At 69.3% G+C, this 57,671-nt stretch carries 48 protein-coding genes and 2 pseudogenes (1 of these 50 only partly in view); 31 read left to right on the plus strand and 19 right to left on the minus strand.

Annotation, left to right across the window (positions count from 1 at the left end):
• Positions 1–2,886: the 5' portion of a glycoside hydrolase family 48 protein gene (locus tag OHN74_RS41640; protein WP_327699755.1), read on the minus strand. The gene continues 33 nt to the left of window position 1, outside the view; only the first 2,886 of its 2,919 coding nucleotides appear in the window; it begins with the start codon at positions 2,884–2,886; the stop codon falls past the left edge of the window.
• A gap of 854 nt (positions 2,887–3,740) precedes the next feature.
• Here OHN74_RS41640 and OHN74_RS41645 point away from each other — a divergent pair.
• On the plus strand, positions 3,741–5,522 hold the full coding sequence (locus tag OHN74_RS41645) for a glycoside hydrolase family 6 protein (protein WP_327699756.1): 1,782 nt from the start codon (positions 3,741–3,743) through the stop codon (positions 5,520–5,522).
• 284 nt (positions 5,523–5,806) lie between these two features.
• Positions 5,807–6,694: a hypothetical protein gene (locus OHN74_RS41650; RefSeq protein ID WP_327699757.1), complete on the plus strand. Its 888-nt coding sequence runs from the start codon at positions 5,807–5,809 to the stop codon at positions 6,692–6,694.
• A 107-nt stretch (positions 6,695–6,801) separates the two neighbouring features.
• Here OHN74_RS41650 and OHN74_RS41655 read toward each other — a convergent pair whose 3' ends face one another.
• Both OHN74_RS41655 and OHN74_RS41660 read right to left on the minus strand, forming a co-directional pair.
• On the minus strand, positions 6,802–7,404 hold the full coding sequence (locus OHN74_RS41655; protein ID WP_327699758.1) for a dihydrofolate reductase family protein: 603 nt from the start codon (positions 7,402–7,404) through the stop codon (positions 6,802–6,804).
• On the minus strand, positions 7,401–8,264 hold the full coding sequence (locus tag OHN74_RS41660; RefSeq protein WP_327699759.1) for a metalloregulator ArsR/SmtB family transcription factor: 864 nt from the start codon (positions 8,262–8,264) through the stop codon (positions 7,401–7,403). The genes OHN74_RS41655 and OHN74_RS41660 overlap by 4 nt, the downstream gene beginning before the upstream one ends.
• A gap of 591 nt (positions 8,265–8,855) precedes the next feature.
• Here OHN74_RS41660 and OHN74_RS41665 point away from each other — a divergent pair.
• The 3 genes from OHN74_RS41665 to OHN74_RS41675 all read left to right on the plus strand — a co-directional run bounded on the left by OHN74_RS41665 (position 8,856) and on the right by OHN74_RS41675 (position 12,128).
• On the plus strand, positions 8,856–10,505 hold the full coding sequence (locus OHN74_RS41665; RefSeq protein ID WP_327699760.1) for a glycoside hydrolase family 27 protein: 1,650 nt from the start codon (positions 8,856–8,858) through the stop codon (positions 10,503–10,505).
• Positions 10,502–10,699, plus strand: a complete 198-nt coding sequence (locus OHN74_RS41670) for a hypothetical protein (protein WP_327699761.1) — start codon at positions 10,502–10,504, stop codon at positions 10,697–10,699. The genes OHN74_RS41665 and OHN74_RS41670 overlap by 4 nt, the downstream gene beginning before the upstream one ends.
• Positions 10,700–10,844: 145 nt before the next feature.
• Positions 10,845–12,128, plus strand: coding sequence for a cellulose binding domain-containing protein (locus OHN74_RS41675; protein ID WP_327700453.1), 1,284 nt, complete (start codon positions 10,845–10,847; stop codon positions 12,126–12,128).
• A 73-nt stretch (positions 12,129–12,201) separates the two neighbouring features.
• Here the strand turns inward: OHN74_RS41675 and OHN74_RS41680 are convergent, their stop codons facing one another.
• The gene (locus OHN74_RS41680) at positions 12,202–13,218 is read right to left on the minus strand and encodes a LacI family DNA-binding transcriptional regulator (protein ID WP_327699762.1); all 1,017 of its coding nucleotides are present in this window, start codon (positions 13,216–13,218) and stop codon (positions 12,202–12,204) included.
• Positions 13,219–13,501: 283 nt separating this feature from the next.
• Between OHN74_RS41680 and OHN74_RS41685 the strand changes: the two genes are divergently transcribed.
• The 9 genes from OHN74_RS41685 to OHN74_RS41725 all read left to right on the plus strand — a co-directional run bounded on the left by OHN74_RS41685 (position 13,502) and on the right by OHN74_RS41725 (position 26,910).
• A complete protein-coding gene (locus OHN74_RS41685) occupies positions 13,502–14,815 on the plus strand; it encodes an extracellular solute-binding protein (RefSeq protein WP_327699763.1) in 1,314 nt (437 codons plus the stop codon).
• A gap of 110 nt (positions 14,816–14,925) precedes the next feature.
• Positions 14,926–15,921 (plus strand): carbohydrate ABC transporter permease, encoded by a 996-nt coding sequence (locus OHN74_RS41690; RefSeq protein WP_327699764.1) that lies wholly within the window; start codon positions 14,926–14,928, stop codon positions 15,919–15,921.
• 13 nt (positions 15,922–15,934) lie between these two features.
• Entirely contained in the window at positions 15,935–16,876 is a 942-nt protein-coding gene (locus tag OHN74_RS41695; RefSeq protein WP_327699765.1) for a carbohydrate ABC transporter permease, read from the plus strand.
• A gap of 97 nt (positions 16,877–16,973) precedes the next feature.
• A complete protein-coding gene (locus tag OHN74_RS41700) occupies positions 16,974–18,446 on the plus strand; it encodes a GH1 family beta-glucosidase (RefSeq protein WP_327699766.1) in 1,473 nt (490 codons plus the stop codon).
• A gap of 132 nt (positions 18,447–18,578) precedes the next feature.
• Complete coding sequence (locus OHN74_RS41705) at positions 18,579–19,316, plus strand: VOC family protein (protein WP_327699767.1); 738 nt, start codon at positions 18,579–18,581, stop codon at positions 19,314–19,316.
• 269 nt (positions 19,317–19,585) lie between these two features.
• Positions 19,586–22,042 carry a SpoIIE family protein phosphatase gene (locus OHN74_RS41710; protein WP_327699768.1) on the plus strand — a complete coding sequence of 819 codons (2,457 nt, stop codon included), beginning with the start codon at positions 19,586–19,588 and terminating at the stop codon, positions 22,040–22,042.
• Positions 22,043–22,269: 227 nt separating this feature from the next.
• Positions 22,270–24,213 carry an alpha-L-fucosidase gene (locus tag OHN74_RS41715; protein WP_327699769.1) on the plus strand — a complete coding sequence of 648 codons (1,944 nt, stop codon included), beginning with the start codon at positions 22,270–22,272 and terminating at the stop codon, positions 24,211–24,213.
• A 423-nt stretch (positions 24,214–24,636) separates the two neighbouring features.
• On the plus strand, positions 24,637–25,764 hold the full coding sequence (locus OHN74_RS41720) for a hypothetical protein (RefSeq protein ID WP_327699770.1): 1,128 nt from the start codon (positions 24,637–24,639) through the stop codon (positions 25,762–25,764).
• Positions 25,765–25,926: 162 nt separating this feature from the next.
• Positions 25,927–26,910: a phosphotransferase family protein gene (locus OHN74_RS41725; protein WP_327699771.1), complete on the plus strand. Its 984-nt coding sequence runs from the start codon at positions 25,927–25,929 to the stop codon at positions 26,908–26,910.
• Between the two features lie 172 nt (positions 26,911–27,082).
• Here OHN74_RS41725 and OHN74_RS41730 read toward each other — a convergent pair whose 3' ends face one another.
• A complete protein-coding gene (locus OHN74_RS41730; protein ID WP_327699772.1) occupies positions 27,083–28,258 on the minus strand; it encodes a serine hydrolase domain-containing protein in 1,176 nt (391 codons plus the stop codon).
• A gap of 225 nt (positions 28,259–28,483) precedes the next feature.
• On the opposite strand from OHN74_RS41730, the gene OHN74_RS41735 reads away from it, so the two are divergent.
• The 4 genes from OHN74_RS41735 (at position 28,484) to OHN74_RS41750 (ending at position 32,287) form a co-directional block, all read left to right on the plus strand.
• A complete protein-coding gene (locus OHN74_RS41735) occupies positions 28,484–28,957 on the plus strand; it encodes an ATP-binding protein (protein ID WP_327699773.1) in 474 nt (157 codons plus the stop codon).
• Positions 28,958–29,584: 627 nt separating this feature from the next.
• Positions 29,585–29,917, plus strand: coding sequence for a helix-turn-helix domain-containing protein (locus OHN74_RS41740; RefSeq protein ID WP_327699774.1), 333 nt, complete (start codon positions 29,585–29,587; stop codon positions 29,915–29,917).
• A 55-nt stretch (positions 29,918–29,972) separates the two neighbouring features.
• The gene (gene trhA, locus OHN74_RS41745) at positions 29,973–30,776 is read left to right on the plus strand and encodes a PAQR family membrane homeostasis protein TrhA (protein WP_327699775.1); all 804 of its coding nucleotides are present in this window, start codon (positions 29,973–29,975) and stop codon (positions 30,774–30,776) included.
• A 272-nt stretch (positions 30,777–31,048) separates the two neighbouring features.
• On the plus strand, positions 31,049–32,287 hold the full coding sequence (locus tag OHN74_RS41750; RefSeq protein ID WP_327700454.1) for a PP2C family protein-serine/threonine phosphatase: 1,239 nt from the start codon (positions 31,049–31,051) through the stop codon (positions 32,285–32,287).
• Positions 32,288–32,307: 20 nt separating this feature from the next.
• On the opposite strand, the gene OHN74_RS41755 is transcribed toward OHN74_RS41750, so the two are convergent.
• Positions 32,308–33,222 (minus strand): LysR substrate-binding domain-containing protein, encoded by a 915-nt coding sequence (locus OHN74_RS41755; RefSeq protein ID WP_327699776.1) that lies wholly within the window; start codon positions 33,220–33,222, stop codon positions 32,308–32,310.
• Positions 33,223–33,450: 228 nt separating this feature from the next.
• Between OHN74_RS41755 and OHN74_RS41760 the strand changes: the two genes are divergently transcribed.
• The 5 genes from OHN74_RS41760 to OHN74_RS41780 are packed head-to-tail and all read left to right on the plus strand — an operon-like array spanning position 33,451 to position 37,250.
• Positions 33,451–33,951: an RraA family protein gene (locus tag OHN74_RS41760; protein ID WP_327699777.1), complete on the plus strand. Its 501-nt coding sequence runs from the start codon at positions 33,451–33,453 to the stop codon at positions 33,949–33,951.
• Positions 33,948–34,619, plus strand: a complete 672-nt coding sequence (locus OHN74_RS41765) for an RraA family protein (protein ID WP_327699778.1) — start codon at positions 33,948–33,950, stop codon at positions 34,617–34,619. The genes OHN74_RS41760 and OHN74_RS41765 overlap by 4 nt, the downstream gene beginning before the upstream one ends.
• Positions 34,616–35,230, plus strand: coding sequence for an RraA family protein (locus OHN74_RS41770; protein WP_327699779.1), 615 nt, complete (start codon positions 34,616–34,618; stop codon positions 35,228–35,230). The genes OHN74_RS41765 and OHN74_RS41770 overlap by 4 nt, the downstream gene beginning before the upstream one ends.
• A complete protein-coding gene (locus OHN74_RS41775; protein ID WP_327699780.1) occupies positions 35,227–36,435 on the plus strand; it encodes an aminotransferase class I/II-fold pyridoxal phosphate-dependent enzyme in 1,209 nt (402 codons plus the stop codon). Before OHN74_RS41770 ends, OHN74_RS41775 begins: the two co-directional genes overlap by 4 nt.
• The gene (locus tag OHN74_RS41780) at positions 36,432–37,250 is read left to right on the plus strand and encodes an alpha/beta fold hydrolase (protein WP_327699781.1); all 819 of its coding nucleotides are present in this window, start codon (positions 36,432–36,434) and stop codon (positions 37,248–37,250) included. Before OHN74_RS41775 ends, OHN74_RS41780 begins: the two co-directional genes overlap by 4 nt.
• A gap of 69 nt (positions 37,251–37,319) precedes the next feature.
• Here OHN74_RS41780 and OHN74_RS41785 read toward each other — a convergent pair whose 3' ends face one another.
• Genes OHN74_RS41785 through OHN74_RS41795 form a run of 3 tightly spaced genes read right to left on the minus strand, consistent with a single transcriptional unit; the run spans position 37,320 to position 39,792 of the window.
• On the minus strand, positions 37,320–38,090 hold the full coding sequence (locus OHN74_RS41785) for a class I SAM-dependent methyltransferase (protein ID WP_327700455.1): 771 nt from the start codon (positions 38,088–38,090) through the stop codon (positions 37,320–37,322).
• Positions 38,091–38,095: 5 nt separating this feature from the next.
• The gene (locus OHN74_RS41790; protein ID WP_327699782.1) at positions 38,096–38,938 is read right to left on the minus strand and encodes an LLM class flavin-dependent oxidoreductase; all 843 of its coding nucleotides are present in this window, start codon (positions 38,936–38,938) and stop codon (positions 38,096–38,098) included.
• Positions 38,935–39,792, minus strand: coding sequence for an alpha/beta fold hydrolase (locus OHN74_RS41795; RefSeq protein WP_327699783.1), 858 nt, complete (start codon positions 39,790–39,792; stop codon positions 38,935–38,937). Before OHN74_RS41795 ends, OHN74_RS41790 begins: the two co-directional genes overlap by 4 nt.
• Positions 39,793–39,886: 94 nt before the next feature.
• Here OHN74_RS41795 and OHN74_RS41800 point away from each other — a divergent pair, with 94 nt between their 5' ends.
• The 4 genes and pseudogenes from OHN74_RS41800 (at position 39,887) to OHN74_RS41815 (ending at position 41,944) form a co-directional block, all read left to right on the plus strand.
• Positions 39,887–40,783, plus strand: coding sequence for a LysR family transcriptional regulator (locus tag OHN74_RS41800; RefSeq protein ID WP_327699784.1), 897 nt, complete (start codon positions 39,887–39,889; stop codon positions 40,781–40,783).
• Positions 40,784–40,929: 146 nt separating this feature from the next.
• Positions 40,930–41,106 (plus strand): CsbD family protein, encoded by a 177-nt coding sequence (locus tag OHN74_RS41805; protein ID WP_327700456.1) that lies wholly within the window; start codon positions 40,930–40,932, stop codon positions 41,104–41,106.
• A 101-nt stretch (positions 41,107–41,207) separates the two neighbouring features.
• A pseudogene (locus OHN74_RS41810) lies at positions 41,208–41,468 on the plus strand (LLM class flavin-dependent oxidoreductase); the annotation flags it as partial.
• Positions 41,469–41,686: 218 nt separating this feature from the next.
• Entirely contained in the window at positions 41,687–41,944 is a 258-nt protein-coding gene (locus tag OHN74_RS41815) for a hypothetical protein (protein ID WP_327700480.1), read from the plus strand.
• A gap of 159 nt (positions 41,945–42,103) precedes the next feature.
• Here the strand turns inward: OHN74_RS41815 and OHN74_RS41820 are convergent, their stop codons facing one another.
• From OHN74_RS41820 to OHN74_RS41850, 7 genes are all read right to left on the minus strand, one after another.
• Positions 42,104–43,042, minus strand: a complete 939-nt coding sequence (locus tag OHN74_RS41820; RefSeq protein WP_327700457.1) for a L,D-transpeptidase — start codon at positions 43,040–43,042, stop codon at positions 42,104–42,106.
• A gap of 407 nt (positions 43,043–43,449) precedes the next feature.
• A complete protein-coding gene (locus OHN74_RS41825; RefSeq protein WP_327699785.1) occupies positions 43,450–43,803 on the minus strand; it encodes a VOC family protein in 354 nt (117 codons plus the stop codon).
• 41 nt (positions 43,804–43,844) lie between these two features.
• Positions 43,845–44,300 (minus strand): ATP-binding protein, encoded by a 456-nt coding sequence (locus tag OHN74_RS41830; RefSeq protein WP_327699786.1) that lies wholly within the window; start codon positions 44,298–44,300, stop codon positions 43,845–43,847.
• A 339-nt stretch (positions 44,301–44,639) separates the two neighbouring features.
• On the minus strand, positions 44,640–45,311 hold the full coding sequence (locus OHN74_RS41835; protein ID WP_327699787.1) for a response regulator transcription factor: 672 nt from the start codon (positions 45,309–45,311) through the stop codon (positions 44,640–44,642).
• Positions 45,308–46,678, minus strand: a complete 1,371-nt coding sequence (locus OHN74_RS41840; RefSeq protein WP_327699788.1) for a sensor histidine kinase — start codon at positions 46,676–46,678, stop codon at positions 45,308–45,310. Before OHN74_RS41840 ends, OHN74_RS41835 begins: the two co-directional genes overlap by 4 nt.
• Positions 46,679–46,706: 28 nt before the next feature.
• Positions 46,707–47,537 carry an ABC transporter permease gene (locus tag OHN74_RS41845; RefSeq protein WP_327699789.1) on the minus strand — a complete coding sequence of 277 codons (831 nt, stop codon included), beginning with the start codon at positions 47,535–47,537 and terminating at the stop codon, positions 46,707–46,709.
• Positions 47,537–48,466, minus strand: a complete 930-nt coding sequence (locus OHN74_RS41850) for an ABC transporter ATP-binding protein (protein WP_327699790.1) — start codon at positions 48,464–48,466, stop codon at positions 47,537–47,539. Before OHN74_RS41850 ends, OHN74_RS41845 begins: the two co-directional genes overlap by 1 nt.
• Before the next feature lie 915 nt (positions 48,467–49,381).
• Here OHN74_RS41850 and OHN74_RS41855 point away from each other — a divergent pair.
• Together OHN74_RS41855 and OHN74_RS41860 are read left to right on the plus strand one after the other, a co-directional pair.
• Entirely contained in the window at positions 49,382–50,545 is a 1,164-nt protein-coding gene (locus OHN74_RS41855; protein WP_327699791.1) for a hypothetical protein, read from the plus strand.
• A gap of 222 nt (positions 50,546–50,767) precedes the next feature.
• On the plus strand, positions 50,768–51,502 hold the full coding sequence (locus OHN74_RS41860) for a flavodoxin family protein (protein ID WP_327699792.1): 735 nt from the start codon (positions 50,768–50,770) through the stop codon (positions 51,500–51,502).
• A 194-nt stretch (positions 51,503–51,696) separates the two neighbouring features.
• On the opposite strand, the gene OHN74_RS41865 is transcribed toward OHN74_RS41860, so the two are convergent.
• Complete coding sequence (locus tag OHN74_RS41865) at positions 51,697–52,374, minus strand: polysaccharide deacetylase family protein (RefSeq protein ID WP_327699793.1); 678 nt, start codon at positions 52,372–52,374, stop codon at positions 51,697–51,699.
• A gap of 2 nt (positions 52,375–52,376) precedes the next feature.
• Positions 52,377–53,078, minus strand: coding sequence for a glycoside hydrolase family 11 protein (locus tag OHN74_RS41870; protein WP_327699794.1), 702 nt, complete (start codon positions 53,076–53,078; stop codon positions 52,377–52,379).
• Positions 53,079–53,578: 500 nt separating this feature from the next.
• On the opposite strand from OHN74_RS41870, the gene OHN74_RS41875 reads away from it, so the two are divergent.
• Positions 53,579–55,135: an MFS transporter gene (locus tag OHN74_RS41875; protein ID WP_327699795.1), complete on the plus strand. Its 1,557-nt coding sequence runs from the start codon at positions 53,579–53,581 to the stop codon at positions 55,133–55,135.
• A 373-nt stretch (positions 55,136–55,508) separates the two neighbouring features.
• Here the strand turns inward: OHN74_RS41875 and denD are convergent, their stop codons facing one another.
• Positions 55,509–56,531, minus strand: coding sequence for a D-erythronate dehydrogenase (gene denD, locus OHN74_RS41880; RefSeq protein ID WP_327699796.1), 1,023 nt, complete (start codon positions 56,529–56,531; stop codon positions 55,509–55,511).
• A gap of 360 nt (positions 56,532–56,891) precedes the next feature.
• Between denD and OHN74_RS41885 the strand changes: the two are divergent.
• A pseudogene (locus OHN74_RS41885) lies at positions 56,892–57,648 on the plus strand (transposase family protein).
• The last annotated feature ends 23 nt before the right edge of the window (positions 57,649–57,671 follow it).

Consider the following 57,671-nt stretch of genomic DNA (forward strand, 5'->3'; position numbering starts at 1 on the left):
CAGGGCTATGTCCGCCTGGGCCCAGAACCGGTGGTAGGTGAAGACGGGAGCGGCGCCGCCCTTGAGGTAGGCCTCGATCTTCGACCAGGCCGGGTCGCTCTTGTAGAAGGACCGGATCGAGGAGAACGTCGAGGACGAGTCGATGGTCTCGCCGTTCGGCATCTTGCCGGTCCAGCCGCTCGGCACGTAGAGGCTGTCGTTGAACCGGCTGTAGTCGGTGCGGGTCTCGGGAACAGCGATGCCGAGGCTGTCCTGGTAGTGGCTCCACATGCCGTCCAGCAGCGCCTTCGCCGTGGACTTCGACGCCGCGTCACCGGACCTGGCGCCGTAGTACGCGAGCGTCTTGGCGTAGGCGGCCGCCACACCGACGTCGTTGGTGTAGTCGGTGACAGTGACGTGAAGTCCGCTGTTGGCACCGGGACTTGACGCGTTCCAGGTGTCCGGCTGGCCCGACCACTTGAGGGTGGAGGGGATCTGGTAGCTGCCGTCGGGGTTGATCGTGGTCTTGGACAGCGCCCACTTGACCCACTTGTCGAGGATCGCCTTCGCGGAGGCGTTGCCCGTCTGCTGGTAGTACTCGGCGACCCGCTCCATGGACCATGCCTGGAAGCCGAACCACTGGTTGGACGGTGGGTCGTGGTACACCGGCTGCTCGTCGTAGTACATGCCGTAGAACGTCGACTTCCCGGCCGGCGGGGTCGCGTAGCGGCCCGCCCAGCTGTTGGTCGAGCCGCCCGCGATCGCGCCCTCGTCCGCCTGCAGCCAGCGGTAGAACTCCATCTGCCGCTGCAGCGACTTGCTCCAGTCCGCCTGCCCTGTCGCCGACTTGGGCTTCAGGTCGGCGTACGAGCTGAGCGCGTAGGCGGCCAGGGGGTTCTGGTAGCCGCTGTGGGCGAAGCTGGATCCGATCCGCCAGGCCCAGCCCCCACTGGTGTCGGTGGAGCCTCCCCAGGCGTAGTACCAGGACATCAGGTAGTGCGAGGCGTCCTTGCCGGTACCGGCGGCGCAGGTCGACGGCCCGACACAGTTGCCGATCTTCTTGAAGTACTTGTCGTACATGGCGTACCGCAGATAGTCGCCCATCTTGGCGGCCTTGGCGATCGTGCCCGACACGGCCGAGCCCTTGCCCTGCTGCTTAGCCCACAGGTCCGCCCAGTAGGCGGCCTGTACCGCACGCGCGTCGGCGTCCGGAGCGGTGGTGTACTTCCACTGCTTGGCGTACGACTTGTCCCCGGTGAACAGGTCCAGATAGCCGTTCTTGCCGCCGTACTTGAAGGCGTCGCAGGTCGGCTGCGGAACCGTCTCCCACACCGATTCCTGCGGCCCGCGCTGGAAGGTGTTCATGTACGACGGCCCGGTCTCCGTCGGGCCGGCCTCGCACTTGCCGCCCGGGGTGTTGCCGAAGCCGTAGGTGTTGTCGACGTCCTGGATCCAGTGCATGCCGTAGACGTCGTCCGTGCTGTAGGCCGACTTCAGCTCACCGGCGAGGGGGTCCGAACCGACGGGCACGGACGGGTCGAGCGCGGTCGGATACTGGTTCGGCGTGTCCTCCTCGGGCCCGTAGGTCGCCGGCTTGGAGGCGCTGTAGAAGGAGTTGGTGGGCTGGTCGGCGTGGGTGGGGATCATGTACTTCTCCATGATGTCCCAGGCGCCGTTGAACTTGGTCCAGTCGCCGGTGATCTTCCCGTACATGGCCTGGAGCCACAGGAGGTAGCTGTACGCCTCCGACGTGGTCTCGTGGCCGTGGTCCGGGGCCTCGACGATCAGCGTCTCGACCGAGTGGTAGGGGATGCCCTCGGGGGAGAAGTAGCCGTTGGCCGGGTTGGTGATCTTGCCGTAGAGGTCCAGGAACCGGGCGTCGTAGGTCTTGGACGCCGCGATCTGGGTGACCGTCACCGCCGCCTTGCCGTGGCCGGCGGCTGTCGACTCGAAGGTCGCCGCCCCCGTGCCCGAGGCGTCCGCCGTGACGGTCACCTTCTGTGCGGTGTTCCAGTTCGCCGGGGTGAAGGCGAGCGACGCCCCGCCGGTCACGGACAGCCCGGTGTTGCCGCCGGTCCGGGCGGTCGTCACGGTCACGGCGGCCGACGGCTGGGTCGACAGCCTCACGTCGTACGTCGCCGACTTGCCCTGCTGGACGGCGAGTTGGCTGGTCGAGGCGACCACGGCGGGACCCGTGGCGACCGTGATGCCGACCGGGGAGGACTCCGCTGACGCGCCCAGACTGTCGTACGCCTTCGCCAGCAGGGAATGACTTCCCACGGCCAGTCCGGAGGCGGAGTGCGTGTAGGGCGCGGTCGTGTCCGTGCCCAGCAGCGTGGTGTCGTCGTAGAACTCCACCTTGCTGATCGTCGCGCCGTCCGCGGCCGCCGAGGTTGCCGCGAGCGGCACGGCGTCACCCCGCGAATAGACCGCGCCGGCTGTCGGGCTGGTCAGCACGGTGATCGGCGGCTGGTGGGCGCCGATGCAACTGGTGCCGTTGACCGCGAAGTTGGTGGGCGCGGCGTTGCTGCCGCTGTAGCCGAACTGGGCGCCCGCGGAGACGGCGGCGCCCGGGGCGACGGTGCCGTTGTACGAGGCGTTCTTGACGGTGACGGCCTGACCGGCCTGGGACCAGGTGCCGTTCCACCCGTTCGAGAGCTGCTGGTTGCCCGTGTAGCCGTAGGTCAGGGTCCAGCCGTCGATCGCGGCGGTACCGCGGTTGGTGAGGGTGAGGTCGACGGTGAAGCCGGAGCCCCAGTCGTTGGTTTTGTAGTCGACGCTGCACTGCACGGCCGCCGCGCTCGCGGTGGTCGTGCCGCCGGCGAGCATCGACAGCGGTAGAGCGAACACAGCGGCGGCTGCGGTCCAGAACCGGCGTGTGGCTCTGCGTTTGCGTCCGGGATCCATGTGCTGTTCCTCCTTGCGTCACGCGACTCGCGGAGAGATGCCGAGGGGGGAATCCAGTGGGAGCGCTCCCATCGTGGAGATGAAGGCGGGATCGGTCAAGATGCCGACGACTTCAAAGTTCGAACTGACCCCATGAGAGCGAAAGTTTCGCAAGGGCCCTATGAAACCTTGCCAGTTGGCGCTAACTTCCTCCTCACCAGTGGGAGCGGTTCCATTACTCGACGCGTCCGTAGCGGCGCGCCAAGCTGTAAGGACTCGCTCATGCGACACCCCCCGCATTCAGTACTTTTAGTCAGCGACGCTCTCTTGAGCGCTGTTCCACCTGTGTTCTCGGCTCGGGGAGCCACAGCCGAGTGCACAGTGGGACACCCCGTCACCAGCCAGTGGGCCAGCCTCGTCCAGGGCTTCGAGCCGACCCATGACCGTGGCGTCGACCAGTACCCCCGCACCGGCGAAGTCCGGGCACGACGGACACGGCGGCCGGCTGCCCGGACGCGCAACAAGCTGCCGGAAGCCGATGCCGGACGTGCGTCGTGCTCCGTCCAACCCGGTATCGACGGTCGGCGCCTGCGCGCAGCGTCCGGCAGCCGAGTGCAGTGCCGGCACGGCGGCGCTGGTCACCGCGGAGCTCGGGGAGAACACGTGGGCGCACCACTTCGCCGACCGGGACGTCACGTCGCGCGACGACCGTGAGCCCGACCTGTACGGCCGGACCCGGAACGCGCGGGAGTGTGCCGGGTCCGGTCTTGAACTCCACCTGCGACGGCACTGCCACCGCGTAGGGCATCGGCTCGCGCGACCGTTCGCGCGGCCTCCATCAGCACGTCCACAACGAGAAAAGGAAACCCGCAGTCATGAGTCACACCAGGACATCGCTGCTCGCCGCCCTGGCGCTGGTCGCCGGGGCGTCGGGGACGGCGCTCCTCGTCGGCCAGGCCGGCGCAGCCACCTCCGCCGTGCCCTGCACCGTCGACTACAAGGTGCAGAGCCAGTGGGACACCGGCTTCACCGCCGCCGTGACCATCACCAACAACGCGGCCGCCAAGTCGGCCTGGTCGGTGAAGTGGTCGTACGCCGGCAACCAGAGGATCACGAACGGCTGGAACGCGAAGATCAGCCAGAGCGGTGCCGACGTCAGCGCCGCCAACGAGAACTACAACGGTTCCCTCGCGACCGGCGGTTCGGTCAGCTTCGGCTTCAACGGCTCCTACAGCGGCACCAACAGCGTGCCCGCCACGTTCACGCTCGACGGTGTCGCCTGCAACGTCGACAACGGCGGCGGCACCGGTGGAAGCACCGGCGGCAGTACTGGTGGCGGCACGGGCGGTAGTACTGGCGGCAGCACCGGTGGGGGCACCGGCGGAAATGACGGTGGTGGCGGCAACCGGGTGGACAACCCCTACACCGGCGCCAAGGTGTACGTGAACCCCGAATGGTCCGCGAAGGCCGCCGCCGAACCGGGCGGCAGCAAGATAGCCAACCAGCCCACCGCTGTCTGGCTCGACCGCATCGCCGCCATCAACGGTGTCAACGGCGGCATGGGCCTGCGCGCCCACCTCGACGAGGCCCTGAAGCAGAAGGGCTCCGGTGAACTCGTCGTCCAGATCGTGATCTACGACCTGCCCGGCCGTGACTGCGCCGCACTCGCCTCCAACGGCGAACTGGGCCCCAACGACCTCGACAAGTACAAGTCCCAGTACATCGACCCCATTGTGTCGACCATGTCCGAAGCCAAGTACGCCGGACTGCGGATCGCCACCGTCATCGAGCCCGACTCGCTGCCCAACCTGGTCACCAACGCCGGCGGCACCGCCACCAGCACCGACGCCTGCGTGGCCATGAAGGCCAACGGCAACTACGAGAAGGGTGTCAGCTACGCACTCGACAAGCTGGGCAACATCCCCGGTGTCTACAACTACATCGACGCCGCCCACCACGGCTGGCTCGGCTGGGACAGCAACCTCGCTCCCGCGGTGCAGCAGTTCCAGAAGGTCGCGACGACGAACGGCGCGAGCGTGAACGACGTGGCCGGCTTCATCGTCAACACCGCGAACTACAGCCCCACCAAGGAGCCGTACCTCAAGGTCACCGACACGGTGGGCGGTCAGACCGTGCGCCAGTCGAAGTGGGTCGACTGGAACCAGTACGTGGACGAGCAGTCCTTCGCGCAGGCGTTCCGTGACAAGCTCGTCGCGGCCGGATTCAACTCCGGACTCGGCATGCTGATCGACACCTCGCGCAACGGCTGGGGCGGCTCCGCCCGGCCCGCCGGTCCCGGTTCGCAGACCACTGTGGACGGCTACGTCGACGCCAGCCGCATCGACCGTCGGATCCACGCCGGAAACTGGTGCAACCAGAGCGGCGCGGGCATCGGTGAACGGCCGACCGCGGCTCCGGCCGCCGGTATCGACGCCTACGTGTGGGTCAAGCCGCCGGGGGAGTCGGACGGCAACAGCACGGCCATCCCGAACGACGAGGGCAAGGGCTTCGACCGGATGTGCGACCCGACGTACGGCGGCAACGCCCGCAACGGCAACAACCTGACGGGTGCACTGCCCAACTCGCCGCTGGCCGGACGCTGGTTCTCCTCCCAGTTCCAGCAGCTCGTCCAGAACGCCTACCCGCCGCTGTCATGACCTGCTGAAGCGGTACCTGACCGCCGGGATCGGTCCCTCGGCCCTGCCGAGGGACCGATCCCGGCGGATCCCCCGCGTCACGGTCGAGGGCGTCCCAGCGGACGGTCCGAACAGACTGGTCGCACGACAAGGTCGTCCGTGTGATCGAACCCGTAGCAGCCGGTGCGGAAGTGAGGGGCATGCCGATGACCGAGTCAACCCTGAGTGGAACAGGGCAGATACCCGAACGTCCGGACCCACCATCAGCGGGCCGTGACCTCGACATCCCAAGGGGCGGTGACGGCTTGCTCCATGTGTCGGAGGTGGCCACGGAACGCGGGCCGCTGTTCAGGGTCCGCATCCTCGGCAACGAGATCGACCCGGCTTCCGGCCTCGACCTCTTCGCCGCTGTCGGGCACGAGATCCGCTTCGGTGAGGACACCCACCCCGACCCCGGCACCACCCGCAACGACGAGCCCGACTGGCGCAAGGCGCACGGCATCCTGCTGCCTGCTTCCTCTCCGCCCGAGCCGTGCCCCCTGACGGCACCGGCCTCGACGGATCGGGAGACCAACCACGAGCAGGTGACCGCCGCCGGACGCGGTGTCCTGGACCTGTTGGAGCGCCACCGGGCCGCGACAGCCGGTGACACCCTCCAGACCCGGGTGCAGACCTGCGGCGAGGCCTGCCGACTGCCGGTGGACGACTCCGCGCCGGCGATCCTGGTCAGCGCGGGCACCGGTCCAGCTCCCTTCCGCGGGGCCGTCCTCGACCGTCTTCGCACCCGGTCGACCGGCACACTGCTGTGTTTTTTCGACTCCGACCATCCCGACGCCGACTACCCGCACCGCGAGGAGTTCGAAGCCGCCGAGGTGGCCGGAGCCGTCAGCATGCGGCCCGCCTTCTCCCAAGGCCCCCAGGGCGGAACCCGCTTCGTCCAGGACCGCATCGCGAAGGAGAGCCACGAGGTCTGGGCGGTACTGGAAGGGGGCGGACGCATCCACATCTGCGGCGACGAGGGGCGCCGCACGCTACCCGCTGTGCGGGAAGCGTTCATGGCGGTCTACCGCGAGTACACCGGCGCCGGAAAGGAGGAGTCCACCGCTTGGCTGTACGCCCTCGTCGAGTCCGGCTACTACGTCGAGAACGTCCGGGCCGAACCGCACTCCTTGATGGATACCGCGACACGATAAATATGCTCAAGCCCACAGGGCCTCTGGGAGCACCTGGGACGACCGGGCCACATGGCGGACGCCGGTTTCGAGTCGCGCCACCTCACCGGCCGGGTTGCTCGGGAGGCTCAGCGGACTCGGTCGTAGACGAGGGCCAATGTGCCGTGCTCGCCCGCGGTCTGGCTGACGAGTGTCCAATTGCCCGCGGGCAGGCCGTCGTCGAAGAGGCGCGGTCCGCCGCCGAGGAAGACGGGGAAGACGGTGAGCGCCAGCCGGTCGACCTTGTCGGCCGCCAGCAGGGCCTTGATGACGCTCGCGCTGGAGAGCACGAGGATGTCGCCGCCTTCGGTGGCCCTGAGGTCCGCGACCGCCTCGACGGTCGGCTTGTCGACGATCGTCGTGCGCTCCCACGGCGTCTCGTCGAGAGTGGAGGAGAGGACCACCTTGTCGGTGTCGACGAGCCATTTCGCGAAGGCCTCGTCGCGCGGGTCGGCACCCTCCATGCCGATGACAGTGGGCCAGAAACCGAGGAAACCCTCGGCGTTGACCCGCCCGAGCAGGGCCGTTGTCGCCGACTGCCAGAGGCTGGTCAGGTGGTCACGGGCGACGTCGGTCACGGCATAGGGCATCACCCAGCGCATGTCCAGCGGGTTGTCGGGTGCGGCGTAGTGGCCGTCGAGGGAGAGAGCCATGTTGGTGACGACTCGGCGGCCGAGGGTCTGCTGCGTCATTGGGTGCTCCTGGTGATGGCGGTGTCAGTGGTGTTGGTGTCGTGTGTGTTCGCGGTGAGGGTCGCCGCGAGCTTGTCGAGGCTCTGGCCGAAGCCGATCTCGATGCCGGCGATGAAGTCCGCGGAATCGACGGTGCTGTCGGTGATACGCCAACGGACGTCGATGTCCGTGCCCGTGTCGGCGGGACCGAGGTCCATGGCGACGTGGGCGGTGAAAGCGGGGCGGCCGTCGGGAAGCAGCGGCGAGAGACGGTAGGCGAGGTGCTCGCCGGGTCGTACGTCGCCGACGACTCCCTCTGCGCGTCCGACGGCCGGGTTGGAGTCGTCGACGTCTTCGGCATCGCGGTACTCCTGGACGATCCGGCCTCCGGGGCGCGCCTCGAAGACGAGCTCGGAGGTGCGAAGGTCCGACGGGGTCCACCACCGCGTGAGCAGGGCGGCTTCGGTCAGGTGGCGCCAGACCAGGTCGGGGCGCCCCGGCAGCGACCGGTGGAAGGTGAACGAGTGGCCGTCGGCCCACCCCGACTCCTGTGCGGCGAGCCGCTCCGCGTCGACGCTGAGCCGGTAGCGCTCGTAGGCCGCGCCCGGGCCGTCGGCCTGGTCCGCGGTGTCGGCGAGTTGGCCGAGTGCAGCCGCCAGATCCCGCAGGGGTCCGGGCCGGAGTGTGTAGATGCGGCGCTGCCCGGTGCGCTGGGAGCTCACGACGCCGGCGCGCTCGAGGGTTTGCAGGTGCTTGGTCGTCTGCGGTTGGCGTGCGTCGGTGAGCTGAGCGAGAACGCCGACCGAGCGGGGTCGCTCGGCCAACAGGCTGAGGAGACGCCAGCGGGCCGGGTCGGCCAGTGCGGCGAGGAGTGCGTCCATGACGGCAAGTATTCCTCATAAAGAATATTCGTGTCAAGGAATATATTGAACTTGCCGGGCCGGGCGGCGGGATGCCCCGGTTCTGTTGCTTGAAATTGCGAACGCCGATCGATTCGCCGGGGATGTCACCCGGATGGCAGTGGTTCGACAACTCCCGTTAATGTCCATCGCATGATTCGTTGAGCATCTCGAAATCTTTCGATGCTCGAAGAGGTCTCCGGACCTCCGATGGTGCTCCGGATTTCTGGCCCTGGTGATTGGCGAAGGCGTCGACAGGCGGCTGACCGGCCGCATGCTGTTGACATGTTCAGGATGATGTCTAGCATCCGTGACGTCGGCGATCCGAAATCGGATCGAAATGTCGAACGTCGTACACACGTCAAGCCTGTGACATCAGCCGATCGCGTGCTGCGGTCATCCAATGTCTGATGCCGACATGCACTGTGTGCGTCGCTCTCCCGCGCGTTTCCAACTGCACCGCACCGAGAGTCGACCTGCCGACGATCGTGTCACCAGTGTCACCAGCCGAGTCACTCGCAAGCGCCCCGGGTGTCCAGCCCGCGCGGCGCCCCAACCGGAAAGGAGCCCACGGTGCCCAGACGACCAGGCAGACGACTGCTCCGCCTCATCGCGGCCACCGCGCTGACGGTCACCGCGTCCTTCACGGCCTCTGTCCACTCCACCACCGCCTCCGCCGCGCCCGGCAGCCCGGCACTCACTCCACCGCTGGGCTGGAACAGCTGGAACAGCTTCGGCTGCGGGATCACGGAGGGGCAGGTGCGTCAGGCCGCCGACGCGATGGTGTCGTCGGGCATGCGGGACGCCGGCTACCGCTATGTGGTGGTCGACGACTGCTGGTTCGACCCGCAGCGCGACGCGGCCGGCAACCTGCGGGCCAATCCGACCAAGTTCCCGAGCGGGATGAAAGCGCTCGGGGACTACATCCACGGCAAGGGCCTGAAGTTCGGCATCTACCAGGTGCCGGGCGAACGCACCTGCGCCCAGGGCACCGGCGCCTATCCCGGCTCGACGGGCAGCAGGGGCCACGAGGTCCAGGACGCCGACACGTTCGCCTCGTGGGGCGTCGACTACCTCAAGTACGACTGGTGCTCCTCCAGCGGTACCCGTGACGAGCAGGTCGCGCGGTTCACGATCATGCGTGACGCCCTGCGTGCCACCGGGCGGCCGATCGTCTACAGCATCAACCCCAACAGCTTCCACGCCATCACCGGCGCCACGTACAACTGGGGTGAGGTCGCCGACCTGTGGCGGACGACCGAGGACCTGCTCGACATCTGGCAGAACGGCAACACCAACAGCTATCCGATGGGCGTCGGCAACGTCCTGGACGTCAACGCGCCGTTGGCGGCGCAGGCGGGCCCGGGGCACTGGAACGACCCCGACATGCTGGTCGTCGGACGTCCCGGCCTGACGCTGACCGAGTCCCGCTCCCACTTCGCCCTGTGGGCGCTGATGGCCGCCCCGCTCATGGCCGGCAACGACATCCGCACCATGTCCGCCGACGTGAGCGCGATCCTGCGCAACTCCCGTCTGCTGGCGGTGAACCAGGATTCGCTGGGCGCGGGCGGACGCAGGGTACGTGACGACGGCAACACCGAGGTGTTCGCCAAGTCACTGTCCGACGGTTCGGTCGCGGTGGGTCTGTTCAACCGCGGAGGCAGTACCGCGACGGTCAGTGCGACGGCGGCTCAAGTCGGTCTGTCGGGCGGGTCGTTCACCCTCACGGATCTGTGGACCGGCGGCACGTCGAGCACGTCCGGACAGATATCGGCGAGCGTTCCCGCCCACGGCGTGGCCGCGTTCCGGGTGACCGGCGGCAGCTCGCTCGCCGCCACCACCTCCCGGCTTCGCGGCAACGGCTCCGGCCGCTGCGTGGACGTGGACAACGCCTCGACCGCCGCCGGGGCCACCGTACTGCTCTGGGACTGCCACACGGCCGCCAACCAGCTGTGGACCACATGGGCCGGCGGCGAGATCCGAGTCTTCGGCGACAAGTGCCTCGACGCCTACAACCAGGGCACCGTCAACGGAACCCGGGTCATCACCTGGTCCTGCAACGGCCAGAACAACCAGAAGTGGACCGTCGGCTCCGACGGGTCGGTCCGCAACACCCACTCCGGACTGTGTCTCGACGTCGACCGGGCCGGCACCGCCAACGGCACCCCGCTGGTGCTGTGGACCTGCGACGGCCGGGCCGGGCAGAAGTGGAGCCGGTCGTGAGGGAGTCGGAGGCCTCCGTCGGCAGAAGGCGGCCACCCGTCAGCCATCATGCCCCGGCGGCGACGATGATCCCGGTCCGGCCCTCACCCACCTCCAGCGCGGGGCCCATCTCGGTGATCGCCTGGACCGTGGCCCTCGTCGTCCTGGCGTTCGCGTTCGTCCCTGCCGCAGTGCGGGCCACGGCGGCCGGCTGAACCGGTGGCAGTTCACCCGCGACGCCGCCGCGACCGCGCGGCGGCGACCCGGACCCCCCAGTCCGCACATGGCGATGATCCAACAGAGAAAGGGGAGTTGATGATGAAACGGACAAGGTTCCACTTATGGGGCGCTGTGACTGCTGTGCTGCTCGTCCTGACCATGGGAGGAACGGCACTCGGCAGCGACCACGGCGCGAACGCACGACGCACGCCATCCGGCACGGCCGCCGCATATTCCGGTACCGCCGCCCCGACAGCCGGATGCGGCAAGGCCCCCACCCTGACGAGCGGTACGTACACGATCCAGAGCAACGGCAAGAACCGGACCTTCATCCTCAGGGTCCCGGACGGCTACGACCGAAACCACGCGTACCGGCTGGTCCTCGGGTTCCACTGGCTGGGCGGCAGCGCCACCGACGTCTCGACGGGGCGAACGGTGGAGACCGGCACCTGGGCCTACTACGGGCTCCAGCGGCTGGCGAACAACAGCGCGGTCTTCGTCGCACCCCAGGGACTCAACAACGGCTGGGGCAACGCCGGTGGGGAGGACGTCACCCTCGTCGACGACATCATCAGGCGGATCGAGGCCGACCTGTGCGTCGACACGACCCAGCGGTTCGCCCTGGGCTTCAGTTACGGCGCCGCGATGTCGTACTCGCTCGCCTGCTCCCGGGCGACGGTCTTCCGCGCGGTCGCGGTCCAGAGCGGCGGGCTGCTCAGCGGGTGCAGTGGTGGCACTCAGCCGATCGCCTACCTCGGTGTGCACGGACTCAGGGACAGTGTCCTCAGTATCTCCGGCGGACGGACCCTGCGGGACAGGTTCGTGAGGAACAACGGCTGCACCGCCCAGAACCCGCCCGAGCCGGCGCAGGGCAGTCTGACCCACCGGATCACCACCTACTCGGGGTGCTCGACCGGGCACCCGGTGGCCTGGGCCGCGTTCGACGAAGGGCACATCGCCGCTCCGCAGGACGGGGCCGGCGGTGACAGCGGCTCCAGGACCTGGCTGCCGGCGGAGGTGTGGAAGTTCTTCACGCAGTTCCAGACCTCCACCCCGCCGCCCGACACCGCGACCTGCCGGGTCACCAGCACCGTCAGTGCCTGGGACTCCGGTCTGACCGTGAACATCACCCTCACCAACACCGGCACCACCGCGATCAACGGCTGGTCACTGGCCTTCTCCCTGCCCGCCGGCCAGACCATCACCTCCGGCTGGAACGCCGGCTACTCGCCCGCCTCCGGGCGAGTGACGGCAACGAGCGCGTCCCACAACGCGACCATCGCCCCCGGCGCGTCCGTCGGCATCGGCTACCAGGCCACGCACACCGGCGACACGGCGTCCCCGGGCTCCTACGCCCTCAACGGCGCCGACTGCGCCGTATCGGGAATCCGCCGAGGCGACCTGGAGGATCAGCGCCGAGGATGACGGTGTCACGGCGCCGGGCGGCTCCCGGCCGCCCGGCGACCGGGGGCATCAACTGCGCGTACTCCTCTTGAACTCATGACGATTCGCGTACCACCAGTTCGGTGGGAAGAACGACGTGCTGACGCGGTTCCTCAGGATTGCCGATCTCCTTGAGGAGGAGGTGGGCGATCGTGCTGCCGATCTCCTCGATGGGCTGACGCACGCTGGTGAGGGGCGGGTTGCTGTGCCGGGCGATGATGGAGTCGTCGAATCCGACCACCGCCACGTCGTCGGGGACGCTGCGCTTCTGCCTGCGCAACTCCGCCAGTGCCCCCGCCGCCATGACGTCCGAGGCGACGAACACGGCGTCGAGCCAGGGCACTTGTGCAAGGAGTGAACGCATGGCGGCCTCGCCGCCCTCCTCGGTGAAGTCGGCCGAGGCCACCAGGCGATCGGTGACCTCGTGACCCGCCTTCTCGAGGGCCTCCCGCCAGCCCTGGAGCCGACTGCGCGCCACATCCATGTCGAGGGGACCGCTGATCGTGGTGACGGTCCGCCTCCCTCGTGCGAGCAGGTGCCTGACGGCCGCCTCGGCTCCGCCCGCGTTGTCGGAGTGCACATGGCTGAGCGACTCGGCGGGGGAGCGGCGGCCGGCGAGCACCGTGGGCAGCCCCATGTCCTCCAACAGCCCCGGCAACGGATCGTGCTCGTGCACCGAGACCAGGAGAACTCCGTCGACGCGACGCTCCGCCACCGACTCGGTGAGCTGGTCCCGCTCGGCCTGGTCGCGCACCAGCACCAGTTGGAGCTGTGTCCGGGTTTCCGCGAGGGCGGTGCTGACCCCGCGGATGACCGCGGCGAAGTAGGGTTCGGAGCCAAGTCTGCTCGCCGACTCGGGGATCACCAGGGCCACGGAGTTGGTTCTGCTCGTCACCAGCCCCCGGGCGACCGAGTTGGGTACGTAGTTCAGCTCGGCGATCGCGGCGAGCACGGCGGCCCTGGCCTTCTCGCTGACCAGTTCCGAGCCGTTGATGACTCGTGAAACCGTGGTGCGTCCGACGCCGGCGCGCGCTGCCACGGTCTTGATGGTCGGGCGTTGCCTGCCTCCCATGACGGCTCCCTCGCTTTCGCGCTGTCCGACGGCCTTCACCTGCGCATTGTGCCAGACCTCCGGAGAGTGGCAGTGAGTCCCGAACGAAGCGGTACGACACCCTCCGGCAACGAAGTGCGTTCAACTTCTTGACAGACGGCTTTTGTGGCGGCGAGGCTTCGGGCTTCCGAGTGGGTACGTTCCCATCGCGCTTTGGGAACGTACCCACCGGACAATTCATACCTACGGGGCGGACCGTGGGACTCGAACTCCGGTGCGTCAGCGCCGTCGCCAGGAGGACCAGATGGACAAGTTCCGAAGGAAGTCACACACGAGAGTGGTCGCCGCGGTGTCGGCGGTGTCTGCTCTCGGGCTGATCGTGAGCTGCGGGGGCAGCGACAGCGGAGGGACGGGCGGGGGAAAGAAGGATGGCAAGGTCACCATCACCATGGGCCTGTTCGGCGTCATGGGGTTCAAGGAGACCGGACTGCTCGACACGTACATGAAGGAGCATCCGAACGTCGTCATCAAGGCGGACGTCGCGGGTGACGAGCAGACCTACTACACCGCCCTGCAGACCCACCTGGCCGCCGGCAGCGGACTGAAGGACATCCAGGGCATAGAGATTGGTCGGGCCAAGGAACTGTCCGACACCCAGCAGGACAAGTTCGTGAACCTGGCCGGTGTGTCCGGCACCGATCACTTCCTTCCGTGGAAGCAGAGCCAGGTCACCACCGCGGACAAGAAGGTCATCGGCCTCGGCACCGACATCGGCCCGATGGCGGTCTGCTACCGCAAGGACCTCTTCGAGCAAGCCGGCCTGCCCACCGACCGTGAGGAGGTCGCCAAGCTGTGGGAGGGCGACTGGTCGAAGTACGTCGACGCGGGCAAGCGGTTCAAGCAGAACTCGAAGGCCGACAAGGTCGCTTTCATGGACACCTCCAGCGGGCTGTTCAACGCCATGATCTACGGCAACTCCCAGCAGTTCTACGACAAGGAGGGTGAGCTGATCTACGCCACCAACCCCGTCGTGAAGGACGCGTGGAAGCTGGCCTCCGAGGCGGCCACCTCAGGTCTGACCGCCAAGCTCCGCCAGTTCCAGCCCGGTTGGGACCCCGGCCTGGCCAACGGCACCTTCGCCACCGCCGTCTGCCCGGCGTGGATGCTCGCGCACATCAGCGAGAAGGCGGGCCCGGCGAACAAGGGCAAGTGGGACGTCGCCAAGGCGCCCAAGGGTGCCAACTGGGGCGGATCGTTCCTCGGAGTGATGGAGAAGAGTCCCGTCAAGAAGGAGGCGCAGGACCTCGTCGCCTGGCTCACCGCCCCTGCGCAGCAGGCCTACCTCTTCAAGGAGATCGGCAACTTCCCCTCGTCGCAGACCGCGCTGGGGCTGCCCGAAGTGGTCGACGCCAAGTCGGACTACTTCAGCGGCGCGCCCATCGGGAAGATCTTCGCCGCCGCGGCCCAGGAGATCCCCGACGAGCAGGTGCTCGGCCGCAAGGACGGCACCATCAAGGACATCTTCTCCCAGGGCCTGACCTTGATCGAGGCGCAGAACAAGAGCCCGGAGCAGGCGTGGAAGACCACTGACAAGCGCATCGGGAAGGCCGTCGGCTGACCTCGGGTCCCGCCGCCCGTCTCCGCAGCTGCCCGGCGCCCCACGCACGGCACGTGTGGGTCGCCGGGCCCCCGACCGCCTCCCTCACCTTCCAGGAAGGACGCCTTCCGGTGGCCATCTCCACCTCGACACCCTCAGACGGTGCGCCCGGCACCGCCCCGCCGGCCGGGACCGGCACCGGCGGCGACCGGCGGCGGCGCAGTACGCTGCTGCACCGCCTCGACGTCCGGGGCGCCCCGTACGCCTTCGTCGCCCCGTTCTTCGTCGTCTTCGCCGCCTTCAGCTTCTATCCGCTGATCTACACCTCGTGGATCTCCCTGCACCGCGTCGAACTGTCCACCCTGAACCTCATGGAGTGGGTCGGCTTCGACAACTACACGGCGCTGTGGGACGACGACCGTTTCTGGAACGCGCTGCTCAACACCATCACCATCGGTGTCCTGTCGACCGTGCCGCAGCTCCTGATGGCGCTCGGACTGGCGCATCTGCTCAACTACCAGCTGCGCGGCTCGACGTTCTTCCGCGTCGCCGCACTGACGCCCTACGCCACGTCCGTTGGCGCTGCGGCGCTCGTGTTCACGATGCTCTTCGAACGCGACTTCGGCATGATCAACTGGATGCTGAGCCTGTTCGGTGTCGACAACATCGACTGGGAGAACAACAAGTGGGCCGCGCAGACGGCCATTTCGTCGATCGTCATCTGGCGCTGGACCGGCTACAACGCGCTGCTGTACCTCGCCGCGATGCAGGCGATCCCGCGCGACCGGTACGAGGCCGCGGCCATCGACGGCGCCTCGCGGTGGCAGCAGTTCCTGATGGTCACCGTCCCCGGCATCCGTTCCACCATCGTGTTCACCATCGTCCTGTCCACGATCGGCGCCACCCAGCTCTTCGGTGAGCCCCTGATCTTCGGTCAGGGCCCCAACGGCATCACCGGGGGAGCGGACAACCAGTACCAGACGCTCGGGCTGCTGCTGTACGAGGAGGGCTGGAAGAACTACCAGATGGGCCGGGCCGCCACGGTCGCCTGGGCGATGTTCCTCCTGCTCATCGTCGTGTTCGTCGTCCAACGAGTGGTCCAGCGCGTCGCAGCGCGCAAGGCCTGACCGGGAGATCTCCATGACCACAGACAGCATCCCGGCCCGGGCGGCGCACACACCCCCCGAAACCGTGCGGAAGAGCCGTGGGGCCACCCCGTCCAGGGGACGGCGCCGGCGACTGTTCGCGCACCCGCGCGCCGGACGACAGCATCACGCGGGTCCCCTCGCCTACATCCTGCTGGGGATCGCGGCGCTGTTCTCGCTCTTCCCGCTCTACTGGACGATGGTCGCGGCGTCGACCGACAACACGCGGGTCACCCAGACGCCTCCGCCGTTCCTGCCCGGACCCCACCTGCTGGAGAACCTCGGCAAGGCCTGGAACGACGCCGCGCTGGGCAAGGCCATGCTCAACAGCCTGATCGTGGCAGGCGTGATCGCCCTGTCCACGGTGCTGTTCGCCACCCTCGCCGGCTTCGCGTTCGCCAAACTCCGCTTCAAGGGCCGCAACGTCCTGCTGATGCTCGTCATCGGCACAATGCTGGTGCCGCCCCAACTCGGCGTCGTACCGCTGTTCATGATGATGACCGAGCTGGGTCTGGGCCAGAAGCTGCCCGCCGTCATCTTCCCCACGCTCGTCAGCGCCGTGGGTGTGTTCTTCATGCGGCAGTACCTGAGCGAGGCGCTGCCCGACGAACTCGTCGAGGCCGGACGGGTGGACGGTGCGCACTCCCTGCGCATCTTCTGGAGCATCGTGCTGCCGATCGCCCGGCCTCCCATGGCCGTACTGTTCATGATCACGTTCGTGCACGCCTGGAACGACTTCTTCTGGCCGTTCATCGTGCTCGACATGTCCAATCCGACGGTCCCCGTCGCGCTCACCCAGCTGAGCGCGGGATACGTGCGCGACCAGTCGCTGATCATGGCGGGCGCCCTGCTCGGCACCCTGCCCCTGCTCGCCATGTTCATCGTCTTCGGCCGTCAGATCGTCGGCGGAATCATGCAGGGAGCCGTCAAGGGATGAGCGCCCCGCCGTCACCCCGTGGCCGGGACCCCTCCCGCGTTCGCCACTCGACCCCGACTCGCCGCTCTTGCCCCGCAGTACAGCTGGAAGGACCCACGTGACCACCATCGCCCGACGCGTCGCGCCCGCCCCGGAGCACACCACCGTCACCGGTTTCCCGCCGGGATTCACCTGGGGCACGGCGACCGCCGCGTACCAGATCGAGGGTGCCGCCGCCGTGGACGGCCGCACCCCTTCGATCTGGGACACCTACTCGCACACGCCCGGCATGGTGCGCAACGGCGACACCGGTGACGTGGCCACCGACCACTACCACCGCTGGCGCGAGGACGTCGAGATCATGGCCGACCTCGGCGTGAGCGCCTACCGGTTCTCCCTGTCGTGGCCGCGTGTGCAGCCGACCGGACGCGGCCCGGCCGTCGAGAAGGGGCTCGACTTCTACCGCGCCCTGACCGACGCACTGCTGGAGAAGGGCATCGAGCCGGTCGTCACGCTCTACCACTGGGACCTGCCGCAGGAGTTGGAGGACGCGGGCGGCTGGCCGGAGCGTGTCACGGCCGACCGGTTCGCCGACTACGCGACCCTGGCGGCCCGGGCGCTGGGGGACCGGGTGAAGACCTGGACCACCCTCAACGAGCCCTGGTGCAGCGCCTTTCTCGGATACGGTTCGGGCGTCCACGCGCCCGGGCGCACCGACCCGGTCGCGGCCCTGCGCGCGGCCCACCACCTCAACCTCGCCCATGGCAAGGCGGTTCAGGCGCTGCGCGCCGAACTGCCCACCCGCGCGCGGGCCGGCGTCACGCTCAACATCCACCACGTCCGTGCGCTGACCGAGGCCGCCGCCGACCTCGACGCGGCCCGCCGGATCGACGCGCTGGCCAACCGCGTCTTCACCGGTCCCATGCTGGAGGGCGAGTACCCGCGAGACCTCCTCCAGGACACGGCGGGCCTGACCGACTGGTCCTTCGTACGAGACGGCGACACCGCCACGATCCACCAGCCGCTGGACTTCCTGGGCGTCAACTACTACTCGCCCACACTGGTTTCGGCCGCCACCGGCGACGCCGGACACGGCTCCGACGGCCATGGGGCCAGCGAGCACACTCCCTGGCCGGGCGCCGACCAGGTCGCCTTCCACCGTCCTCCGGGCAGCACCACCGCGATGGGCTGGGCGGTCGACCCGAGCGGTCTGTACGACCTGTTGATGCGTCTCAAGGCGGACTTCCCCACGATGCCATTGATGATCACCGAGAACGGGGCCGCGTTCGACGACTACGTCAACCCGGAGGGCGAGGTGGCCGACCCGGAACGCATCGCCTACCTGCACGGCCACTTGTCGGCCGTGCAGCGCGCGATCGTGGCGGGCGTCGACGTGCGCGGCTACTTCCTGTGGTCCCTGCTGGACAACTTCGAGTGGGGCTACGGCTACAGCAAGCGCTTCGGCGCCGTCTACGTCGACTACCCGACCGGCAAGCGCATCCCCAAGGCCAGCGCGCGCTGGTACGCCGACGTGGCCCGTACCGGCACGCTGCCGGACGGTGACGGCGCGAACCGGGCGGATCGCGTGTGACGTCACAGCCGGGAGTGGTCCCGGCGGAGCACTGATCCGGCGTCCAGGCCTGCCTGGACGCCATTTCCGGCCGCCCGTCCGAACCGGGCGGCCTCGGCTGCCGGTGCAACCCCCGGTTATAGGGTCGGCGCCATGGCGCTGAAACTTGTTCAGGTGAATTTCAAGGCCCGGGACGACTCGGCGCTGGGCCGGTTCTGGGCGGAGGCGCTCGACTGGAGTGCGTCCAGCGCGGAACCCGGCGCGACCAGCGTCAAACCCGTGGGTTTCGTCTGGGCGGACCCCGCCACCGTCGGGATCGACGTCATCCGAGTCCCGGACCCCGAGACGGTGGAATACCGTGTGCACATCGAACTCGCCACCACCTCCGCGGCCCATCACGCGGAGTTGGTCGCACGCCTGAAGGAACTCGGCGCGACGCCGGCGGATGCGGGCCGGGGCGACCTCCCGTCCATGGTTCTGGCCGACCCGGAGGGCAACGTGTTCTGTGTCCTGGAGCCCCGGGAGATCCACCGGGACACCGGGCCGATCGCCGCGGTGGTCGTCGACTGCGCGGACCCCCGGGCCATGGCACGGTTCTGGGACGAGGCGATGGACTGGACCCTGCACGAGGTGACCGACGAGCATGCGCTGCTGAGATCCGCGAAGGGTGTCGGCCCGTATCTGGAGTTCCTCCGCACGCCCCATCTGAAGGGCATGCGGCACCGGGCCCATCTCGACCTGGTCCCCCACCCCATCGACGGTCAGGCGGCGGAGGTGGCCCGGCTCGAGGACCTCGGCGCGACGCGCGCCGACGCAGGCCGGGGTGACTTCCCGTGGAGGATTCTGGCCGACCCGGAGGGCAACGAGTTCTGCGTCCTCGCCCCGGCCTGACCCGGAGCCTCCCCGCCTGCTACGGCACACCCACGCCGCCGAGCTCGTCAATGACGGCGTCCCCGTCGAAGCCGTCCGCCGCCTCGGCCTCACCTCCCGCCCCGCCCTGCCGCGGGTCCGGCGCGACAGCGCCGGTAGGCGGTGCACCGCCTACCGGACGCGGCCGGGTTGAGCGCCGTGTGCCGCGGCGGGATGCTGGAGGCAGCGCCCCTGACGGGCGACGCGGCGCCGTGCCGGTTCGCGGCAGGTACGAGGTCGGGATACACCGCATGGACAACGAGCCCGACACGACCACGGGAGCAGCGGGCGCGGGAGCGCCCGAGGACTTCGCGGTCGTCATCGACGCCCGCGGCACTGTCCTGACGTGCAGCGCCGGAGCCGGGCGTCTGCTCGGGTACGAGCCCGAGGACGTGGTGGGCCGGCCCGCCGTCGGCCTGCTCGCCGCGAAGCCGCCCTCGGCGATGCGGCGGCGGCTGGCCGCCAGGGAGCAGTGGACGTGCAGACTGGCGCTGCGCAGTCGGCACGGAGACCGGGTCACCGTGGAGCTCCGGGGCACACCGTTGGCGGATGGGCGAGGCAGGACGCACTGGGTCGTCACCCCGGCGGCGGTGACGTACCCCTCCGGGCCCACGGACGCCGGGGCGGCGGAGTTGTGGGATCTCACGCTCGCGCAGCTCCCGCTGCCCGTGGCCATCTACGACAGTGAGGCGCGGTTCGTCACCTGCAACCAGGTGATGAGCCAAGCCATGGGGCTGAGCACGGAGGAGATGCGGGGACGGACGTTGTGGGAGATCTATCCCGCCCCGCCCCTGGACGAGATCGACCGCCTTCAGCACCAGGTGGTGCGCACCGGAGAGACGATCTTCCGCGAGGAGCAGCCTTTCCGAGCCTCAGGCGAGGTGCGCGACCACGCGTGGTCGCTGTTCCTCTCCCCGCTGAAGGACCCGGCGGGCGCGGTGCTGGGGGTGTCGGCGCTGGTGATCGACATCACCGAGCAGTACCTGGCCCGGCGCCGCCTGGCCGTGCTGAACGACGCCAGTGTGCGCATCGGCGCCACGCTCGATGTGACCTGGACGGCCGAGGAACTGGCGGAGGTGGCCGTGACGGGATTCGCCGACTTCGCCGTCGTCGACCTGCTGGAATCGGTCGCCCAGGGACACGAGCCGCAACCGGTACCGCCCGCCACACCGGTCGTCTGCCGCCGTACCGCGCAGCGGTCGGTACTTCCGGGGTGCCCGGAAGCCGTGGTGTCCGCGGGCAGTACCGACGTCTACCCTCCCGGCTCACCACCGGCCGAGGCGCTGATCACCGGCCGTGGCACCTACTACCGTGCCGGGGACCCGCTGCTGCGCACATGGTCGACGGCCTCCGCGGCCCGTGCCGAGAGCATGAGGCGGTTCAAGATCCACTCGGTGATGATGGTGCCGCTGCGCGCGCGGGGGATCACCCTCGGTGTCATGCACCTCATGCGGCACCGGACCCCGGACACCTTCGGTCCGGACGATCTCGTGCTCGCCGAGGAGATCGCCGCCAGGGCGGCGGTGAGCATCGACAACGCCCGCCGCTACACCCGTGAGCGCCGGACCGCGCTCGCGCTGCAGCGCAGCCTGCTGCCCGAGCGGCTGCCGGAGCTGGACGCGGTCGACCTCGCCTACCGGTACCTTCCCGCCGGCCCGGGGGACGAGATCGGCGGGGACTGGTTCGACGTGATCTCACTGTCCGGGGGACGGGTCGCGCTGGTGGTGGGCGACGTGGTGGGCCACGGTGTGCACGCCTCGGCCACGATGGGCCGTCTGCGCTCGGCGGTACGGACCCTCGCCGACGCCGATTTCGCCCCCGACGAACTGCTCACCCGGCTGGACGACCTGGTGATCCGCCTCGACCGGGAGGAGGGCCCGGATGCGCGGCGACAGACGGAGCGGGCCTCGGGCGAGGTCGGTGCCACCTGCCTCTACGCCGTCTACGACCCCGTCACCGGCTGCTGCGACCTGGCGCGGGCCGGGCACCCGCCACCTGTCCTGGTGACCTCCGACGGCCGTGCGCAGGTGCTGGACCTGCCGGCCGGGCCACCGCTCGGCCTGGGCGGACTGCCCTTCGAGTCCGTGCGGATCGACATGGGCGAGGGCAGTCTGCTCGCCCTCTACACCGACGGACTGATCGAGGCCCCGGGCCGTGACATCGACGTCGGGCTGAACCTGCTCGGTGAGGCGCTGCGCCGGCCCGCCGCCGGCCTGGAGGAAGTCTGCGACGAGGTGCTCCGCAAGGTACAGGCCGATCCCCCTGCCGACGACATCGTCCTGCTCCTGGCGCGCACCTCTGCGCTCGGCGCGGACCAGGTGCGCACGTGGCAGTTGCCCATGGACCCCGCGGCCGTCGCCGGGGCCCGTCGTATGGCGGGCCGACAACTGGCCGACTGGGGGCTGGTCGAACTCGAGTTCGCCACCGAGCTGATCGTCAGCGAGCTGGTCACCAACGCCATCCGTTACGGGGACGGCCCCATCCAACTGCGACTCATCCGGGCCGATGCGCTCATCTGCGAGGTCTCCGACTGCAGCAGCACCGCCCCGCATCTGCGGCGGGCCCGCACCTTCGACGAGGGCGGTCGCGGACTGCTGCTCGTCGCTCAGATCGCGGAGCGCTGGGGCAGCCGCCAGACGACCGCCGGCAAAACGATCTGGGCCGAGCAGTCCCTGCCGGACGAGGATGCACGGGACCGCGACCGCTGACGTCCGCGCAGACAAACATGCGATGTTTACCGCTGCGGTAATGACGCTTTACCCCACATAGCGGTCAACTCGCTTTGCGTTATCGGCTTTTCATCCACTTAAACCGTTGACATGCTGGTGTCACATGGTTGAACTTCATGCGTAACATCTCGCGCCTGAGACCCCACGAGTGCCATGGCACTCGTGGGTCTTCTCCGTGTTGGGGCCGCAGGAATGGGAGTCACCGCATGTCGTCAGGAAGCCTGTCCCGCCGTACGGTACTTGGGGCGGCCGGCGCCGCTGCCGCCGCGACGGTGCTGCCCGTCGTCCCCGCCTTCTCGGATCTGGTGTCCGAGGCGGCGGCCGCCGATGCCCAGACCAATCTGAGCAACATGGTGAACATGCGGTTCGGCATGTTCAACCACTTCAACATGGGCACGTTCACCAACGAGGAGTGGGCGGCCCCGAATCAGAACCCCGCCCTGTTCGCGCCTACGGCGGTGGACTGTGCCCAGTGGGCGGCGGCCGCCGCGGCGGCGAAGATGAGCTACGGCGTGCTGACGACCAAGCACCACGACGGCTTCTGCCTGTGGCCGACCGCGTACAACAACTACAACGTCGCCAACAGCTCCCACAAGCAGGACGTCGTCGCCGAGTATGTCGAGGCGTTCCGGGCCAAGGGCCTGAAAGTGGGCCTGTACTACTCGATCTGGGACCGCACCTACAGCGTGCAGGGGTACGACAGCCGGCACGGCGTCGCCGCCGACCAGGTGATCCAACCCGGTGACCTCACCTACATGCTGAACCAGATCACCGAACTGCTGACCGGCTACGGCGCCATCGACATGTTCATCACCGATGGCTACGCGTGGCAGATGGGCCAGCAGGCCGTCTCCTACCAGCGGATCCGCGAACACGTGAAGTCGCTCCAGCCGGACATCGTCATGATCGACCATGGTGGGCTGTCCGTACCGTTCCTCGGCGACGCGATCTACTTCGAGGAGCCGCTGGGCGTCACCTCGCCCACCGGAAACACCTTCGCCTCCATGCAGGGTCAGACGATCAGCAACGGATGGTTCTGGCATCCGTCCACTCCGTCCGAAAGCCTCATGAGCAAGGCGTCGATCCTGGCCCATCTGTCGGACCTGGAACCGAAGTACACCTCGTTCATCCTCAACTGCCCGCCCAACCGCAACGGCCTGCTGGACAACAACGTCGTCAACCGGCTCGCCGAGGTCGGGGCGGCATGGAGCCCCAACACCTCCAGGGCGCCCCTGCCGACGCAGATGCCACGCGCCGAGCACCCCGTGACACCCGTCAGCGCCTACGCGACCGGATTCCACACCGGTGAGGGCCCGATGAACGCGATCGACGGGCTGAGCGACAAGGGCTTCGAGACCTGCTGGTCGACATGGGGACTGTCCCCGTCCCTGCCGCACACGATCACGATCGACCTGGGCGGTGTGTGGAGCGACGTATCCACCCTGGAGTACCTGCCCAAGCAGTGGAACCGCAACGACTCCACCGACGGGGACATCACTTCGTACACCATCTCCACCAGCACCGACGGTACGACCTTCACCCAGGTCGCCACCGGTTCCTGGGCCGCCGACCATGTCACCAAGGTGGCCGAGTGGAGCGCCAGGAACGTTGGGTTCGTGCGGGTACAGGCCACCGCCGCCACCGGTGGTTACGTCAACGTGGGCGCCGTCCGGACAGGCGGCAGGGCAGCGAAGCCGGCCCTGGTGTCGCGTGTCCTGCCCGGTGACGGAACCGTCTACCGCCTGGTCAACCGCAACAGCGGCCGGGTGGCTGACGTGAGCGGGAACGGGACCGACAACGGCACAGAGATCCTCCAGTGGCCCTGGCTGAACCAGGCCAACCAGAAGTGGACCTTCGTCTCCACCGGCGACGGCTACTACAAGATCAGGAGCGTCAGCAGCGGAAAGCTCATGGAAGTGGCCGGCCTCTCGCGCGTCGACGGCGGCAAGGTGGGCATCTGGTCGGACGACAGCGTCTTCCAGCAGCACTGGGCCGTGACGCCCACCGGTGACGGCTACCACTACCTCACCAACCGGCTCAGCGGACTGGCGCTCAATGTCGAAGACGCCTCCACCACCAACGGCGCCCGCATCGAGCAGGAGACGTACAGCCTGGCGAGCCGGCAGCAGTGGCAGATCATCGCCGTGTGATCCATCGACGGGCCCGCACATCCGGGCCTGCCGGGCCACCGCCCGGACAGGGGCGGTCAGCGATGTTCGCGGCGGCAGCGGAGGCTGCCGCCCCGGCCGCTGACCACGCACATTCCGCGCAGCCGACCGGCCATCCCGGGTCCGGCGCGGCCGGCCACGCCTCGGGGCACCTCCCGCGGACCGGCGCCGCACCCGGTGAAGGAGATGCGGATGACAGCCATGCGTCCTGTGCACAGGGTCCAGTGGTGGCGACGCGGGAGGCGAACAGCGGTACTCACCGCGGTGACCACCCTGATGGCCGCCCTCCTGACCGGGCTGGGGGCCGCCGGTACGGCGCACGCGCGCAGTCCACGGCCCCTCGCCACACCCCGGAGTGCCGCAGTCCCGTCAGGGAAGGCCGTCGCCGCGTGTGAGGATGCAGCAATGGCATGGCTGAGGAAACGCGGGGGGCGGGCGGTCGGGCTCGTGGCGAGTACGGCAATGGCGCTGGCGTTGACCGCCTGCAACTCGGGCGGCTCCGGCGGCAGGGAGCCCGAGGGACGCGAGGCGAAGTACCAGCGCGTCATCGAAGATCCTCACCCGCGCCCCGCCGATGTCATCGAAATGGCCGGCGCACCATACGGAGTGGCCCGTGCGGGCGACGGCTCGCTCCTGCTGACGTACGAGGCCGACAACGTCGAGGACGACGAGGGGCCGGCCGCCACCGCCTGGCGCATCGTCGGCCCCGACGGCCGCACGGTCGCCGAGCACGCGGAGCACGCGAATGCGGAGGATGTGCCGCCGGCGTTCAAGGGGATGGGTGAGGGCTTCGTACGGGTGCCGCAGGAGGAGACGGCGTGGACGCTCGACGTACGCGGCAAGCGGCACAAGGCAGTCCTCACCGAGACCCCGTCGAGCACCCGCCCCGGCGACATTCTCCTCACCGAACTGGAGCCGACCCTCGTCTACCGCCCAGCCACGCGCACCGTGGCGCCCCCGGCCGGAGTGCCGGACGACGCCATCAGCCTCGCCGTCGACGAGCGGGGCACGGCCTGGAGCCTGGACCAGCCCCTGACCGAAAAGCCCCACCGCGTCGTATGGCAGCGCGACGCCCGCACCCTCGGTTCCGTGGCCGTTCCCAAGCCGTACACGGGAGGCGCCCTTGCCGCACGGGGTGGCACAGCGGCACTCTCCCTCATCCAGGACGAGAGTGTGCGAGGCCTGTTGATGACGACGGACGACGGCGCGCACTGGCGGACGGTGCTGGCCGGCGGCATCGCCTGGAAGGACCTGAAAAACGGCCCGGAGGCACTGGTCCTGGAACTGCTCACGGACGGGCGGCTGCTCGTCGGCGAGGAAGGCGGCCGTTTCTGGCTCGCCGACGACCGCACCAACAGCGCCTTCCGCGAGCTGAAGACACCGGCGAGGTTCACATCGTTCACCGTCGACGGAACGACCCTCTACGGCATCGTGGACGCGACGACATCGACGTACGACCTGGTGAACGGCGAAGGGCTGTGGATCTCTCGCGACGGCGGAAGCGAGTGGCAGCGTTACGAGGCGCGTGGGTGACAGCGGACCGGGGCGGTGTACGCGTCCGCGAGTTCCCGACCGCTACCCCGGTGAACCGGCCGCCCGTTGGTGACGCCCCTTTCCCCTCGCCGCTTCTCAACTGCGTTGCCGGCGACCTCGGTTCATCTGATGCGTTCACGGGGAGACGGATAGTCTGCCCCCATGGGTGCGCGTGCGGGGAGCGAGGACGTCGGAGCGGATCTCGGCAGTCAGGGCTGGGATGCCACGCGGTCCTGGGTGGAGAAGGGGCTGTCCGAGGCGGAGCGCATCGAAAAGGTGGTGCGGCTGCGCGGCGGCTGGACGTCGGAGATGCGGCGCCTGGACCTCCGCGGTCCGGATGGTCGGCGCTCACTCGTCCTGCGGTCCTTCGTCAAGCCTTTCTTCGTTCGGCATTCGGAAGGTCTGCTGGGCCGCGAGGCGACTGTCCTGCGCCTGCTCGGTGACACGGATGTGCCCGCGGCCGGCTTCGTGGCGGTGGACGCGACGGCGCAGTACTGCGATCACCCCTCCTTGCTGATGTCCCTGCTGCCGGGGACTGTGCGCCTGAGCGATCAGGGAGCTGATGACCGCGCAGACCTGCTGGCCCGCCAGTTGGTGCGTATCCATCAGCTGCCGGTGACCGCGCAGCAACGGCCTCGCGCCTACCAGGCCTGGGCCTCTCCCGAACGAGTGAATCCGCCCGTGGCCACCGAGCGGCCCGACCTCTGGCAGCGGGCTGTCGACGTCATCCGCCGGGACCCCCCGGGCTACGAGGGTTGCTTCCTGCACCGGGACTTCCATCCCGGCAACGTCCTCTTCACAGGCAGCGACGATGATCTCCGGGTCAGTGGTGTCGTCGACTGGGTGGAGACCTCCTGGGGGCCGGCCGACCTGGACGTGGCTCATTGCTCGACGGCCCTCGCCCTGCTGCACGGGATTCCCGCAGGCATGCGCTTCGCCGATCGCTATGTCGACGCGGGCGGAACCCTGACCGACGACGACACCGCACATCTCCACTGGCGGCTGCTGGACGCGCTGGGGTTCGCTCCGGACGCGGAAAAGATTGCTGTCCCCTGGCGTGAACTGGGCCGCGTCGATCTGACAGCCACTGTCCTGACTCGACGGTTGGAGGGATACATCGAATCCCTCTTCGAACGCTATGGCTGAACCATCAACCACCACAGCTGAAGTGAACGCCTACGAACAGGAGTTCCGCGCGATGGGCAGAAGAGCCGCCGGGTGAGAAACGCGCGTCCGGCCGACTGACCGGACGGCCTGTTCCGCACGGGTCTCGGGCGGAGCAGGCCGTCGGCCTGGCGACGTCGACGTCGAACAGTCGTCACTTCCGGAGCAGCGCGCACACGAAGTTCTCCTCGACCTCGCGCAGCTTCGCGAGGAGCTGAGGCTTCGTCGACTCGTTCACCTGTGTGGTGAGCGACAAGGTCAGCGACCGCTCGCCGTCCGGTGTCGCGGCGATCAACTGGGTGTAGCCGGGAGTGTTGCCGGTGTGGCCGAGCACCACTCCGCATCTCGTCGTGTAGCGGAAGATCGCCGCCCCTGCCTCGTTCCGGCCCGGGCCCGCCGGTTCCGAGGCGCCGTCGACCCAGCGGCGCTGCTCGCGCAGTGTCGCCCGGGAGATCAGAGTGCCGCCCGCGTAACCGCGGATGAACCCGGTCATGTCCTTCGGAGTGGAGACGATTCCGCCCGACGCCCATACCCCCGAGGCGCCGACCAGCTCGCTGACGTCCTCCGGATCGGTCGGCGGCTGGATGGGGACGTCGTACCCGCGCATGTAGGGCTCCGGCAGCTCGAAGCCCTGGGGGAGACTCGTGTCGTGCAGGCCGAGCGGACGGTACACCAACTGCCGCAGCAGCTCCTCGTAGCGCTTCCTGGCCGCCGCCTCGGCCATCAGGGCCACGGCGATGTTGTCCGAGTTGGAGTACTGGTACCGCGAACCGGGGCGGAACAGCAGCGGCTCGCCGGCCACGAAGTCGAGCAGCCGCCGGGAGTCGAAGCGATGGTGCGGATCGGCCAGGAGAAGCCTGAGGAAGTCCGGACTGCGGCTGAAGTCCGGCAGGCCGCTGGTGTGGGTCAGGAGCTCGCGCAACGTCACCGCGTGCCAGGCCTGTGGGAGCGCGGGCAGCCGTCGGCCGATGGTGTCATCGAGTCCGAGCGTGCCCCGGTCGACGAGGCGGAGTGCCACGGCGCCGCTGAACGCCTTCGCCGTACTGGCGATACGCATGTGGTCGGTCGGTTCGATCGGCCTACCGGTTTCGAGGTCGGCGACTCCGGCCCGCAGGATCCGGCGTGACTCCCCTCGCTGGAGCACGGCGATGATGCCGGGCGGGCCACCCGGAGCGCGGACCAGTTGTTCGAGCTGGCTCTGCAGTGCGCGGTCCGTGGCGGAGCCGGGCATGTCCGCTTCGGCGGGTGCGGACACCAGGGCGGCAAGACAGGCGCCGGCCAGTACAGCGCTGACCGGCAGACGCAGGTGGGGGAGACGGGGCAGCGGCATGGGAACTCCTCGGGCGGGCTGGGGAGGGGTACGCCCAGCATCGGCCGCGTGGCGCCCGGTTGCCTGTGTCGCTGCTGCATACGGCCGAGCGGATCGTTTGCGTTGCCGTCCGTACGGCTGCGGCGGTGCGTCGTCCGCCCAGGCCGGCGGCCGACATGCCTGGTGGCATGTATGACGCCGTCGCGGGTACTGGCATGCGTGAACGGGGGGAGTGAGGGCGGACACGTGGGATGTCATGCCGGCGGTGACGCCTGTACGGCGCCGAACGCGTACCTGATGCGCGCCGGCTACGCCCTGGGCGGGGATGACGGCTGTATCGCCGACGCCCGCCACCATGCCGTTGCCTTTCTCGACCGGGCACGCGCCGACCATCACCTGCCCGTGCCCGAACGCGTCCGGGATGTCGTCCAGTTGGTGGTCAGCGAGCTGGTCACCAACGCCCGCAAGTACGCTCCGGGCCCCGTCCTGCTGGAGCTGCGGATCAACGCCTGCGCTGTGGACGTGGTCGTGTGGGACAGCGAGCCCAGCGTTCCCGCGGCCAGGGCGGCCGATCCCGGCAGAATCGGCCAGCACGGTCTGGAGATCGTCAACGCCGTGACCGCGGACCTCTTCATCGAGCAGGAGCCGGTCGGCAAGCGCATCACCGCTCGCATCGCCCTGTCCGAAAGCGGTGAGGAGCCACGCTCTCCCCGGGCCTGACTCGGGGACACACCTCCAGTGCCGCTCGCGGCCATATCTCGGCATCCACACGCGAAAATCTATGTTGACGAGAGTAGACATCGGTCGGTGGTCTGGCTATGGTTTCTCTCGTAGCCCAGAGAGACAGCAAGGCCCGGCAGACATGAACTGGCGGGTGGTATCAGTGCAGTTGCAGTTCGCAGGACGGTGCGGTGGTGGAGTTCCGAAGCCAGGGTTGTCGCAGGACGGCGACGGGGCTGACGACCGGACCGGGTGGCCCGCAGTGAGCAGGGGCCGCCGTGAGCGGTACCGCAGTGGCAGTACCTGTAGGTGCAGTTCGTAGTACCCAGCAGTACGCAGTCCCCTCGTTCGGCAAGCAGTTGATCTTCAAGGGAAAGAACGGAGGAGCCGACCGCCATCAGGATCGCCCGGGCGCAAGCCTTGAACCCGGGTACCGCAGGACATCGATAGCGAGGTGGTCTCCGGTCGAGCAACCGCGATCCCCGTATCCCCGACAGCAGTTCGGTCGGGTCTGCGGAGGCAGAAGGCCGGCACAGTACGAGGGCCGGCAGATGGTGTAGCAGTTCCTTCGGGCCCTGGCGCCGTTCGGCGCCAGGGCCCCTCCACGTGTTCGACAGAGAGGTGTACGTGACAGCAGAGGATTCGTACAGCCGCATGGACGACGATGACTACCCCGCCTACACCATGGGCCGGGCCGCCGAGATGCTCGGCACCACCCAGGGTTTCCTCCGCGCCATCGGCGAAGCCCGTCTCATCACCCCGCTGCGCTCCGAGGGCGGCCACCGCCGCTACTCCCGCTACCAGCTGCGGATCGCCGCCCGGGCCCGGGAACTCGTCGACCAGGGGACCCCCATCGAGGCCGCCTGCCGGATCATCATCCTCGAGGACCAGCTCGAAGAAGCCCAGCGCATCAACGCAGAACACCGCCGCGCCGCATCCCGGCACACGGCCTCTGTCTGACCCCGGCCCGCGCAGACGCGCCGGACCGACTCCGCCGATGCCAGAAGATGAGCGAATGATCGCCGAAGACATCGAACCGCCGGCCCCCGGCCGGGACTCCCGGCCCGGCCCCGGAACCACACCCGACTCCCTGCGCACGCCGTCGGTTGACGCGCCTGTCGGCGCAACCCGCAGGCTGCCCGACGGAGAGGCGGCCACCGGCCTGGAAGGCGTGGCGGAGCGGGCGGCTGCCGCGCTGAAGCCGAGGATGCGGGGCTGGCTGCACGCCGGGGTGTTCCCGCTCGCGCTGGTCGGCGGCATCGTCCTGATCGTTGTCTCCCGCTCGGCGGCGGCAGTGGCAGCCTGCTCGGTGTACGCGGTGTCGGCCTGCCTGCTGTTCGGCACCAGCGCGGTGTACCACCGCGGAACGTGGGGACCGCGTGGAGAAGCGGTCCTGCGGCGGATGGACCACGCGAACATCTTCCTGATCATCGCCGGTACCTACACCCCGCTGGCGGTCCTGCTGCTGCCCGCGCGCCGACAACTGGTGCTGCTGACCGTGGTGTGGGCGGGAGCCCTGGCCGGCATCGCCTTCCGCATCCTGTGGATCGGGGCTCCCCGGTGGCTGTACACCCCGTGCTACATCGCGCTGGGGTGGGTGGCCGTCTTCAACCTGCCCGACTTCGCCCGCGCCGGCGGCACCGCGGTCGTCGTACTCGTCGTCGCCGGCGGTCTGCTCTACACCGCCGGCGCCGTCGTCTACGGACTCAAGCGCCCCGACCCCTCACCGGCCTGGTTCGGCTTCCACGAGGTCTTCCACGCCCTGACCATCGCCGCCTTCACCGCGCACTACACCGCCATCCTCCTCGCAGCCACATGACCGCGTTCGGGGCACGCCGAAGGGTGGGACTCGGGCTGAAGAGGGTCTTGGCCGCACATGGTCCGGGAGAGGCCGACCAGCGGAGCGGGACCCGGGCCCCGTGATGCAATGTGACCTGTCCGGCACCGAACCCGGCACAGCTCTTTCTCGCGCTTCCGGGGCGGAGTCCTGAGCGTCATCGAGCAATTGAGGGAGTCGCTGTGACCGAAGGAGGGCCGGACGGCGGACAGGCCACTCGTCTTCCCGTGGGCGAGAGGGGCCCGGGCAGGGCGATGACTCTGGCGGGGACGTTGGAGGCGGCCGAGGCCGCGGCGCCGGTGGAGTCGCTCGACGTGGTCGCGCGCATGCTCAAGGAGCAACTCGGGGCCATGTCGGTGTCGTTCCTCATCACCGACTTCACCGGCACCTCGGTCGTACGGCTGGGGACGGCGGGCAGTGTCGACACCGATGAACCCGCCCGGCGGATCGTGCTGCGGGGCACCCTTTACGACGACGTGATCCGCACCCAGCGGCCGAGCCTGGAGGACAAGGGCGAGGGCGCCCTCGTGCGGATCGTCGCCCCGGTGACCAACCGCGGGGACGCCATCGGGCTCCTCGAACTGTTCCTGCCCGTGACGCCGGACGCGGAGGTGATGCGGGAGATCGGCGAGACGGCGCACGCGCTGGCGTACATCGTCATCGCGAACCGCTCGTACACCGACGTCTACCAGTGGGGCCGCCGCACCACCCCGCTGAGCCTGGCCGCCGAGATCCAGCACAGGCTGCTCCCCGCGTCGCTGGCGTGCGAGGCCGCGCAGTTCGCGGTCGCCGGGGCGCTGGAGCCGGCCGACCACGTCGGAGGCGACACCTTCGACTACGTGGTCGACCGGGACAGCGTCCAGCTCTCCGTCACCGACGCCATGGGGCACGACGTCGACGCCGCACTGCTGGCCACCCTCCTGGTCGGTGCCCTGCGGCGGGCCCGGCGAGCCGGTGCCGACCTCGCCGAACAGGCCCACCAGGCCGACCAGGCCATGCGCGAGTACGGCCGCCAGGGCTACGTCACCGGCCAACTCCTGCGCATCAGTCTGATCGACGGCAAGACCGAGTTCATCAACGCCGGGCACCCCTGGCCGCTGCGGATGCGGGACGGAGAGGTGCGGGAAATGACCCCGAAGATCGACACACCGTTCGGCTTCCCCGTCCCTCACACCTACCGGGTGCAGTCGCTGGATCTGCGGCCCGGCGACCGGCTGGTGATGCTGACCGACGGCATGCTGGAGCGCAACGCGGGCCGCCTCGATCTGTCCGACCTGATCGTGCGCACCCGCGCGCTGCATCCACGCGAGGCCGCCCGCAACCTCATCGCGGCGATCGTCGACGCCAACGACGGCCACCTGCAGGACGACGCGACCGTCATGTGCCTGGACTGGCACGGCACCGGCAACTCCCATCGTGACGCCGCCACCGGAGCCGACCTCACCGATGCCTCACGAGCGTCAAGAACGGGACGGACCACTCCCGGGCGATGACTCGGGGCGCGCCTCCGGGATCAGTCGTGCGGCGGCGGTGCCTGCGCTGTGGTCAGTCGCGTCGCGATGGCGGTGAGGCGTTCGGCCAGGGCGCCGGGGGTGGAGCGGGTCATGGCGGTGAGCTCGATGGTCGCCGTCGTGTGGCGGAGCGGCCGGAACCGTACGGCCGGGTGGGACGCGGAGGCCGCGGCGGGTACGACGGTGACGCCGAGGCCGCACTCGACCATGGCGATCTGAGAGGTGACCGACCGCGCCCAGTGGGCGGGGACGGGGCTGAAGCCGGCGGCCCGGCACATGGTCGCCATGGCGTCGTGGTAGTCGGGTGAGATGCGCCGGTGCAGCCAGACCCAGGGGTCGGCGGCGAGGTCGGCCAGGTCGAGGGGGCCGGCGGCACCGGCGGCACGGTGACGGGCCGGCAGGGCCGCGACGAACCGGTCGGCGTAGAGCGAGGTCGCCGTGGTGCCGCGTACCGGGGCCGTCTGGCGCACGATCGCCCAGTCGAGCGAGCGGTCGAGGAGGCCCGGCCCTGCCTCGTGGGTGTCGATCTCCTGGGTGCGGATCTCGACGTCCGGGAGCTCCTCGTGGAACCGCTTCAGCACAAGGGGCAACGGCCAGGAGAACGCCGAGGCGACCGCACCCAGGCGCAGGCGTCCACCCCGGCCGGTGGCCGCGTGCCGGGCGGCGATCTCCGCCTCCTCGGCCTGTCGGACCAGTGCGCGGCAGTGGTCCAGGAATACGGTCCCGGCGGGGCTGAGGGCGGCCGACCGCTGGGTGCGGTGCAGCAGTTCGCAGCCGAGCTGCTGTTCGAGCTGCTTGATTGCCTGGGAGAGCGGTGGCTGGGACATCTGCAGTCGCTCGGCCGCACGGCCGAAGTGCAGTTCCTCCGCGACCGCCACGAAATATCGGGCCTGCCGGATCTCGACCACGATTCGCACAGCCTCTTACTGGGAGAGTAAATCAGACCTTCTCAATATATCTGGTGGGTGTTGAAGTGGAGTCCATGAGCAACACATCTCTGTTGGACCGCTACGCGGCACTCGACTCGGCCGCCGTCAGCGACGCGCTCGACCAGCTCGGGCTTCCCTCCGGGGTCGGCGGCCTCCGTCCCGTGTGGGGCCCGGCGGCCGTCGTCGGGTTCGCCGTCACCGTCGGGCTCGAACCACGTGGACGGCCCTGCCGGAGCCCACATCGCCACCACGGCCGTCGAGGGCGCGGACGACCGGAGCGTGATCGTCGTCGACAACCAGGGCCGTACCGACGTGTCCTGCTGGGGCGGCATCCTGAGCCTGGGCGCGGCCCGGCGCGGGGTACGCGGCGTCGTCGCCGACGGGGTGTGCCGCGATGTCGCGGAGGCGCGTGAGCTGGCCTTCCCGGTCTTCTCGCGCGGGGCCGTCCCCGCCACGGCCCGGGGCAGGCTCCAGCAGCGCTCCACCGGCGAGCCCGTCACCGTAGCCGGGCTCAGGGTCGCGCAGGGCGATGTCGTCGTGGCCGACGAGACCGGTCTCGTCGTCGTACCGCGTGACCGTGCCGAGGAAGTGGCGGAGATCGCCGCAACGATCGTCGCCCGGGAGCACGCCATCGCGGACGAGGTGCGCGCGGGCGCGCCCCTCTCCCGGGCCATGCACGACGCCCGCCTCGCAGGAGAGAAGGAGTCGGTCCGATGAGTGACCCCACGGCCACCGCCACCGCGAACCTCGCCGCCGCCCCCTCCACCGCGTCGGTCTCCGACGCCCTCGACTCGCTCGGGCTCCCCGGTTCCCTCCACGGCATCGGCGCGCTGCGGCAGGGCCAGCGGACCGTCGGACCGGTCTTCACCGTCACCTACGAACCGGTCGACGACACCGGCGGCACGGTGGGCGACTTCCTCGACGACGTCCCCGTCGGCGCGGTGATCCTCATCGACAACGCCGGTCGCACGGACTGCACGGTGTGGGGCGGCATCATGAGCGGGACGGCCCACGACCGGGGCGTCGCCGGCACGGTCATCAACGGGACCTGTCGTGACGTGGCCGTCGCGACCGCCGTCGGATACCCGATCTGGTCGGTCTCCCGTTTCATGCGGACCGGCAAGGACCGTGTCCGTGTGGCCGCGGTCCAGAAGCCCGTCACCATCGACGGCGTCCTCGTCCACCCCGGCGACATCCTCGTCGCCGACGACGACGGCGCCGTGGTCGTACCGGCCTCCCACTGGGGAGAGGTGGCCGCCCTCGCCCGCCGTATCGACCGCGTCGAGGACGCCATCGTCGACGCCGTCCGCGCCGGCGCCACGCTCGCCGAGGCTCGCGCCCAGCACGGCTACCACTCGCTCCAGACCCGGAAGGACCCCTCATGAGTACGTACGACCTCGCCCGCGGCCACTCCAGCGCGACTCTGTCCGAGGCGTCCGGACTCTCCGTGGCGCTGGCCCCGGAGATCCGGTCGCTGTGGGCCGGTGCCCGTCTGTGCGGGCCGGCGTTCACCGTGCAGGGAGCCGGCGGCGACAACCTCGCCCTGCACCACGCCGTACTCCAGGCCCCGGCGGGCTCTGTCCTGGTCGCCGACCTGGGCGGCGCCCGCTTCGGCCATTGGGGCGAGATCCTCACCGTGGCCGCCCAGCGCCGGGGGATCGCCGGCCTCCTCATCGACGGAGGTGTACGGGACGCGGCCGAGACCGAGGCGCTCGGTTTCCCCGTCTTCTCCCGCAACAACGCCATCCTCGGCACCCGCAAGGACTTCCCCGGCGTGTTCGGACGCCCCGTCGGCGTCGGCGGCCTCATCATCCGCACCGGCGATCTCGTCGTCGGGGACGTCGACGGAGTCGTGGCCCTTCCCGCCTCCGACACCGAACGGATCCTCGACCGCGCCGACGCACGCGTGGCCCACGAGAACGAACTCATGAGGCAACTGCGGGCAGGCCGCAGCACCCTCGACCTGTACGACAACTTCGAGACCGCCGGGCGGTGACGACACCGATGCCGGACAATCCGATCTTCGCCGTGGCCGCCAGGGCGCAGGCGCTACGGGCACAGGGCGCCGATGTCATCACCCTCGCCGCCGGAGAGCCCCAGGCGGCCACCAGCGCCGTGGTCGTGGAGGCCGCCGTCGACGCGGTCCGCGACCCTGCCACCCACCACTACGGGACGGCCCAGGGCGACCCCGCCCTGCGTGCGCTCGTCGCCACCGCCGTCGCCGCCGACACCCTGCTCCCCTGGAGCGTGGACGACGTCCAGATCACCCTCGGCGCGAAACACGCCCTCTTCCTCGCCGTCCAGGCCCTGATCGACGACGGAGGCGACGAGGTCCTGGTCGCCGCGCCCGGCTGGCCCGGGCACGCGGAAGTCGTCACCGCCGCCGGTGGCCGTGCCGTCCCGGTCGCCACCGACGAGGAGTTCCGTCTTTCGGCCGAGGCCCTCGACCGCTGCCGAACCCCGCGCACCCGGGCGGTGATCCTCTCCAGCCCCGGCAACCCCACCGGCGCCGTCCATCCCGAGTCCCGGCTCCGCCAGATCGCCGACTGGGCCGAGCGGCACGGCGTCCGGGTCGTCAGCGACGACATCTACCGGGCGTTCGACTACACCGGGACCTACCGGTCGATCCTGCGAGTGGCCCCGCAACTGCGCGGCCGTACGGTCGTGGTGGGCGGAGTGTCCAAGGAGCACGCCATGACCGGCTGGCGCATCGGCTGGCTCGCGGCACCGCCGGAGATCATCGCCTCCGCGCGGCTGCACGTGTCCCGCACCATCACCCACGTCCCGACGGTCAGCCAGCGGGCCGCCCTTGCCGCTCTGGGCGACACCGGCACCCCCGCCGGGGCCGCACATGACTACCGCCGCCGGCGCGCGCTGCTGGTGGAGGCGCTGAACGGGATCGACGGCATCTCCTGCCCGCTGCCCGACGGCGGCATGTTCGCCTTCCCCGATGTCAGCGGGCTGCTCCGCGACCGCGGCTGGACGAGCAGCGCCGACCTCGCCGCGTGGCTCCTCGACACCGCCCATCTCGCGGTCGTACCCGGCGAGGCATTCCAAGCCCCCGGACGCATCCGCCTGTGCTTCGCCGTCGACGACCACACACTGCTCAGCGCCATCGACCGTCTGAAGACCTCCCTCGGATGCGCCCCCGCCGATGCGGCGCACGAGGCCGACGCACCGACCCCGGAGGAGGCCCGATGAGCCACGTCAACAAGCTCGAAGCGTTCACGCTCCCGCTCACCGTCGGCGGCACCCGCGTCGACGTGTCCGGCCTCCACCGCGGGGGCACCGGCACCCCGTTGGTCTTCCTCCACGGCTTCGGCTCGACGAAGGAGGACTACGCGGACGTCGTCCATCAGGAACAACTCGCCGACCGCCCCGTACTGGCCTACGACGCACCGGGCTGCGGCGCCAGCACCTGCTCCGACCTCGGCGCCGTCTCCGTCCCCTTCCTCGTCACCGTCGCCGAACAGGTCCTGAGGGCCAGGCAGATCGACAGGTTCCACGTCATCGGGCACTCGATGGGAGGCCTGACCGCACTCCTGCTCGCCGACGGCGACCCCGGCAGAGTCGCGAGCTTCACCGACATCGAGGGCAATCTCGCCCCCGAGGACTGCTTCCTCAGCCGCCAGATCTTCACCCACGCCGACGACGACCCCGACGCGTTCCTGGCCCGGTTCGCCGAACGCGTCGGCGGCTCCCGCTTCCACGGCGGCGCCCTGTACGCGTCGAGCCTTCCGCACAAGGTCCGGGCCGGAGCGGTCAGGGCGATCTTCGAGTCCATGGTCGACCTCTCCGAACACGGCAAGCTGCTCGACCGGTTCCTCGGGCTCCCGGTACCGAAGACGTTCATGTACGGAGAGCAGAACAACACCCTGTCCTACCTCCCGGCCCTCGCCGAAGGCGGCGTGGACCTCGCGGAGATCAGCCACTGCGCCCACTTCCCGATGTACTCCAACCCGCCGCAGATGTGGGCCCGCATCGCCGGCCTCGTCACACAGGCCGACGGCTCCTGAACACCCGCTTCCCCGAGTTGCGTGTAAGGGCCCTGCCACCGCGGTCGCGGATGGGGCACGCGCACATGGTCAGTGACCGCGGCGAGCTGTGACGATCCAGGCACGCGAGTCGAAGTACACGCCTCCGACGGTGTTGTGGGCGTCGAGGCTGGCGCGCAGCCGTGTGCGTGCCTGCTCGGCTGCCGTGGCGTCGAAGGTGGCGAGAAGGTCCTTGAACTCCCATAGGCGAAGCACGGCATCGAAGGCCGTGGCGCTGTCCGGGCCGTAGTAGACGGGCTCGTGCACGTCGGTGAAGCCGACGTCCGTGAAGCCGGCCGCTGTCAGGATGCCTTCCGTGACGGTCGGGTCGGCGAGTGAGAACGCGTCCGGACCGTGGGGTGCGGCTGGTGCGGCGGTGAGGGTCCGGCGGATCGCGGTGGCCCACTCATTGCGGTCGCGCTCTTGCCAGACCAGCAGCACCAGGCGCGCCGCGGGGCGCAGAGCGCGCCCGATATTCGTGAACGCGGCGACCGGATCGGCGAAGAACATCGTCCCGAACCTGCTGATGCAGAGGTCGAAGTGAGCCGGTGGGAAGGGGTGGACCTGGGCGTCCGCCTGCTCGTAGGTGATGTTGGTCAGTCCCTGTTCGTCGCTGAGCCGACGTGCCCGTTCGAGCATGGGCGCGGAGAGGTCGACGCCTACCGCGCTTCCGGTGACGGCGGCGCGGGCGGCCTCGCGCGTGGACCGGCCTGTGCCGCAGCCGATGTCGAGCACACGGTCGTGAGAGCCGACGCGGGCAGCGGCGCGAAGGTGTTCGTTGTGCAGGCGCAGTTCCGCGTCGTAGTCGAAAAGGTCGGACATCACCGTCACCGGGTCCTCTCCATGTCGATACCGATGTCTGCCGGGCCGTCGCGGAGTACGCCTCGCACCTGATCCAGCGTCACCGTTTCCGGCGCGAACTCCGCGAGCCACCACGTGGCGCCCGCCTTGGCGTACGGTGCCGGATCGGCGCCGGGCGGGAGGGGGACCGCGATGTCGTACGGGGTCGTGTCAGGCCGACGCAGTTCGGTGACGGTGGTGACGATGTCGGTGAGCTGGTCCGGGTGTTCGAGATTGACCGGGACGAAACCCTCGTGCCGGGCGGCGCGGCGCAGTGGTCTCACGTTACCGGGAAGTCCTGCCACCCACACCGGCACGCCGGGTCGCTGCACGGGCCTCGGAAGGAAGGAGATGCCGTCGACGGTGTAGTGGCGGCTGTGGTGGTGCACCGGCCTGCCGGACCACGCCGCGGTGAGAATCTCCAGTGATTCGTCGAGCAGGCGGCCCCGCTGCCGGTCGTCGAGTTCCTCGCCGGTCGCGGACAGCTCGCAGGCGAAGCGATCGCTGCCGAGACCGACGCCGAGCGTGAGGCGTCCGCCGCCGAGCCGGTCCAGCGTCGCGGTCTCCCTGGCGACCTTGGCCGGCCGGCGCCGGGCGAGGGGTGTGACCATGGGGCCGAACCGGAGACATTCGGTGGCCGTGGCGATCGCGGCCAGGGTGATCCACGGGTCGGCGACCTGCTGGACGGGCGCCCGCCAGCGCAGATGGTCCCATACGAACACGCCGTGCCAGCCTGCCTCTTCCGCCTCCGCGGCCAGACGTGCGACCGCTGTCGGATCGGCGAGTTCGTCGAAGAGCGGCAGCCAGAGCGCCGACCGCAACCGGGTCATGGACGGCCGCCTCGGGTGTGCCGGAGCAGAGCCGGGACGAACGCGTCCCACAGCGGCTTCGGCAGGTCGTGCCCGGCGCCTTCGAGGACCAGCAGCGTCGAGCCGGGAATCGCGTCGCGCAGCGCATGTCCGTGGGGGAGTGGGAGAAACGGGTCGTGGTCGCCGTGCACCACCAGGGTCGGTGCCTTGATGGCGGCGAAGTCGCGGGACGACCCGTCGAAGGTCATCGCGTAGTGGTTGACGAGGGTGGACGCGATGTCGCGCGTGCGGGCCACGTCCCGCTCGACCAGCGCGCGCACGGCGGTCTCGTCGAAGTAGGGCGAGCCGCCCGAGCACGCTTTTGCCGATGCGACGACGAAGTCCACCACCGCCCCGGAATCGGCGGGGTCCGGGTCGGCGGGGAGGCAGCTGGCGAGCTCGGGCGACGACGGCGGGAGTCCGTCCTCGCCCGTGGAGGTGGAGACGAACGTCAGTGACTCCACCCGGTCTGGGTGGTCCACTCCGATGATGAGCCCGATTCCGCCTGCCATGGACCGGCAGACGATGTGTGCGCGCTCGACGTCCAGGGCGTCCAGGATGCCCAGCGCGTCCCCGGCCAGGTCGGTGAACGCGTAGCCCGGCCGTCCCGGCGGGTAGTTGGTGGATCTGCCGGTGTCCCGGTTGTCGTAGCGGATCACGAACCGGTCGCCGCGCGCGATCTGTTCGCACAGCTCGGCTTCCCACCACAGCATCGAGGCGGTCGCACCGTCGATGAGCAGGATCGCCGGGTGCGCGGGGTTTCCGAAGGTCTCGAAGCACAGCTCGACATCGTTGATCTCGACGAGGTGCTCTCCGTGCGAAAGGTGATTGGTCATGAGCGCCACGCTAGACCTGACAGTTCATCGAAAAAAGCGATAGTTTCCGATCAAGTCAATCGCGTCTGGCGATGTTAATGGCTATGGTGGGCTCATGTCCGATGTTGAACTGCGGCACCTCACCACGATGGCCGCCGTGGCCGACGAGGGCTCGTTCGGGCGGGCGGCCGTGCGGCTCGGGTACACCCAGTCGACGGTGAGCCAGCAGATCGCGGCCTTGGAGAAAGCCGTAGGCGGTGTCGTGTTCGACCGGCCGGGCGGGCCGAAACCGGTGCGGATCACCCCGCTCGGCACGGTGGTGCTGGCCCACGGGCGAGAGCTGCTCGCGAAGGCCCAGGCGTTGGCAGTGGCCGTCGACCGGTTCAAGGCCGGCGACGGCAGGGTCGACATCGGCACTTTCCAGAGCGTGTCCAATGTGATCCTGCCGTTGGTCGTGCGCGGGCTGCGGGACGAGCACCCCGACTGCGACATCAGGCTGTTCGAGGAGGAGACCGACCAGCCGCAGGTCCAGGAGCTCGACCTCATGTTCTTCGACGGCCGCGTCGACGGCGACGTCGAACACCGCAAACTCCTCGACGATCCCTACCTGTTGGTGGCCCGCCGCGGCACCTTCCCCGACGGGCCGGTGCGCCTGGCCCGACTCGACGGTGTCCCCATGGTCGCGCACCCGCCGATCTGCGACCAGGCCCGGATGGAGCAGGCGCTCGCCCGCCGCGGCGTTCGCCCGCACATCGTGTGCCGCACCGCGGGCAACGAAACCGTGCTGTCGATGGTGCGCGCCGGAATGGGTTCGGCGATCCTGCCGCGACTCGCCCTCCACGGCGCCGACATCGCCTCCGATGAGTCACTGTGCGTCCACGAGCTCAATCCCGGACTCCCGCCACGAGAGATCTTCCTGTTGTGGCAGGCGCATCGCACTCACTCCCCACTCGCGGCACGAGCGATCGAGATCGCCGTGGACGTCGCAGACATGATCGCCAAGCGCACGTGACCGGGACCGGCCGACGGGAGTACCCCCTGACTACGAGCAGCCCGGAGGCGCGAAGGATTCTTGTGGCAGGTTCCCCGTTTGAGAGAGGAATCTCAGGCGACACGGGGGGAGGAAGGTTCCTTCGAGCGGGACGGGAGTGAGTGACTGTGGCCAAGGACGAGAAGGGCCGGGCCAAGGCCGAGCAGGCCAAGGGCAAGGTCAAGAAGGTGGTCGGCGGTGCCGTGGGCAACGAGTCCCTGAAGGCCGAGGGGAAGATCGAGGAGTCCAAGGGGGACCTGCGTGCCGCCAAGGAGAAGGCCAAGGACGCGATCAAGCCCAAGTAGGCGCACGTCCCCTGATCCCGGCAGCCCGCCTCCCGCGGGCTGCCGGGATCAGTGCTGTGGTGTCGCTGCTGAGGATCAGTCGCGGGGGTGTCCGACGCGGCATGCCTGTCTACGGATTCCACGCCTCGCACGAGCAGATCCCGCCCGCGGACCTGCTCGACGCCTCGGTGCACGCCGAACGGGCGGGATTCACCGCCGCCATGTGTTCGGACCACTTCTCGCCCTGGAGTGTCCGTCAAGGAGAGTCGGGATTCGCCTGCTCCTGGCTCGGCGCCGCGCTCCAGGCCACCGACCGGATGCCGTTCGGCGTGGTGAACGCGCCGGGGCAGCGCTACCACCCCGCGATCGTCGCCCAGGCGATCGCGGGTCTCGCGTCGATGTACCCGGGCAGGTTCTGGGCGGCGCTCGGCAGGGTGAGGCCTCCAACGGGCACATCACGGGTGCTCCCTGGCCGCGCAAGGACCTGCGCAACGCGCGCCTGCGGGAATGCGTCGACATCCAGCTGTTCGCCGAGCGCTACCCGGAGGCTCCCGAGCTGGCGTGGGGTGAGTACCGCCTGGTGGAGACGGGGGAGCGTGCCGTGCTCGCCCACATCTCCTGTACCCCGGACGGGAGGGTCCTGGCCCTGCACAACTTCGCGGGCCGGCTCCTCACCGTACGACTGCGGCTTCCGGAGACCGCACCCGGCGGCAGGCCGACAGACCTCCGCGCCGAGGACCACGCCGGTCTCACGGTGTCCGACGACGGTCTGCTCCGCGTCGAACTGCCCGCCTACGGCTACCGGTGGCCGCGCGCCGGTACCTCGGCCGACGACCCGGAGAGGGTTGCCGCGGGCTGAGAGCCCCGGCGGGGTGTCGATCGTCGGTGCTCGGGCCCTCGCCCCGCGAGCAGGCTCGGGCCACCGTCGCGGCGTCGGCGCGGAGGGTGCCGGCCGGGTGTGGCCCGCGCTCGGTACCCGACCCGGGCGTCAGGACCGTGGTGAGCGCGCCGCCGCGCATCACAGCGTCGCGGTCGTCGCCTCTCCGGAGGCGCTGCCCGCGAGCCACTGGTCCCATCCCAGGTTGAAGTCCGCGTAGCCGTTGTCGGCCGAGGCCTTGGCGCGGGGCGAGCCGGTGACGGTGACGGGATCGCCCTGCTTGACCTGGCCGTAGAACCACTTGGCATCCGACATGGACAGGTGGACGCAGCCGTGCGAGCCGCGGGCGCTGCCGCTGCCCGGGTTCGGGTCGCCGGTCGAGTAGTGCACGTAGGTCCCGGACTGGGTCAGATGGACGTCCCAGGGCAGCGTCAGGTCGTAGTAGTCGGGGCTGCCCTTGTCGCAGCTGATACCGACGCTGCAGGAGGTCATGTGGACCTTCTCCTGCTTGTCGATGACGGCCATCGTGCCGTTCCACGTCGGATACTCGGCGCTGCCCGCGTTGATCGACAGGGTGCGCACCAGCGTGCCGTTGCGGGTCACCTTCATGGTGTGGCCGGTCACCGAGACGTCCGCGCGCACGTCGTCACCGATCTTGAAGGTGTGCGTGTAGCCGTGGACGCCGTAACGCCCGTTGCCGTTGCTGACGCCCTTCATGTCGGCATCGATCTTCACTGTCGTGCCGGAGGGCCAGTACGTCTTGGGGCGCCAGTCGGCCCGCTGGTCGCCGAACCAGTGCCACGCGCCGGCCACCGGCTGCGAGGCGCTCACCTTCATGTGCTTCTCGACCGTGGCCCGTGCCTTGGCCGCCACGGGGTTCGTGAAGACCACCGAGATCGGCATGGCCACGCCCACCGTGGTTCCCGTCTGGGGGGTGATCGTCTCCAGCAGCATCGGCGGGCCCGCGGGCTTTGTCGGTGACGGCGAGGAACTCGCTTTCGGGTTTCCCGACGCCTTCGCGTCGCTGCCGCTCGCCTTGTCGCTGCCGCCCCCGCCGCAGGCACTCGCTCCCACCAGCATCACGCCCGTGACGAGTGCGATCCCTATGCTGCCCTTGCGCCGTCGCACGACTTGCCCCGCTCTCTAGCTCTTCGGCCCTGCCGGGCCCGACGCACTGTGAGACAGAGACAACGCGGGCCGCAGTTGCGTGTGCCGCGTAAAGCGTGTCTCAAACCTTGGTTCCACACGGGGATCGGCCGAGGACCGAAGGGCTGTCACCACACGGCCTGAGCGCGTGGCCCGGCCGGTTGGACAACGCGTCGGAGTACGCCGGCGAAGGAGCGACGGACCCGGACCCGCCGGCCACGGGGCCCGTGCGTCCGTTGCAGCTCCGGACCCTGGCGTCGGCGACGGCTGCCCGAACGCCCGGAGTCAGCAGGGCGGCCGGGCTGTCGCGCACGCACGTCAGCCCCTGCGCGACGACGCGGTCAGACGGGCTGCCACAGTTCGATTCGATTGCCCTCAGGATCGGTGACCCAGCCGAATCGACCGACGCCCTCCATGTCCTGCGTCTCCTCGGCGACGTCCGCTCCCTCGGCGCGCAGCTGCGCGAGCATCGCGTCCAGGTCGCGGACCCGGAAGTTGAGCATGGTCTGCTGGGCGCGGGACCCGAAGTAGTCGGTCTCGGACTCGAATGTCGCGAACACCGTCGGCCCGGCTCCCTGATGCCACAGGCCGTTCTCATCCGCGTCCAGGCCCAGACAATCGCGATACCACGCGCTCAGGGCCGCCGGGTCGGACGCCCGCATGAAGTACCCACCGATGCCAAGCACACGTTCCATGCCGCCATCCTGTCAGGACGGCAATCGGGTGGCCACGGACCTCACCGCGGGCTGGGGTGCTGTCCGGGCAGCCGAAGATGGGCGACGACCTGCTTGCCGGTCTCCAGGCCGATGGTGTGCAGCTGGTCGCACAGGCGGGTGACCAACTGCAGGCCGTGCCCGCCGACACGGCGGACGTCGTAGGCGCGAAGTTCGGGCCGACGAGGGGAGCTGTCACGCACGGTGATGCGCAACAGGGCGGCGTCGGGTGTCACCTCCAGCGCCAGGCCGCCCGGACCAGGTGCGTGGCGCAGCGCATTGGTGACCAGCTCACTGACGACGAGCTGGGCGTCCTGGCTCGGTCGGTGTTCAGGGCGGTGGCCCGCATCGGCCAGGAGCGCGCGCACCGCTGCTCTGGCGTCCGCGATCGAGGCGTCTGTCGTGTCCCAGGCGGCGCTGTATCGCAGGGCCGTCGGCTTCTGTTCATCCGATGCCCGGGTTTTACGCGGGATGATCATAGAACTCTTCCCGTGGATCGATTTTCTTCGTCACAGGTTGTTGTTGTCGCTTGATTTCGCCTACCCGCTGGCGTCTTGTTCATGGGGTGTCCACCGGTGCGAATTGATCGGAGCCGCGCCGGTTCCGGCGCGGGAACCGGCGGGCGTACTGCGCGTCGAGGCGCGTGGCGTGTGCAGCTCTCCAGCGTGAGCGGGGTGAAACGCACGGTCACCACAGCAAGTACCGTGTCCACGGGATCGCCCACCGAGGAATGGCGAACCGCCACACCCCCATAGGAATTCGCCTTGCTGCTCAGGCGACCGTGTCCGGCAAAGTGCGCGCCCGAAGGAGCGTTACGCCTACCTCGGTTTGGCTCTGACGAGTCCGGCGTCGTACGCCATGATCACGGCCTGAATGCGGTCACGCGCCCCGATCTTGGCCAGGACCCGACCCACGTGCTTCTTCACCGTGGACTCGGTGAGGACGAGCCGTTCGGCGATCTCCGTGTTCGTCCAGCCCTGGCCGATGGCGACCAGGACCTCTCGTTCGCGGTCGCTGAGCGTCCGCAGCCGGGGGTCCTCGGCCGGGGGGCCACCGTGCGGCGCCAGCACCTGGTGGGCGTAGGCGTCCAGGAGACGCCGGGTCAGGCTCGGGGCCACGACGGCGTCGCCGGTCGCCACCGCGTGGATGCCCGCGATGAGTTCCTCGGGGCGGGCGTCCTTGAGCAGGAAACCGCTGGCGCCGGACCGCAGTCCTTCGTAGGCGTACTCGTCGAGGTCGAAGGTGGTCACGATGAGAATGCGGGTACGGCCCCCGGCGGCGATGATCCGACGGGTGGCCTCCAAACCGTCCATGCCGGGCATGCGGATGTCCATGAGAACGACATCGGGGCGGAGTTCCGCGGCCAGGCGGACGGCCTCGGCCCCGTGCTCGGCCTCGCCGACCGGGGTCAGGCCGGGAGTGCCCTCCAGGAGCATGCGGAACCCCATGCGCTGCAGGGGCTGGTCGTCGGCGATCAGCACGGTGGTCACGGCAGATGCTCTCCCGATACGGGCAGGGCGGACGCGGAGGGCACGTCGAGCACGACGTCCACCAGCCAGCCGGGCCCCGTGTCGCGGGGACCGGCGGTGACGTCACCGCCGTACATGGCTGCCCGCTGCCGGATGCCGACCAGGCCGTGACCGGGGTCGACGCCGGTGTGCGGTTGTGGCTGCGGCTTTTCGCGTACGGGGGTCCCCGACGGTGTTCCGGTGTCGGTGACCCGGATCCTCAGCCGGCCGGCTGAGGCGGCCACGGCGACCTCTGCGGTGGAGCGCGGCCCGGCGTGCTTGAGCGTGTTGGTCAACGCCTCCTGGACGATGCGGTACACGGTGAGCTGCACACCGACGCCGAGCGAGTCGAGCGAACCCTCGGTCCGGTAGGTCACGCTCAGTCCCGCCGCACGCACCCGCGCCAGAAGGGGATCCAGGTCACGGATGCCCGGCTGCGGACCCAGCAGCCGTTCGTGCTCCTGCTCCTGGCGCAGCACGCCCAGCACGCGGCGCAGTTCGCCCATGGCCTGGCGCCCGGTGTCGCCGAGGATACGCAGGGCCTCGGCGGACTGCTCGTTGCGGTTGGCGGCGAGGGTGGCGGCCCCGTCGGCGACGCTGACCATGACGGAGAGGTTGTGGCCGACGATGTCGTGCATCTCGCGGGCGACCCGGGCGCGTTCGGCGGCGGCGGTGAGCTGGACGCGTTGGTCGCGCTCGATCTCCAGGCGGGTGGCGCGGTCCTCCAACGCGGCCAGGTACATACGGCGGATGCGCAGGGTCAGGCCGATGGCGACGGCCGCTGTCGCCGTTCCCAGCAGGAAGAACAGGCCGAGGAGCGGGTGTTCGACCTGCTTCAGGAGGTAGACCGCCACGGTGAGGCTGATGAAGGTGAGCGCGACGGCCCAGCCGAGCACACGCAGGGAACCGCGTACAGCCAGGGTGTACAGAGCGACGAGGGTGCTGATGCCGGCCTGCTGCCAGACACCCACCGACCACTGGACCATGGACACCAGCAGGATCACGAAGAAGGTGACGGTCGGGGCCCGGCGACGCCACCACAGGGGTACGACGAGCGCGACGGCGAACGCGGACATGACGGCGGTCGGAAGCTGAGCGCGGCTGCTCGCCTCCCCGAAGGGGCCGTTGCTGTCGGGGGAGAGCAGGTCGGGCAGGCTGATGAGGGCGACGATCAGTACCACCGCGGTGTCGAGCAGCCACGGATGGTGCACGTCCAGTTCGCGGTGGCGGTTCTGCCCGCGCAGCAGACGGCCCAGGAGCGGGTGCGCCCAGGCGTCGTCCAGCCCGGAGGACGGCGGGAGCGTCCTCCGGGCGGTCGGCGCGGCGGCTGCCGCGCGCTGTGGACTCATGGACCTCATTGTCGCTGGTTTTCGCAGCTCAGGCGTCGGTCCGGACCAGGCGGAAGGCCGCACCGGCGAGAGTCAGGGCCACCCAGCCTGCGAAGACCGCGAGTCCTGCCCCGGGTGACAGGGAGTCGGAGGACTGCTGCAGGGCGTAGACGGCCGAGCCGGCGTTGCTGGGGAAGTAGGGGTTGATGTTGTCGTACAGCGAGTCGGGCAGCAGAGAGGCGAGGCCGGGGAGGATGAGAAGGATGCCGACCAGGGCGGCGATGGCTCCGGCGGAGGAGCGCAGCAGCATCCCCAGCGCCACGCCGAACACGGCGACCAGAGCGAGGTAGACACCGGCGCCGGTCAGGCTGCGCAGCACACCGTCGTCACTCAGGGACAGCGCGATCTTCTCGCCGTCCAGGCCCAGTGTGCCCAGCTGGAACGCCGCCAGCGCGGCGATCGTGGTGAGGATCAGCGCGATCGGCCCGATCACGGCGCTCTTCGCCCACACCACGGGCAGCCGACGCGGAACCGCGGCGAGGGTGGAGCGGATCATGCCCGTGCTGTACTCGCCCGCGGACAGCAGTACGCCGAGCACACCCACGGCCAGCGACGCGAAGGTCACACCGGTCAGAGCCAGACTCACCGCGTCGCTGACGCCGGAGTTCGGGCCGGGCCCCTGATTCGTGACGGCGTCCGGACTGTAGGTGGCGGACGCGATCGCGCCAAAAGCGATCAGCAGGACCACCCCGACGGACAGCGTGATCCAACTCGACCGGAGCGACCAGAACTTGGCCCATTCCGAGCGCAGCACCCGGAGACCGGTCACCTTCTGGACTGTCGTGCCGGAGGAAGCCGGGGCAAGCGTGGCGGAGGTCATCAGGCTGCCTTTCGCGCGGTGTCGGCGGGAGCGCTCTGGTACTCCACCGCGTCGTGGGTGAGTTCCATGAAGGCGGTCTCCAAAGAGACTGCCTGCGGGGTGAGTTCGTAGAGGGTCACCCCGTGCTGAGCGGCGATCGTCCCGATCTCGCGGGCGTTCCGTCCGTTGACCACCAGTTCCTCGGCGGAGGAGGAGCTGATCGTGACGTGCGGGCCTGCCAGCAGCGAACGCAGCCTCACGGCTTCGGCGGTGGCGACCTTCACGCCCGAGCCGCCGGCCTCACGGGTGAAGTCGTCGACCGTGGTGTCCGCGAGCAGCCGGCCCCGTCCGATGATCACCAGGTGGTCGGCGATCAGCGCGGTCTCGCTCATCAGGTGCGAGGAGAGCATCACGGCGCGGCCCTCGTCGGCCAGACCGCGCAGCAGGTTGCGCACCCACAGCACACCTTCCGGGTCGAGGCCGTTGACCGGTTCGTCGAGCATCACGATGGCCGGGTCGCCGAGCAGGGCCGAGGCGATGCCGAGCCGCTGGCCCATGCCCAGCGAGAAGGCCCCCACCCGCTTGCCGGCCACGCTGGTCAGCCCGGCCAGCTCGATGACCTCGTCCACCCGGCGCCGGGAAATGCCGTGGGTGTGCGCGAGCGCCATCAGATGGTTGAAGGCGGTACGGCCCGGGTGGACGGACTTGGCCTCCAGCAGGGTGCCGATCTCCTGGAGCGGTGCGGCGTGCCTGGCGTAGGACTTGCCGTTGACGGTGACCGAGCCCGCGGTGGGCGAGTCCAAACCGATGATCATCCGCATGGTCGTGGACTTGCCCGCGCCGTTGGGGCCCAGGAAGCCGGTCACCTCGCCCGGCTTGACGATGAAGCTCAGGTGGTCGACGACCGTCTTGTCCCCGTACCGCTTCGTGAGTTCACGTGCTTCGATCATGTGAGGGCCCTTCTCGCTTCGAACGCGACCGCGAACGCAGCGCGGCATCTGTGTTCGAAGTTACGGGCGCTGCGGCGCGGCCCTCTGGGACCACAGGAGACTCTTCGGCAGCCGACTGGTACCGCGGTACCAGTCGGGCAGCGCCTGCACCTCATCCTTGTGGTGCAGTCCGTCGTGGCCCGGGTGATGGAAAGGCGGCCCGAGCGGCCGAAGAATGCCCGTGCTTCCGATGCCCGCTCGCCGCTACCGGGCCGCGATGCCGACCGGCTTCTCTCCAGGAACGCCGCCCGACGAGAAGGCGCCGACCACGCCGCACTCGTGACCACTGCCTTCTGATGTCTGCCGAGGAGGGCGCTGCCTGGTGGCGAGTGCTGCCTCGCGGAGCGGCGCAACCTCCGGGAAGGATCAGCTGTCTTCCATACGGGCATCAGGTGCCCCAGGAGTAGGGCAGCAACCACAGGGCACGAGTTCTGTTCCGAGACATGGCCGGCGGGTGAGAGCCGAGGGTCCGTTCTGCGAGGGCGAGGAGGCAAGTGGGATGGCTGCACGGCGTGACGGCTCAGACGGCCTCACAGGAGGCTCCCGCGTGTCCGGCGTGGCATCAGGCGGGAGCCCCCAGCCCGCCGCGGAACGCGTACACGTCACGCTGGAAGTGGTCGAACCGCTGCTGCGCCGGGCCGACTTGTTGTCCCAGCTCCTGTGGATCGGGTACGGACGTGACTCACGGAGCCAGTAGACGTGGCTGAGGCCGGGGGCATCCGCGGTGGCTCGCCCGGACCGTCGGACATGAAGAGGACCTCGGGCCGCGCTCGCGTTCTGCGCAGGCCCACGCCCGTGATCCGTATGTGATCAGTGCCCCGTAGATTCCACCCGACCAAGGGTTGGCAGGACGCGCGACCAAAACGGGGGACACACATGGCATACGGGCGTGCGGCGATACCGGCACTGATCGGAGGGGTGCTGCTCACCGCGCTCCTGTGGTGGGCGGGGGCAAGTGCGCAGGCGCTCGATCTGCCGGGCACCGCCGACGTGATCGGTGGCCGGGCTGCGGCCGATCTCCAGCAGTGGCTCACTCCTTGGTCGTACGACCCCCCGGCCTCGGTTCGGTTCGGCACCGGGGCGTCCGGCGGAATCGGGGAGGCGGCCGGTACCGACGGCGCCCACTACCTCGATCTGTACGCGACCGCGCTCCAGATCCGGTTCGCCGCGGTCTTCGCCATCTTCGTGCCCGGCGCGCTGCTCCTGGTCCGCAGGCTGCCGCCGGTGCACGGCCGGATGCCCGCCGCGCTGCTCGCGACATGGGCGTGGGGTCTGGTGGCCGGGACCCTGGCGGTGACCGTCTCGGCGCCGTGGCTGATCGCTTCGCAGGGGCACGGCAGTTACCGCTTCCTGCCACAGCTGGCGGGCGTGATCTCTTCCGGGCGGCAGATTCTGGTGGTGACCGCGTTGGTCGTGGCGGCGGTGACGGTGTTCGCGGCACGTATCACCGCGAAGGGCTCCGGTCCGCTGCCGCAGGAGATCGTCCCGGCGCGTGCCGCCCGTCTGGCCGCCAGTGCCGGGACCGCGGTGATCGCACTGTCCCTGGTGGTCCTTTCGTACCAGTCGGTCGCCGCCACTCTCCAGACGGCGTTCACCGGCGGCGGGCTGCTCGCCGAACCGGGCGACCTGCTGCGCCAGTGGCTGCTGCTCGGCGCCTGGGCTGTTCCGTCGGGCACATCGCTCGGTGACTGGCTCCTGTACCGGGCCGCCGACGTGCTGCTGCTCGCGGTGGTGTGGTGGGCACTGCGGCGGTTGCCCGGGATGCTCACCCGAGCCACTGTCCCGGCGATGGCGGTCGGTGCCGTCTGCGCGACCGTTCTCGGGCTGCTGGCGAGCCAGGTGCTGCGAATGGCGACGGACGGGGCGAGTATGCGCTGGGGACTGGTCTACCTGTCCACCAGCCTCGGCGGCGGCGTCCCGGCCGCCCTGACCTGGGGCCTGGTGGCGGGAGTCACGGCTGCCGTGACGCTGCGGGTGGCCGTAAGACGCACGGTGACCGCCGATGCCACGGTTTCCGTCCCGGACCCCGCCCGGATGTAGCAGCGCTGCCTGGTCCTTGACCGCCCGGGTGCCGGTTCGGAGCCTTAGGTCCTCGGGGCGGGAGGCGGGCGAGCGACAGCGACAGCGTCGGAGTCGGGGCAAATCGCCGGTGCACCGGTGCGTCGTACTGGGACAACGTGCGCATTCCGCGAGACGCTGCCGCCGGGACGGCGTGGAGACGCCGACTCCCCGTCCTGTCCGCTCGTCCTCCCGGAGCCCGCCGTGCCAGCACAGTCCGCCCCACCCGAGGGCAGTTACCGTTTCGACGACTTGCGTGCGCTCTTCATCAACTGCACGCTCAAGCCGTCCCCACAGCTCAGCCACACCCAGGGACTCATCGACAAGAGCCGGGCGATCATGGAGGCGCGTGGGGTGACCACGGACGAGATCCGTGCCGTCGACCACGACATCGCCCCCGGCGTCCATCCGGACATGACCGAGCACGGCTTCGCCACGGACGCCTGGCCCGCGCTCTACGAGCAGGTGATGACCGCCGACATCCTCGTGCTGGCCGGACCGATCTGGCTGGGCGACAACAGCTCCGTCACCAAACACGTCATCGAGCGGCTCTACAGCTGCTCCAGCCTCCTCAACTCCCAAGGCCAGTACGCCTATTACGGGCGGGTCGGCGGGTGTCTGATCACCGGCAACGAGGATGGTGTGAAGCACTGCGCCATGAACGTCCTCTACAGCCTCCAGCACCTCGGCTACACCATCCCACCGCAGGCCGACGCGGGCTGGATCGGCGCTGCGGGACCTGGTCCGTCGTACCTGGACCCCGGCTCCGGCGGCCCGGAGAACGACTTCACCAACCGCAACACCAGCTTCATGACCTGGAACCTGATGCACCTGGCCGCCCTGCTCAAACGCGCCGGAGGAGTCCCCGCCCACGGCAACCAGCGCACGGAGTGGGACGCCGGCTGCCGACCAGGTGCGGACAACCCCGAGCACCGCTGAGTGAGGGGAACGGACCTTACGAGAGCCTGACGTGCAGGAAAGCCTTCGCATCCCGCCCGGCCCGGCAGGCCTACAGCGCAGCGGTTGGAGCGCGGTCGTCGAGACGAAGGGTGTACAGGTGATGGCGCGACGGTTGTGGGCCGTCGCGCCACCGGTGCGGTAATGCGACGTAGCGCGGTGCTCGGAGGAGTCGGCTACGGAGCCACGGCTCGTCCGGTCGCCGGGGAGATCTTCCCGGCGCACAGGCCGCGGCCGGCCAGCCCCTGCGCGATGCGTGGAACCGCGGCGAGCGTGTTGGCGGACCAGTCGTGCATGAGGATGACCTGCCCGTTGGTGAGCCGGGCGGCGGCCTGCACGATCGCGTCGGTACTGGCGTTGTTCCAGTCCTGTGAGTCGACGTCCCAGATGATCTGGGTCAGACCGTACTTGGCGGCGGCAGCTTTCACCGTCGCGTTGGTCTCACCGTACGGCGGGCGGAACAGCACCGGGGTGCCGCCGCCCGCGTTGGCGATGGCCTGCTGGGTCCGGGAGATCTCGGATTCGATCTGTGACTGGCCGAGCTGGGTCAGATGCGGGTGGGTGTAGCTGTGGTTGGCGACCCACATACCGGCGTTCACCTGTGCGCGGACCAGGGCCGGGTTGGCGGCGGCGTACTGGCCCTGGTTGAACATCGTGGCCCGCAGCCCGTTTCGCGTGAGGGCGCTCAGCAGGGCCGTCGTATTGGTGGACGGGCCGTCGTCGAAGGTGAGCCCGACGTACCCGTTGCAGGCGGCGGCCTGCGCCGGTGCGGCGGTGGGGCCGGCGAGGGCGGTGGCGGCGGCCAGGGCGGCGGCGGCCAATAAGGGAAGACGCCTTGCTTTCTTGAGAGTCATGGCTAGCCCACCGTGATGTTGGAGTTGCCGCTGCTCCGGTAACCCTCGGTCGCGAGGATCATGTAGTAGCTGAACCCGCCCAGGGGCATCCCGGCGCGGGCCCAGGCGTCGAAGTGGTTGCCGGTGGTGATGGTGCCGCCGGTCCGCTTCGACTGCCGGACACTCCAGTACTGGTTGAAGGTGCGGGTGCCTTCCACGGACGGGGCGTTGTAGCGGGTGGTCTGGTAGATGTCGTACGTGCCGCCGTCGCTGGTGACGGTGCCCTTGTACGTTCCGGTGGGCCGGTAGGTGCCCCAGTTGTCGACGACGTAGTACTCGACCAGCGGGTTGGACGTCCAGCCGTACAACGTCAGGTAGGCGTTCCCGGACGGGTTGAAGCTGCCCGAGTAGGTCACGGTCCTGCGTGAGCCGTTGCTCCAGCCCTTGCCGGCCACGAAGTTCCCGGTGTTGCTCCATGAAGTGCTGTAGTTGCCGCCGGAGTTCAGGGTCATGGAGACGGTGCCTGGTGCGTCGGTCCAGAACGAGTAGTAGTAGCCGTTGTTGGTGCCGGTCTGGTTCGTGGTGACGACCGTGGCGGCCTGAGCGGTGCCGGGCAGGGCCAGAGTGGCCACGGCGACCAGCAGCATGGTGCAGATGCCGCTGATGAGAAGCCTGAGCCGGGATGCGGGTACGGCTGCGAGTGTGGGTGCGGGTGCTTTGTTCATGTGCGTGTTTCCTCCTCGTCCTCATGGGATCGATGGGGGCTGCTGAACACGCGACAGTGTTGGCCGGGTCACGTCAGGTGTCAAGAGTTTCGGTTTTCTCTCCGAAACATTCGAAATGAGCGACGATGGGACCAGTGGGCTGTAATTGCAGTTCAGTAGCATGATTTCTCCGATCCGTGAGGATGGAGGTGCCTCGAATTTGCGTGTCACCAAAATTCGGAGCAAATGCTTCAGGCCCATTTTCTCGAATGTTTCGAATCGTTCATCGATTTCAGCGTGCGGTGCCAAAAGCGGCGGGTCGCTCTCGCCGCAGAGGACGAGAGCGGGAGTGGTGACGGCCGCGAGGCGGCGGCGGAGGGTGGGGTCGTTCATGGCGGGGCTGCCGGAGAAGACGCGCGGGACTGCCATGTTGGCCTGCGTGACGGCGAGCCGCTCGGCCGGAGCGTAAAGAGACGGGCCAGGGGCACACGGAGAAGGTTCGTTCGACGAGGAGGGAGCCCATGGCCAGCGCCACTGCTCCGGCCGGAACCGGCCGCACCTTCACCAGCTCGATCCCTGCCCGCCTCGACCGTCTCCCGTGGTCACGCTGGCACTGGACGATCGTGATCGGTCTCGGCACCGTATGGATCCTCGACGGCCTGGAGGTCACGGTCGTCGGCAACATCTCCGCCCGGCTCTCGGAGCCCGGCAGCGGCCTGCCGATCACTTCAGGTCAGGTCACCGGTATCGCGGCAGCCCTGTACGTGGCCGGTGCCTGTGTCGGCGCCCTCTTCTGGGGCCGCATGACCGACCGGTTCGGCCGCAAGAAGCTGTTCATGATCACCCTGGCGGTCTATCTGGCCGCCACCGCGCTGACCGCGGTGTCCTTCTCGACCTGGTGGTTCTTCGCGTTCCGGTTCCTCACCGGCTTCGGTATCGGCGGTGAGTACGCGGCCATCAACTCCGCGATCGACGAGCTCATCCCGTCGTTCTACCGCGGCCGCGTCGACCTCGTCATCAACGGCAGCTTCTGGATCGGCGCGGTCGGCGGTTCACTGCTGTCGATCGTCGCGCTGAACACCGACATCCTGGCGAAGGACGTGGGCTGGCGCCTGACCTTCGCCCTGGGCGTGGTCCTCGGCCTGGTCATCCTCGTCGTACGACGGCACGTCCCCGAGAGTCCACGCTGGCTGCTGATCCACGGCAGGGAACGGGAGGCCGAGGAGATCGTCTCCTCGATCGAGCGCAAGGTCGAGTCCGAGAAGGGAGGACCGCTTCCGGAGCCCGAGAACGAGATCACCATCCAGCAGCGCAGGACGATCGGCTTCGGCGAGATCGCCCGCACGGTCTTCGCGACCTACCGCAAGCGGAGTGTGCTCGGCTTCTCCCTCTTCATCGGCCAGGCGTTCCTCTACAACGCGATCACCTTCGGTTTCGGCGCGATCCTGACGAAGTTCTTCGATGTCCCGAGCGGCAACACGGGCTACTACTTCGCCGTGATCGCGGTCGGCAACTTCTTCGGCCCGCTGCTGCTCGGCAAGCTGTTCGACACCGTCGGCCGCCGGGTGATGATCTCCTCGACGTACCTGCTGTCCGGCGTGCTGCTGTTCGGCACGGCATGGCTGTTCGACCGCGGCTCGCTGACCGCGACCACGTTGACGGCCTGCTGGTGTGCGGTGCTGTTCTTCGCCTCGGCGGGTGCATCCAGCGCCTACCTGACCGTCTCCGAGATCTTCCCGATGGAGACGCGGGCCATGTGCATCGCCTTCTTCTACGCCATCGGCACCACAGCCGGTGGCATCACCGGCCCGTTGGTCTTCGCCGACCTCACCGCGTCCGGCGTGGTCGGGGAGACGGTGCTGGCCTTCCAGATCGGCGCCGGGTTGATGTGCGCGGCTGGGATCGTCGCCGCGTTCCTGGCGGTGAACGCCGAACGCCGGTCGCTGGAGGACATTGCCAAGCCGCTGTCGGCGGTGGCGTCGGCCAAGGAGAAGGTGACGGAGAAGGTTACGGGGAAGGCGACCGGTAGGGCTGCGGAAGGCGCGACGGGCGAGGGGCCGAATTCGGCTCCGGCGTAGGAGAGAAAAGCTGCTGGGCAGGAAGCAGGAAGCAGGAAGCAGGAAGCAAGGGGGTCCGGCTGATGGTCGCCGGGTCCCCCTTGCTCCGTGGGCACCGTTTTGCGGCCTAGTACCGGGCCACGGGGTACGGCGTCTCGTGGCGGCCCCGATCCGCAACAAGGCCGATGCGGCGGCGCGGAACGCCTCCGAACGCTCGGCCGACCCGGCGGGGAGAACGACGACGGCAGACACCCGGCTGCTTGACCAGCTCTACCGCGGCTGCAGTTGTCTCCCTCAGCCAGGACGCCCGGAGTCGATCTCCCGCGGGAGGAACGCGGCGACGCGGTCTGCGATCCGTATGGGACCACCGACCTCGCAGAACGTGCTCGTCAATCTATTCGCCGCAGCCGAACACCTTGGCCGCGATGGCTTCGGGGTGGTCCTCTATGTACGCCCGTACGATCGACTCGAAGCTGTCGTCGGGCCGGAGTCCGAGTGCCGTGGCACGTGCGTTGTCGAGGACTACCGGCCACGAGCCGACGATGGCCTCGACGGCGGGGTCGGGCGCGACCGTCACCAGGTCGGCGACGGCGTCGCCGGCAACCCGGCGCAGCGTGTCCAGCATTTCGGCGACCGTGATCGTGAGCGCCGGAAAATTGACCGGAAGGCCGCCTTCGAGCCCGCCCGTGCCGCGCTCGGCCTCGGTGATGCGGAGGATGCCCTCGACGGTGCGCCGCGGCGAGGCCAGCGCGACCCCCATATCAGGGCTGACCGGGCAGGTGGCCGGGAGGCCCGCGAGCGGCTCGCGGATGATGCCGGACAGGAAGCCGGAGGCGGCGGCGTTCGGCGCGCCAGCCCGCACCGCGACGGTCACCAGGCGCGCCACGCGTCCGTCGACGAAGCCTCGGCGGGTGTACTCGGCGATCAGCTGCTCGCAGATGCGCTTCTGCGTTCCGTAGCTGGACTGCGGTATGGGCAGCGTCGACTCGCTGACCACCGGCGGCAGTGGCAGCGCGGGGTCGGAGCCGTAGACGGCGATGCCGCTGGAGAACACCAGCCGGGGAGTCGGCCCGCCGGCGGCTGTCTGGGCACGGACGGCATCGAGCAGCGCGCGGGTGGTGTCCAGGTTGGCGCTCATACCGAGGTCGAAGTCGGCCTCGCACTCGGCCGAGACAGCCGAAGCCAGGTGGATCAGGACGTCCACCGGCTGCGCGAAGATCTCGTCCAGGCACGTGCGCAGGTCGCCTCGGACGACCTCCACCAGTGGATCGTCGGCCACCGACGCGCCGGTGGGAACGACCCGGTCGGTGAGTACCAGACGGTCGATGCGAGCACCGCACAGGGCTCGCCGCTTGAGCAAGGAGTCGGCGACCCGCTGTCCCAGGAAGCCGAAGCCGCCGGTGATGACAATCCTCATACGCGTTCTCCTCGGTGGGTTTCGAGTTGGCCGAGACTCTCGTTCATTGTCGGCACGAGGGATGCGTTTACATCCGATCCGCGCGCCGAATCCCAACTCGTAGGCGACCAGGGTCCGATACAGGTTCTTGGGCAGAGTTCGTCGCTGCCTGCCCAGATGGACCAGGATTCGACCCGGGACGACGCCCGCGGTGAGTAACCGGCCGTGACAAGGGAGGAGCCGACCGGTGTGCCGTCCCTGCCACTGAGCTGTTTCCAACCTGATGGCGATGTCCGTCACTTGGGCGGCTCTGCAGCGCGATGAAGTTCCTGGTAGGAGGTGTCACGACCAAGATCCACCGTGCCCCACCAGGAGCTTCGCGTGCTTGGCTACCCGTCGTCAATTGATCTGTCCAGCCGCACGCTGTGCTACCTAAGCGCTCAAAACTGCATGCCCGGCGGCGGGAGGTCGGAACGCGCCGGCGGCGTCTGCCCACGGGCCGACAGGCCCTGCTCGCCTTGGCCCACCTGCGATGCGGCGATACCTATGCCCAGCTCGCCGCCGGGTTCCGCATCGGCATCGCGACCGTCTATCGCTGCATACGCGAGGTCATCGACGTTCTGGCCGCCCTCGCCCCGACCCTGACCGAGGCGATGAAGACCATCCGGACCAAGGCGTTCGTGATCCTGGACGGCACCCTCCTGCCGATCGACCGGATCGCCGCCGACACCCCGTACTACTCCGGGAAACACATGCGCCACGGGATGAACGTCCAGGTCCTCACCGATCCGTTCGGACGGCTGCTGTGGACGTCACCCGCCCTGCCCGGGTCCGTTCACGACCTGACCGCCGCACGGACCCACGGGATCATCGACCGCTCGCCGCGGCCGAGCTGAAGTGCTGGGCGGACAAGGCGTACCAGGGAGCCGGCCACCCCGTCCGCGTCCCGTTCCGAGGCCGTTGCCTCAAGCGGTGGCAGCGTCGGCACAACAGCATGCACGCCAAGATCCGCTGCCTCGGCGAGCAGGCCATGGCCACTCTGAAGGGCTGGCGCCTTCTGCGGAAGCTCCGCTGCAGCACCAACCGCATCACCGCGATCGTCCAGGCCGTTCTTGTCCTTCACCACGCGTCAGCGTGAGGTTGGAAAAGGCTCACTGTCCG

This window comes from Streptomyces sp. NBC_00459 (genome assembly GCF_036013955.1).
GTDB lineage: Bacteria > Actinomycetota > Actinomycetes > Streptomycetales > Streptomycetaceae > Streptomyces.

What these genes read in the sequence shown, in the direction of transcription:
- OHN74_RS41645 (WP_327699756.1), top strand. Translation starts at nt 3,741, where the DNA reads ATGAGTCACACCAGGACATCGCTGCTCGCCGCCCTGGCGCTGGTCGCC.
- OHN74_RS41655 (WP_327699758.1), bottom strand. Translation starts at nt 7,404, where the DNA reads ATGACGCAGCAGACCCTCGGCCGCCGAGTCGTCACCAACATGGCTCTC.
- OHN74_RS41660 (WP_327699759.1), bottom strand. Translation starts at nt 8,264, where the DNA reads ATGGACGCACTCCTCGCCGCACTGGCCGACCCGGCCCGCTGGCGTCTC.
- OHN74_RS41680 (WP_327699762.1), bottom strand. Translation starts at nt 13,218, where the DNA reads ATGGGAGGCAGGCAACGCCCGACCATCAAGACCGTGGCAGCGCGCGCC.
- OHN74_RS41685 (WP_327699763.1), top strand. Translation starts at nt 13,502, where the DNA reads ATGGACAAGTTCCGAAGGAAGTCACACACGAGAGTGGTCGCCGCGGTG.
- OHN74_RS41695 (WP_327699765.1), top strand. Translation starts at nt 15,935, where the DNA reads ATGACCACAGACAGCATCCCGGCCCGGGCGGCGCACACACCCCCCGAA.
- OHN74_RS41705 (WP_327699767.1), top strand. Translation starts at nt 18,579, where the DNA reads ATGGCGCTGAAACTTGTTCAGGTGAATTTCAAGGCCCGGGACGACTCG.
- OHN74_RS41710 (WP_327699768.1), top strand. Translation starts at nt 19,586, where the DNA reads ATGGACAACGAGCCCGACACGACCACGGGAGCAGCGGGCGCGGGAGCG.
- OHN74_RS41715 (WP_327699769.1), top strand. Translation starts at nt 22,270, where the DNA reads ATGTCGTCAGGAAGCCTGTCCCGCCGTACGGTACTTGGGGCGGCCGGC.
- OHN74_RS41720 (WP_327699770.1), top strand. Translation starts at nt 24,637, where the DNA reads ATGGCATGGCTGAGGAAACGCGGGGGGCGGGCGGTCGGGCTCGTGGCG.
- OHN74_RS41725 (WP_327699771.1), top strand. Translation starts at nt 25,927, where the DNA reads ATGGGTGCGCGTGCGGGGAGCGAGGACGTCGGAGCGGATCTCGGCAGT.
- OHN74_RS41730 (WP_327699772.1), bottom strand. Translation starts at nt 28,258, where the DNA reads ATGCCGCTGCCCCGTCTCCCCCACCTGCGTCTGCCGGTCAGCGCTGTA.
- trhA (WP_327699775.1), top strand. Translation starts at nt 29,973, where the DNA reads ATGATCGCCGAAGACATCGAACCGCCGGCCCCCGGCCGGGACTCCCGG.
- OHN74_RS41750 (WP_327700454.1), top strand. Translation starts at nt 31,049, where the DNA reads ATGACTCTGGCGGGGACGTTGGAGGCGGCCGAGGCCGCGGCGCCGGTG.
- OHN74_RS41765 (WP_327699778.1), top strand. Translation starts at nt 33,948, where the DNA reads ATGAGTGACCCCACGGCCACCGCCACCGCGAACCTCGCCGCCGCCCCC.
- OHN74_RS41770 (WP_327699779.1), top strand. Translation starts at nt 34,616, where the DNA reads ATGAGTACGTACGACCTCGCCCGCGGCCACTCCAGCGCGACTCTGTCC.
- OHN74_RS41780 (WP_327699781.1), top strand. Translation starts at nt 36,432, where the DNA reads ATGAGCCACGTCAACAAGCTCGAAGCGTTCACGCTCCCGCTCACCGTC.
- OHN74_RS41785 (WP_327700455.1), bottom strand. Translation starts at nt 38,090, where the DNA reads ATGTCCGACCTTTTCGACTACGACGCGGAACTGCGCCTGCACAACGAA.
- OHN74_RS41790 (WP_327699782.1), bottom strand. Translation starts at nt 38,938, where the DNA reads ATGACCCGGTTGCGGTCGGCGCTCTGGCTGCCGCTCTTCGACGAACTC.
- OHN74_RS41795 (WP_327699783.1), bottom strand. Translation starts at nt 39,792, where the DNA reads ATGACCAATCACCTTTCGCACGGAGAGCACCTCGTCGAGATCAACGAT.
- OHN74_RS41800 (WP_327699784.1), top strand. Translation starts at nt 39,887, where the DNA reads ATGTCCGATGTTGAACTGCGGCACCTCACCACGATGGCCGCCGTGGCC.
- OHN74_RS41820 (WP_327700457.1), bottom strand. Translation starts at nt 43,042, where the DNA reads ATGCTGGTGGGAGCGAGTGCCTGCGGCGGGGGCGGCAGCGACAAGGCG.
- OHN74_RS41825 (WP_327699785.1), bottom strand. Translation starts at nt 43,803, where the DNA reads ATGGAACGTGTGCTTGGCATCGGTGGGTACTTCATGCGGGCGTCCGAC.
- OHN74_RS41830 (WP_327699786.1), bottom strand. Translation starts at nt 44,300, where the DNA reads ATGATCATCCCGCGTAAAACCCGGGCATCGGATGAACAGAAGCCGACG.
- OHN74_RS41840 (WP_327699788.1), bottom strand. Translation starts at nt 46,678, where the DNA reads ATGAGTCCACAGCGCGCGGCAGCCGCCGCGCCGACCGCCCGGAGGACG.
- OHN74_RS41845 (WP_327699789.1), bottom strand. Translation starts at nt 47,537, where the DNA reads ATGACCTCCGCCACGCTTGCCCCGGCTTCCTCCGGCACGACAGTCCAG.
- OHN74_RS41850 (WP_327699790.1), bottom strand. Translation starts at nt 48,466, where the DNA reads ATGATCGAAGCACGTGAACTCACGAAGCGGTACGGGGACAAGACGGTC.
- OHN74_RS41855 (WP_327699791.1), top strand. Translation starts at nt 49,382, where the DNA reads ATGGCATACGGGCGTGCGGCGATACCGGCACTGATCGGAGGGGTGCTG.
- OHN74_RS41865 (WP_327699793.1), bottom strand. Translation starts at nt 52,374, where the DNA reads ATGACTCTCAAGAAAGCAAGGCGTCTTCCCTTATTGGCCGCCGCCGCC.
- OHN74_RS41870 (WP_327699794.1), bottom strand. Translation starts at nt 53,078, where the DNA reads ATGAACAAAGCACCCGCACCCACACTCGCAGCCGTACCCGCATCCCGG.
- OHN74_RS41875 (WP_327699795.1), top strand. Translation starts at nt 53,579, where the DNA reads ATGGCCAGCGCCACTGCTCCGGCCGGAACCGGCCGCACCTTCACCAGC.
- denD (WP_327699796.1), bottom strand. Translation starts at nt 56,531, where the DNA reads ATGAGGATTGTCATCACCGGCGGCTTCGGCTTCCTGGGACAGCGGGTC.